Source organism: Pseudoalteromonas sp. NEC-BIFX-2020_002 (assembly GCF_013002825.1).
Taxonomy (GTDB): Bacteria; Pseudomonadota; Gammaproteobacteria; order Enterobacterales; family Alteromonadaceae; genus Pseudoalteromonas; species Pseudoalteromonas neustonica.
Map to the genome: position 1 here is coordinate 1 of NZ_JABEPJ010000025.1, position 56,019 is coordinate 56,019.

Sequence of the window (56,019 nt, forward strand, 5' to 3'; positions counted from 1 at the left end):
CTCCTACGTGTGGTGTGTAGGTGGCTTGTTTTGTAGGAACAGGCTTTAGCCGTGATTGGTTTCATTGAATCACAACAAGGCTCGGGTTATGTACAAAAACCATTCGGCGCTAAAGCGCTTTCCTACGTGTGGGGTATGTGTTTTTGTAGGAATCGGCTTTAGCCGTGATTGGTTTCATTGAATCACAACAAGGCTCGGGTTATGTACAAAACCATTCGGCGCTAAAGCGCTCTCCTACGTGTGGTGCATAGGTAAATTATTTTGTAGGAACAGGCTTTAGCCGTGATTGGTTTCATTGAATCACAACAAGGCTCGGGTTATGTGCAAAAACCATCGGCGCTAAAGCGCACTCCTACGAGGGCTTTAAACACCAAACCATCACGTAGGAACAGGCATCAGCCGTGATGTTTTAAGCTTGGGTTATGTGTAAAAGCCATTCGGCGCTAAAGCGCTCTCCTACGGGTGGGGTATGTGTTTTTTTGTAGGAACAGGCTTTAGCCGTGATGTTTTATGGCTCGGGCAATGTACAACAGCCAATCGATGTTAAACATAAAAATGTTTAGGCAAAGAGATTAAATTGAATCTAAAAGGGTTTTATAAAAAATGAAGGATATACTTTGAAATAAGAAAGGAAAAGATGGGGCGATTGACGGGGCTTGAACCCGCGACAACCGGAATCACAATCCGGGGCTCTACCAACTGAGCTACAACCGCCACAACACACCTTGTTTGGTGTGGCGCGGATAATACATAAAATTATAATAGTTGTGAAGGCCTAGCAGTAAAAAAAATTAAAATAATTACAAAAATCGCTGCATTAGCTTAAAAAACGATCTCAACTGCTGTTTTTATATAGTTAATTCAGATTATATCGCCAAAGAGCTTTAATCATTAAGGCTCTGTTTTATTTATTACGCTATAAATTAATAAAACAATAATGTTAAATAAGATATAATTTATGCAGCATAGTGCTCAACAATGAATATCAGGAGTGAATATGGATACAATAATTAACTGGCTAAACGAAAACTCAGGGCTAATTTTGCATTACGGCATTCAAGCGGTAATAGCATTAGTAATCTTTTTACTGGGTGGTCGTGTAGCTAAATTTTGTTCAAACTTAACAGAAAAAGCATTCGATAAGAAAAAAGTAGATAAAGCGGTTGGTTCGTTTGTATCAAGCATTGTATACGCTATCGTATTCATGGCGACGATCTTAATGGCGCTTTCGCAAATTGGTATCGAAACCACGTCATTTATCGCTATTTTAGGTGCTGCAGGCTTAGCGGTAGGTTTAGCGCTTCAAGGCTCACTGTCTAACTTTGCATCTGGCGTACTAATTATTTTACTTCGCCCATTTAAATCAGGTGATTATGTTGAAGCTGGCGGTAAAGCAGGAACAGTTAAAAAAATTGAAATTTTCTCTACTGAATTTCGCACACCAGACAATAAAGTAATCATCATGCCTAACTCAGCAATCATGTCAGGCCCAATTGTTAACTTCTCTCGTGAGAGCACGCGTCGTATTGATTTAGTGATTGGTGTTGGTTATGACGCCGACTTACGTAAAGCAAAAGAAGTGCTTAAATCAGTGCTAGATAAAGAGCCTCGGTTACTAAAAGATCCAGCGTATACAGTTGCAGTATCTGAGCTTGCCGATTCAAGTGTTAACTTTGTAGTGCGTCCTTGGGTTAACTCTGGTGATTACTGGCCAACGTATTTCGATTTAATGGAAAATATCAAAATCTCATTAGATGAAGCTGATATTACAATACCATTCCCGCAAATGGATGTTCATTTTCACAAGCAAGATTAATCAACCAAACAAGTAGCAAAGGTTATTTTTTAATGAAATTAAAGCTTTTATCAATTTTAGTTGCAGCATCTGCTGCAACTAACGCATTCGCTGAAGAAACTAAAACATGGGATGTTACCAGTGAGTTAGGCGCTATTATTACAAGCGGTAACACTGAAACAACCACTTTAAAAGGTGGGATCAAGGCACTCCATAACCTTGAAAGCTGGAACAACGAATATAGAATTGACGGTCTTTATAAAGAAGATGAAGTTGAGAACAGTGCAGGCGTAAAAGAAACACAGCGCACAAACGAAAAATATTCGTTATCAGCACAAGGTAACTATAAATTAAATGAAGATCACGCTCATCTATTTATTTATGGCTCACATGTGTCAGATTACTTTGGTGCGTTTCGCAACGAATCTGTAATTTCAGCAGGTTATGGCCAACGTTTGTTAGATCGTTCAGACATGTGGTTAAACGCAGAGATAGGTCCTGGTTATAAGTATTTTAAATACCCAGCAACAAGTACCGCCGTTGATAGTGATGGCGTATCACTTGCGGGTGAATACGAAGGTGAAGTAATTGCCCTAGGTAAACTTGATTACACCTGGAAAATATCAGACAACGCAAAGTTCACTCAGCTAGTGGGTATGGAATACGGCGATACAAATACCAAAACGCGCTCAGAAACAGCGCTATTAGCTAAAATCAACGGCTCGTTACAAATGAAGGTTGCGTACAACATTACGCACAACTCAGATGTGGCTAATGATAAAGAAAATACAGATACCGAAACCTCATTAACGCTAGTTTACAGCTTTTAATATTGTTTTAGTTAAAGTGTTTTGTATAAAGGGACTTAGGTCCCTTTATACAAGCGTTAAAAAGAACTTTTGTAATAATTTGTAGATGAATTCTTTTGTAACTAATTAAAAGTTATAAAGTAACTAAAAGCGAATGCTTATATGAAAAGTTTTAATGGGGTTTTATATAGACAGCCCCCCGAATCAACGCGTATAATCCCCGAGCTTAAATAGAAGTTGGCAGTTTTTTAAGTTAGTAAGCTAGTGTTTTAGGGATTGATATGGATAGTTGGTACTTATTATTTTGTAAGCCTCGCCAAGAAGCGCGTGCGCAGGTTAACTTACAAAACCAGGGAATGGAAGCGTTCTTCCCCCTATTAAAAACAGAAAAGCTGGTTAAAGGTCGTCGTACTTTTAAAGAATCAGCATTATTCCCTAATTACCTCTTTGTACGCTTAAACTCACAGCAATGCAATTTTTCTGCGGTAAAAAACACCCGCGGTATCAGTGGCTTTGTATCGTACGGATCGTCATACCAGATAGTCCCCGATTTGCTCATCAGCGAACTACAAAAATTTCAACCTAATATTGATTCTCAAAACCTGCCTAGCTCAGGTGATTTAGTCTATTTAAGTAATGGATCATTTAATGGTGTTCAAGCAATTTACCAAGAACCTGATGGCGATATGCGCAGCATATTACTGGTTAATCTACTCAACCAAAAAATAAAAATGAGCGTAGATAACCGCGATATCAAAAAAGCAGGATAAATTTGCGTAGGCGGAGCTTTACGCCGCGCAAATGTAAGGTTGGATAAATGCTAAACCTGCGCGAGGTGCTGTGGTTAAGTAACTCCGCCTACGGATTAGCATTGGTGTTTAATTTGCGTAGGCGGGGCTTTACGCCGCGCAAATGTAAGGTTGGATAAATGCTAAACCTGCGCGAGGTAAACTCTCGCCTACGGGTTGGTATTGGTGTTTAATTTGCGTAGACGGGGCTTTACGCCACGCAAATGTAAGGTTGGATAAATGCTAAACCTGCGCGAGGTAAACTCCCGCCTACGGATTAGCATTGGTGGTTAATTTGCGTAGGCGGGGCTTTACGCCGCGCAAATGTGAGGTTGGATAAATGCTAAACCTGCGCGAGGTAAACTCCCGCCTACGGGTTGGTATTGGTATTGGTGTTTAATTTACGTAGGCGCCCGCTTTAGCTGCGATTTATTATCTCAGCGCTAAACAATTTAAATGTATTTATCAGTACGTAGGAACTGCAACCTAGGGGCGGAAGCGTGTCCGAAGTACCATTAAGCATTAAAAGTTAGATTAGCCGTACTGTGAGTACCTATTTTAAGTATCGAGTCAGCTTGTTTTCAGGTTTAAGCGTTTATATTAAGTAAGCTATTTAGCGTGATAAAATACCGAATGGGCACTCTTTGTTAATCAAATTACAAAAAAGTTAATTGCACGCGCGATAACTGTACGGCCGACCTTGCGAAGCGGGTAGAGCCATGGTTTAATTAGCCAGCGAAAAATAGCAGCAATTACTTTAAAATACGCTGAAAGTTTTAGAATTTAATAATATTTGGGAATTAATAATGGCGCTAAGCTGTAAAACACTTGTGGCATCGTTCACTTTGCTCACAATGACAGGTTGTACAATCATCCCCGGTAGCCATTTCGAAGGAATCGAATCGGGTGAGAAAACACGAAACCTAGAGCAAGATCTTGAAAAAGTAAATATTCAAATTATTGACTCATCATTAATTTATCAGCAAAAGCAGGCGAGTAAAAAAATCAAGCCACCATCAAATCTCGATGGTATAGATACGCATGATTATGAATATAAACTTGGTGTTGGTGATGTATTAACTATAGGTGTATGGGATCACCCAGAATTAACAATACCAGCAGCGGTACAACGCACAGCAGAATTTGATGGTTTTAGGGTGCAAGCTGATGGCACCATTACCTACGCGTACGCACCAAATATTCCTGCTGCAGGTAAAACAGTTGGCCAAATCCATAAAGAATTAGTAAAACGATTAAGCCGCGTAATAGAAGACCCACAAGTTGATATTAAAGTGGTTGGTTTTAGAAGCCAAAAAACTTACATAACAGGTGAGGTTACTAAACCAGGCGTATACCCAGTAACAGAAATACCACTCACATTAATTGACGCACTTAATCAAGCTGGCGGCTTAACCGAAGCGGCAGACTGGCGCACAGTTACTTTTACCCGTGGCGAAAAAACAGAAGTTATTAAACTTGATGACTTTTATGCGCATGGCGATATTTCACAAAATCGCTTATTACAACATGGCGATATAGTGCATGTTAATCGCAACGATCTACAAAGTGTATTTGTACTTGGTGATGTTAAAAAAGCAGGCTCGGTAGACGTAAACCGTTATGGTTTAAATTTAGCTGAGGCTCTCAGTGAGTCTGGTGGCTTAAACGAAAACACAGCAAACGCAAACGGTGTTTTTGTATTACGTAAACGCGATTTAGAAAAAGACGGCATTATTGCTGATGTATACCAATTACACGCCAAAAATGTTGCTGCGCTAGTATTAGCTGAGCAGTTTGAATTGCAACCGCACGATATTGTATATGTAACCTCTGCGCCGTTAGCTCGCTGGAACCGCGTAATTAGCTTATTACTACCATCTATCGCGACAGTTGACTCGATTGATGATTTAGCTACAAGACAATAAAAGGAATACGATGTTTGATTCTATCTTAGTGGTATGTGCAGGAAATATATGCCGCAGCCCAACTGCTGAATACGTATTAAAAAGTAAGCTAGCAGGTAAGAATATACATGTTTCGTCGGCAGGGTTAACAGCCCTTGAAGGTAAACCTGCTGATGCAACAGCAAAGCAAATTGCTGTAAGTCATGGTATTAACATGGATGAACATCAAGGCCGTCAGTTATCATCAAGCTTAGTGGCACAAAATAGTGTGATTTTAGTAATGGAGCCGCGGCATTTAACCGATTTGTGTAATCGCTACCCAGAAGCGCGCGGTAAGGCTTTTTTATTGGGTAAGTGGCTAGGCGATAAAGAAATCCCCGACCCTTACAGGCAAAGTTTAGAAGCGTTTGAACACGTATACGAATTAATCGACAGCGCCTGTAGCGCTTGGCAAAAGTATTTATAAGGATAGGCTAGTACATGAATGCTCAGCCCACTGCATTAGCAGCAAATAAACAAAACACAGCACAACAAGCAAGCCAAGAAATAGACCTAATGGCACTATTAGGTGCATTAATTGATCGTAAATATTTTATAATCGCGCTAACAGCCGCCTTTATGTTTATTGGCGTAGTCTATGCCGTACTTTCGACCCCAGTATACCAAGCAACCGCGATGATCCAAGTTGAAGACGGCAGCGGCTCAGTCCCTGGTTTTGACGATATGGCTGGCATGTTTGAAAGCACATCAGCCGCTGTAACTGAGATTGAGCTATTAAAATCGCGTTCAATTATTGGTGAAGCAGTTGATAGCTTAAAACTCGATATTATAGTTGAGCCAAAACTCTTCCCATTTATTGGCGGCCGTGCATTTCGTAAATTTACACCAATAGCTGAGGGTGACTTAGCTGAGCCTAGCTTTGGCGCAAGCTCGTATGCGTGGGGCGGTGAGAGCGTTGATGTATTTAGGTTTGACGTACCACGTTCCGCTATAGGTGCTGGCTTTACGTTAGTTGCGCAAGCAAATAACAGTGTTGCGTTACTAAATGGTGACGGTGAACAAATTTTAGCGGGTAAAGTAGGGCAGGAGCTTAGCAATGGTCAATTTAATTTAACTATTCGCAGCTTAAATGCCCGCGCAGGTACTGAGTTTAGCATTAAACGTAAAGACCGCCTAAATACCATTTTAGACTTGCAAGCAGCAATAGGTGCAAGCGAAAAAGGCAAAGATTCAGGTATTATTAATTTAAGCTTGCAAAGTACTAAACCAGCTTATGCTGAAAAAGTACTTGATAAGGTAGCGGGTATATATGTTCGCCGCAACGTTGAGCGTAATAGCGCTGAGGCTAAAAAATCGCTTGATTTTTTAGAGGTGCAATTACCAGAAATTAAAAAGCAACTTGAATTTTCTGAGCAACGCTTTAACGATTACCAAATAAAACGCCAGTCAATTAACATTACTTTAGAAACCCAAGGCGTATTAGAGCAAGTCGTAAAGCTTGAAACTAAATTACAAGAGCTAGAGCTTAAACGCTTAGAAATGAGCCGCAAGTTTAAAAAGGACCACCCAACGTACCAAGGTTTACTTGAACAAATTAGCGCGGTTAATGATCAGAAAAAAGAATTGGTTGGTGAGGTAGGCAACCTACCAGAAACTCAACAAGAGTTATTACGTTTAAAGCGTGATGTTGAAGTAAGCAACCAAATTTACACCCTACTACTAGGTAAAACACAAGAGCTAGATATTGTACGTGCAGGTACTGTCGGTAACGTACGCATTATTGACTCAGCCGAAGTTAATACATCAAAGCCAGTTAAGCCTAAAAAAGCACTTATTGTAGTTATGGCAACTATGTTAGGCGGTATGCTTGCTGTAGTGATTGTGTTAGTACAAAAAGCCATACATAAAGGGGTTGAAGACGCTAACGAGATTGAGGCAATTGGCTTGCCAGTATACGCTAGCGTACCGTACTCAGATTATCAAGATAAGTTAACCGGTTTTAGTAAGGCACTCAAAAACAAAATGAGTAAGCCAAAATCAATATTAGCGCTTGATAACCCAGCAGATTTATCAATAGAGGCACTGCGTAGTTTACGCACCAGTCTGCACTTTGCGATGATGGAAGCTAAAAACAACATTATTGCAATATCAGGCCCAAGCCCAGGTGTAGGTAAATCATTTATATCAGTAAATTTAGCGGCAGTGCTTGCACAAAGCGGTAAAAAAGTACTGATTATAGATGCAGATATGCGTAAAGGCTATTTGCAAACTCAGTTTGGATTAAAGTGGAATGATGGATTAAGCGATTACCTATCAGGTCGCTTAAACTTGAGCCAAGTAACTAAGCCAACATCAGTTGCAGGGTTGAGTGTGATTACGCGTGGCCAAATACCGCCAAACCCGTCAGAGCTATTAATGCATAGCAACTTTAGCAAATTGGTTGCAGAGGTAAGTGCTGAGTACGATATTGTTATTATAGATACCCCGCCAATTTTAGCGGTAACTGATCCTGCTATTGTAAGTGCGCACACGGGCACAACGTTGTTAGTAACACGCTTTGGTCAAAACCATATTAAAGAAATAGAGCTAACCCGTAATCGTTTTGAGCAAAACGGCATAGATGTAAAAGGCGTAGTATTTAACGGCGTAGTTAAAAAAGCCAGCAATGCATACGGCTACTACGGTTACTACAACTACGAATATAAATCGGATAAGTAAGAGAAAGGCACTAGGTGTTAGGGGAAAGGTTAAAAAAACTAGGTTCTAGGATAGTGACTAGGACCTAGGGACTAAAATGTAGAACATTTGGTTTCAAATGTAGGTGGGGCTTTATGCCGCGTATTTGTAATAAAAGCAAAAGATTAACCACAGAGAGCACTTAGGAGTCGGCTTTAGCCACGATGGTTTTCTCTGTGTAGCGAAGCGCTTCGGTGACCTCGGTGGTAAAAATGTTTTGTAGGCGGGGCTTTACGCCGCGCACTTGTAATAAAAGTAAAAGATTAACCACAGAGAGCACGTAGGAGTTGGCTTTAGCCACGATGTTTTTCTCTGTGTAGCGAAGCGCATCGGTGACCTCAGTGGTAAAAAGTGTTTTGTAGGCGGGGCTTTATGCCACGCACTTGCAATAAAAGTAAAATATTAGCCACAGAGAACATGTAGGAGTCGGCTTTAGCCACGATGGTTTTCTCTGTATAGCGAAGCGCCTTGGTGACCTCTGTGGTAAAAAGTGTTTTTGTAGGAGCTGGCTTTAGCCGCGAAAGGTTTGACCTTTCATCTTTTACTTTAAAGCTGATTAACCTAGAACCTAGAACCTAGAACCTAGAACCTAGAACCTAGAACCTAGAACCTAGAACCTAGAACCTAGAACCTAGAACCTAGAACCTAGAACCTAGAACCTAGAACCTAGAACCTAGAACTAATTTAAATTAATAATCAAGAGAATATTAAAATGCACGACTCATTAACGGACCTAAAGATTGGCATCATAGGTTTAGGTTACGTAGGCCTGCCATTAGCAGTTGAGTTTGGTAAAAAGTTCCCTGTATTGGGGTTCGATATAAACCAAGGCCGAATTGCGCAATTACAATCTGGTCATGACTCTACGCTTGAAGTAAGTGATGAAGAGCTAAAAGAGTCACCACATTTAAATTACTCTTTCACAGTATCAGACCTTGAAAGTTGCAATATATATATAGTTACCGTACCGACACCAATTGATGAACATAAACAACCTGATTTAACGCCCCTTATTAAAGCCAGTGAAATGCTAGGTAAAGTGGTTAAAAAAGGCGATATTATTATATATGAGTCAACCGTATACCCTGGTGCTACTGAAGAAGCTTGTTTACCTGTAGTTGAGCAAGTCTCAGGCCTTAAATTTAACCAAGACTTTTTTGCAGGTTACTCGCCAGAGCGTATTAATCCGGGTGATAAAGAGCATCGTGTAACTAATATTTTAAAAGTTACCTCAGGCTCAAACCCTGAAATTGCTGAAAAAGTTGATCAGCTTTATAAATCTGTTATTACCGCGGGTACACATAAAGCAAGTTCGATTAAAGTAGCTGAGGCTGCAAAAGTAATAGAGAACACACAGCGCGATGTAAATATCGCTTTAATCAATGAGCTTTCAATTATATTCAATAAGCTAGATATTGACACGCTTGAAGTGTTAGAGGCTGCTGGAACTAAATGGAACTTTTTGCCATTTCGCCCAGGTTTAGTTGGCGGGCACTGTATTGGCGTTGATCCATATTACTTAACTCATAAAGCTCAAAGTGTTGGTTATCATCCTGAAATGATTTTAGCTGGCCGCCGCTTAAATGATGGCATGGGAAAACATGTGGTTTCTGAGCTGGTTAAAAAGATGCTTAAAAAGCGCATTCAAGTTGATGGGGCTAATGTACTAGTCATGGGCTTAACCTTTAAAGAAAACTGCCCAGATTTACGTAATACCAAAGTGGTTGATATTGTAAGTGAGCTTAAAGAATATAACATTAATGTAGATATTGTTGATCCTTGGTGCTCAAACGAAGAAGCACAGCATGAATATGGTTTAAGTTTAACCACAGAGCACAAACAAAATAATTATGACGCAATAATTTTGGCTGTTGGTCATAACGAGTTTAAAGAAATGGGCGCAGCACAAATACGTGCACTAGGTAAAGCGCAGCACGTTTTGTATGACCTAAAATATGTGCTACCTAAGCAAGACGTAGATATGCGTTTATAGTCATTGTAGGCGTGGGTTTACCCCGCGCTTTTTAGGACATAGGTACTTTACTCTTTAAATGCCTGCAAAGCCCTCTACTGTAAAATATTTTAAAGGAAAATCATGACTCGTTACGAACAAATTAAAGCAGAACTATTAGCTTCCCCAAAAACTTGGCTAATCACAGGTGTGGCAGGATTTATAGGTTCAAACCTTTTAGAGCATTTACTAAAATTAAACCAAAAGGTAGTTGGGCTCGATAATTTTGCAACGGGGCATCAACATAATCTTGATGAAGTGCAAGGCTTAGTGACCCCAGAGCAGTGGCAAGGTTTTAATTTTATTGAAGGTGATATTCGTCATTATGAAGATTGCGAAAAAGTATTAGCTAATAACATTGACTATGTATTACACCAAGCCGCTCTAGGTTCTGTTCCTCGCTCTATTGCTGACCCAGTTACAACAAATGCGGCTAATATTACTGGTTTTGTAAATTTGCTACAGGCTGCTAAAGAGGCAAACGTTAAAAGCTTTACTTATGCTGCAAGTAGCTCGACATATGGCGATCACCCTGCATTACCAAAAGTTGAAGAAAATATTGGTAACCCTCTATCACCTTACGCAGTAACTAAATATGTAAATGAGCTATACGCTGGTGTTTATGCGCGTACTTATGGCTTTAAAACAATTGGTTTACGTTACTTTAATGTATTCGGTCAACGCCAAGATCCAAATGGGGCATATGCAGCTGTTATCCCTAAATGGACTGCTGCTATGATTCAAGGTGAAGATGTATTTATTAATGGTGATGGTGAAACTAGTCGCGATTTTTGTTTTATTGAAAATACAGTGCAGATGAATATTCTAGCAGCTACAGCTTCAGATGCAGCTAAAGACGAAGTATATAACGTAGCAGTGGGTGATCGTACAACACTTAATGATTTGTATAAAAGTATTCAATCCGCACTTAAAGAGTGCAATATAGTTGCAGAAGAGCAACCAGTTTATCGTGATTTTAGAGCTGGTGATGTGCGACATTCTCAAGCCGATGTTAGCAAAGCTGAAACTAACTTAGGCTATGCACCAGAATATAAAATATTACAAGGTATTAGCAAAGCAATGCCATGGTATAAAGAATTTTTAGGTAACAATTAATATGAAAATCTTAGTTACTGGAGGAGCTGGTTTTATTGGCTCGGCTGTTATACGCCATATAATTAAAAATACGACTGATTCAGTTATTAATCTTGATAAATTAACTTATGCGGGCAATCTACAATCATTAGCATCTATTGAGAGTAGTGAGCGCTATATGTTTGAGCAAATTGATATCTGCAACCGAGCTGAGCTTGATCGTGTGCTTTCAACTCATCAACCTGATGCCGTAATGCACTTAGCCGCAGAAAGCCATGTAGACCGTTCAATTACTGGACCTGCAGAGTTTATTCAAACTAATATTGTAGGTACATACACTCTATTAGAAGCTGCTCGCGAGTATTGGAATTCACTTGAGGATCGCGCAAAACTCGCTTTCAGATTTCATCATATCTCTACAGATGAAGTTTATGGTGATTTACCTCACCCAGATGACCAAAAGGGGGATGCGTTAGGTAAACAGCTACCTTTATTTACTGAACAAAACGCTTACGCCCCGAGCAGTCCGTATTCGGCAAGTAAAGCATCAAGTGATCATCTTGTTAGAGCTTGGCTAAGAACTTATGGTTTCCCAACAATTATAACTAATTGTTCAAATAACTATGGGCCTTATCATTTCCCTGAAAAGTTAATACCTTTAGTTATTTTAAATGCACTTGAAGGTAAAAATTTACCTATTTATGGTAAAGGTGATCAAATTCGCGATTGGCTCTATGTAGAAGATCATGCACGTGCCTTATACAAAGTTGCTACTGAAGGACAAGTGGGTGAGACATATAATATAGGTGGCCATAATGAAAAAAAGAATATAGAAGTTGTACAAACAATTTGCAGTATTTTAGATGAATTAGTGCCTAAAGAATCAAATTATGCAGAGCAAATTACATTTGTAAGCGATCGACCAGGGCATGACAGACGCTATGCAATAGACTCTTCAAAAATGGGTAAAGAGCTTAATTGGACTCCAATTGAGACTTTTGAAACTGGGTTGCGTAAAACCGTGCAATGGTATTTAAGTAATCAAAATTGGTGTCAAAATGTGCAAGACGGTTCATATCAACGTGAACGTCTCGGCGAAATAAACAGTGCAACGCAAGGAAAGTAATATGAAAGGAATTATCCTCGCGGGTGGCTCAGGCACTCGCCTTTACCCAATAACAATGGGTGTTTCTAAGCAGTTATTACCAATTTACGATAAACCGATGGTTTACTATCCACTTTCAGTATTAATGCTAGCTGGTATCCGCGAGGTATTAATTATTACCACGCCAGAAGATAGTGACTCATTTAAGCGTCTACTAGGAGATGGTTCACAATTTGGGATTGAACTGAGCTATACATCACAACCCAGTCCTGATGGCCTAGCTCAAGCATTTATTTTGGGTGAAGAATTCATTGGTAATGATGATGTGTGTTTAGTCCTAGGCGATAACATATTTTATGGCCAAGGTTTTACCCCAAAATTAAAGCATGCTCTTGAAAATGCAAAAAATGGCCAAGGTGCAACTGTTTTTGGTTATCAAGTTAAAGACCCTGAACGTTTTGGTGTTGTCGAGTTTGATGAAAATAACAAAGCTATTTCAATTGAAGAAAAGCCTACCAAACCTAAATCGAATTTAGCCGTTACTGGTTTATATTTTTATGATAACTCCGTAGTTGAATTAGCTAAACAAGTAGAGCCTTCTCATCGAGGTGAATTAGAAATTACCTGTTTGAATGAGCTGTACTTAAAGAAAAATCAGCTTAACGTAGAGATTTTAGGTCGAGGTTTCGCTTGGTTAGACACAGGTACACATGAAAGTTTGCTTGAAGCATCACAGTTTGTTGAAACCATTGAAAAACGCCAAGGTTATAAAATCGCTTGTTTAGAAGAGATTGGTTTTAACAATGGTTGGTTAACCAAAGATCAGATTAAAGAATTAGCGCAGCTGTTTTCAAAAAATAGTTATGGCCAGTATTTGTTTTCAATAATCAATGAAGATTTTAAGTAATGAGCTTCTTTGAAACGATTACGCTTCCTACTCGTGGTGATCATCGAGGTGAACTAACAATTGTAGAAGCTTTAAAAAATATTCCATTTGAGATAAAAAGAATTTATTACCTTAAAGATCTCGATTGTGATACCCCTAGAGGGTTTCATGCTCATTATAAGTTAAAGCAGATGGCTATTTGTTTATCTGGCACATGCGAAATGCTCTTTGATGATGGGAATGTGAAAGAAACACTTATTATGAATTCATCTTCTGAAGGTATACTGATCCCACCTATGGTTTGGCATGAGATGCATAACTTTAGTAAAGATTGTATCTTTTTAGTGCTTGCATCTGATATTTATGATGAATCTGATTATATTCGAAGTTATTTAGACTTTATTAAGGTAGTGTCAAATGATACATAAATTAAGTGATGTTCAATCAATTACTATTGGTGATAATACAAATATTTGGCAGTTTTGTGTTGTACTTTCGCAAGCTAGAATTGGTCGTGATTGTAATATTTGCTCTCATTGTTTAATTGAAAATGATGTCATTATTGGTGATAGAGTGACGATTAAAAGTGGAGTGCAAATCTGGGATGGAATCACAATAGAAGATGATGTATTTATTGGTCCTAATGTTACATTTACTAATGATCTCACACCTCGTTCTAAACAGTACCCAACTGAGTTTTTTAAAACACGAATTTGTAAAGGTGCATCTATAGGTGCTAATTCAACCATTTTACCCGGAATTACAATTGGTGCTGGCGCAATGATTGGAGCCGGTTCCGTAGTTACAAAAAGTGTTGCTGAACATGTGACCGTTGTTGGCAACCCAGCAAAAGAGATTGAAAAATGATCCCGTTTTTAGATTTAAAAGAAATTAATGCGCAATATCAACAGCAATTAAAAGAAGCCTGTTCACGAGTAATTGATTCTGGTTGGTATATTATGGGTAACGAATTAGAGGCTTTTGAAACTGAGTTTGCTGCTTATTGTGGAACAAGATTTGCTGTAGGTGTTGCCAATGGCCTTGATGCTCTAACACTTACGTTGAGAGCTTGGAAAGAGCTTGGTAAGCTCCAAGCAGGCGATGAAGTTATCGTACCTGCGAACACATACATAGCAAGTATTTTAGCTATTACAGAAAATAGCCTAACTCCAGTATTGGTTGAACCTGATGAAGATACTTATAATTTATGTCCTTTTAAAACTAAAGCTGCGATAACATCTAAAACTAAAGCTATTTTACCAGTGCATTTGTATGGGTTAATCTCACCTATGCCGGAGCTAATGGATATTGCTGCAAAGCATGATTTACTTGTGTTAGAGGATTGTGCTCAGTCACACGGTGCGCAAATTAATGATAAAAAATGCGGTAATTGGGGCCACGCTGCTGGGTTTAGTTTTTATCCAGGTAAAAACTTAGGTGCTCTTGGTGATGCTGGTGCAGTTACAACAAACGATCCAGAGCTTGCTTCAATATTAAAAGCTTTACGTAATTATGGTTCACATAAGAAATATGAAAATTCATATCAAGGGGTGAATAGCCGATTAGATGAGATCCAAGCAGCTATGTTAAGTATAAAGCTAAAGTATTTAGATGCAGAAACCGAGCAACGAAGAAAAGTTGCACAAGCTTACCTAACTAAAATCATAAACCCACTAATAAAGCTGCCGAGGGTAGAAAAACAAGGGGCACACGTGTGGCATTTATTCACCATAGAAGTAGATAATAGAGACAATCTTGTGTCATTTTTGAATGAACAAGGAATTCAGACTTTGGTGCACTATCCAATTCCTCCCCATACACAAAAAGCATATGAAGGTTTTTTTGAAGGGGAGTATCCGATTACTGAAAAAATACATAAAAATATTTTGTCGTTACCATTAAGCCCTATTATGGGTAGCAAAGAGGTAGATGCAGTTGTAATTGCTTTGAATTGCTACAAATGAGCCAGAGTTTTATTTTCTTAGCCCTGCAGGTATTAAACATAGTAGTTGGGCTATTTTCTACAGTGTATATTGCGGCCAATATAGAGCCGCATTTTTACTCTTTGGTAATTATTTATCAGATCATCATTGCATTTTATGGCTGTTTTACATCTATTGGTTATGAAACTGTTTTAATAAGAAATGCATTAAAGTGGCAAAATGGGTTTGAACATAGATTGAAGTACTTTATTTCAATATCCTTAGTGATTCGTTTTGTTTTATTCTTTGTACTTATGGTGCCAGTTTTTGCTTATAGCTACTATATAGCTAAGAGTAATTACCAAGGGGATTATTTAGGTGCCATTATGTTATTCAGTTTGTCAGGGCTGTTTTTTTCCTTTAACAACTGGTTGTCTCTTATTCTGAAGTCTTTTAACAATTATATTGCAGCATTTACTATTCTTACTCTAGGTAGTTTAGTAACAAAAATTACTGGCGTATGGTTGTTCATAACGTTTGGATTTGAGTACTTTATATTAGTGTTAACCATTATGCCTGCATTGATATTTTTTAGTGGTGTTTGCTTTGTTTGGAAGTACCTTAAGCCAGTTAACATTACAGTACGCCGTTTAATGTTTGCGAAACGCTTTTTGGGCTTTGGTGCAATTGGATATGTAAAATATGCTTTAGCACAAAGTGACAGGTTGTTAGTTTCGATTCTTCTATCTCCAGAAATGCAAGGGGCTTACGGGCTTGCCAAGCAATTTCAAGAGATAGGAAAGTCTTTCATTGAGGGCTTTTTTGATCCGTTAATTCAAAGAGTCATCCAATATAGAAACGATATAAAAAAATGTGAAGTACACATCCGGTTTGTAGCTAAAGTGAATGCATTGATTGCGGTAGTAGGTGGCTTTGTGATGGTCGCATTGATAGTATACATTGATTTATTGGTTGAGTTACTTGGCTTCAATAAGTATGAATATATTGAGACTTATCTTGTTTTTGTACTGCTATCTTCTTTTACATATTTATTGTACAAAATACCTGGAAACTTAATAAGTTTATTTGCAAAGCCGAAATTATTAATTTTTATTGATGCTATAGGGTGGTTGTTGGGCGTAACTTCAATTGCTGTGGTTGCGAATTGTCTATCACTTGAGTATTTACACCTGAATAGATTGTTAACTGAACTATTTATGCTAGTTACATTTACATACCTTTGGATTAAAGGTAAAAATAGATATTTAAACATGAGAACAATATGAAATTTGCAATAAGAGATGATGATGTGAATTATCATTTTTCGGAACAACTTTTGTCCGATTGCTTAGATGGGGTCAGTGATATCTGTCCAGTAACTTTATCTGTGGTGCCATGGTACAAAGGCGATTGGAAGAAGAATCTTGAATTGCTCGAGTCTGTGGGTAGTGCAGGAATTACTGATGAAGTGATTAAGCAAATCAAGCTCGATAAGGATATCTATCATATTGATAGAAACCATGGGTTAATGGAATATTTAACCCATGAGATTAAAGTTGGGCGTATTGCAATTGCTCAACATGGAATATATCACCAGAATGATGATCTTGTAATTCCCCGATTTTCTAAAAACTTTGGTGTAGGGGCCGAATTTTATACGGATAGGGATCTATCTAAAGAGTTAGCAACATCAAATCAATATCTAAATGACTTGTTTGCTGGCCGAGTTTGTTTTTTTACTCCGCCACAAAATCTTTTATCAGAGCAAGGTCTTGATGCGCTCTACGTCAATGGTCTAAATGTGTGTGGTTATTTACCATCGGCAAAAAATTATGGCTTATTCAGTAAGTATTTCTCGACTGTAAGTTTTTTGAAAGTATTTAAGCATCAGCTTTTTAACCGCAAAACAAAGCGACCATATCCTTATGCGATAAAGTTTGGGAAAGGGCATTTTATTGAGCATGTTAGTCTGCAGCCAAGTTCTTCTCTAAACGAAATTAAAGATGCTATAGATTTTGTTTTCAAAAAACGTGGTGATTTCGTATTGTCTACACATACTTATGCGTTTGGTCAAAAAATGACCGGTAGCAATGAGACAATGAAAGATACTGTAATTAACATACTTAACTATGTGCGAGATAGGTACGAGGTTAATTTTGTCACGATGAATGAGATTTTAAGGTAAATAAAAGATGGATAATATTCTACATTTGATAGGAAGAGAAGATAGCCTTTTCGATAATGATATTGCTAGTTATGATAAAAAATTAAGAGAGCTAGTTAGTTTAAGCTCTTTTTTAGTGATCGGGGGAGCTGGCTCTATTGGTCAAGCGGTAACTAAAGAAATATTTAAACGAAACCCGAAGAAGCTACATGTCGTAGATATTAGTGAAAACAATATGGTTGAGCTTGTTCGTGATATTCGTAGTTTATTCGGCTATATCTCTGGAGATTTTCAAACATTTGCTCTTGATATTGGCTCAATTGAGTATGATGCATTTATCAAAAGTGATGGTAAATATGACTATGTTTTAAACTTATCAGCTTTAAAACATGTGAGAAGTGAAAAAGACCCATTTACTTTAATGCGTATGATAGACGTAAATATCTTTAATACGGATAAGACAATTGAACAATCTATTAGGTCGGGTGTAAAAAAATATTTCTGTGTGTCAACAGATAAAGCTGCGAATCCAGTTAATATGATGGGTGCGTCAAAACGTATTATGGAAATGTTTTTAATGAAGCACAGTCAAGATATCAATATTTCTACTGCTCGCTTCGCAAACGTTGCTTTTTCAGATGGATCCCTTTTACATGGATTCAATCAACGTATCCAAAAAAGACAACCTATTGTCGCTCCAAATGACATCAAACGATATTTTGTTACGCCTCAAGAATCAGGAGAGTTATGCTTAATGAGTTGTATTTTCGGTGAAAATAGAGATATTTTCTTTCCAAAGCTCAGTGAGTCGTTACATTTAATCTCTTTTGCTGATATTGCTGTTAAGTATTTAGCTGAATTAGGCTATGAGCCAGTGTTATGTGAGTCAGAAGAACAAGCGAGGGAGTTAGCATTATCGTTACCAGAGGAAGGCAAGTGGCCGTGCCTATTCTCACGAAGTGATACAACTGGTGAAAAAGATTTTGAAGAGTTTTTTACTGACAAAGAAGTTCTTGATATGACTCGCTTTGAGAATCTAGGCGTAATTAAGAATGAGCTTAATTTTGATGCTCATTTGGTAGAGCGTTTTTCAGACAGAATTGATGAGTTAAAGCGTGATATTTGGTTTAAAGAACAAATCGTTGAGCTGTTTTTCGAAGTTATACCCGATTTTGGTCATAAAGAGACGGGTAAATATTTAGACAGTAAGATGTAATTGAAAATAATGCAGGAAAAATAATGAACTATAAAATTCCACTTTTTAAATTAAATTTTGATGAAGCTGAGACGCATTCTGTTGTTAAGACTTTAGAAAACCAGTGGCTTTCAATGGGGCCACAGTGTGTTGAGTTTGAAGATACGTTTGCGCAAATGAGCGGAGCAAAACGCGGTGTTTCAATCGCTAATTGTACTGCTGCATTGCACCTAGCTCTAATGGCGTTAGATGTAAAAGAAGGGGACGAGGTGATAGTGCCTTCCCTTACTTTTGTTGCTACTGCTAACTGCGTACGCTATGTTGGTGCAACCCCTGTTTTTGCAGATATTACTAGCCTTGAAGATTTGACGATAAGTGTCGCAGATATCAAACGCAAGATAACGCCCAAAACTAAAGCGGTTATTCCAATGCATTTTGCGGGTTATGGGGCAAATATGGAAGCAATTATGTCTATAGCCAAAGAGCATGATTTGAAAGTAATAGAAGATGCTTGTCATGGACCGCTTTCAGAATACCATGGTAAGAAATTAGGCAGTATTGGGGATGTTGGTTGTTTTAGTTTCTTCTCAAATAAAAATATCAGTACAGGTGAGGGCGGAATGCTTATTACTAATAGCGATGAAATAGCTGATAAAATAAAATTACTGCGCTCTCATGGAATGACAACAATGTCTTACCAGAGGGCAACCGGTCACGCAACCACATATGATGTTGTAAGCAACGGTTTTAATTACAGAATGGATGACTTGAGAGCCGGCATTGGTCTAGCACAATTAAAGAAGTTACCTGCGGATTTAGAAAAGCGTAGCCAAGTTCGTAAGTGGTATCTAGAAGCACTCGAAGGCATTGAAGGTATCACTATTCCTTTTGAAGACAGACATGAGTTTTCTTCAAACTATGTTATGCCCATTGTTCTGGATAATGCAGATGATACACGTAGAGATTCCATTCGTGAACGTCTTCATAGTTGTGGTATTCAAACGAGTGTTCATTATCCAGCTGCACATCGTTTTTCTGTATTTCAAGAGTATGTTGCTGGTGAATTACCACTTACAGAATATGTAACAGACGCAGAGTTAACTTTACCTATGTATGCGGCTTTATCGAAAGAAGAAGTGAGCTACATTGCAGAATCTTTGAAAAAGGCTGTTTCAGAGTGAAAATCACGATATTAACTGATCAACATGATAGCTGGTTCGTGCCTTATGGTAACAAGCTTTTAGGAGCACTGAATACCTTAGGTGGGCTAGAAGTTGCTTATATACACGACCAAAGTGAAGTGCCAGAGAATAACGATATTTTATTCTTGCTAAGCTGCGTAAAAATTGTAAAGAAAAGCACCTTGGATAAGAGTAAAAGTAATATTGTTGTTCATGCAAGCGACTTACCTGCAGGCAAGGGCTTTTCTCCATTGCAGTGGCAAATTCGAGAAGGAAAAAGCGCCGTTACACTTACTTTATTTGAAGCGAATGAAGCGGTTGATGATGGACCTTATTATTTTAAACATTCTTTGGATTTGATTGACACTGAGTTACTACCTGAATCACGTAATCGTATGGCTGAAGAAATTGTGCAGATGTGCATTAAGTATGTAGCTCAATTCCCAGATTGGGAGCCTCATCAGCAGCAAGGAGCGGAAAGCTTTTACGGTCAGTTGACTGACAAAGATGACGAGCTTGATATCAATAAACCGTTGTCAGAGCAGATGGATCTAATCAGAGGTGCTGATTTTGATAAATTCCCTTTGCACTTTAGTTGTAAAGGTAAAAAGTTTATTGTTAAGGTGAGCCATGATGGAAAATCGTAAAGAGTATTTGCAGGTCTGTATTTCTTCTAATATTTCAGTGCTTGATGCAATGAAAAAAATGGATGAAGTTAGAAAAAAATTACTGATTACTATCGATGAAAGCGGCAAGTATGTCACATTGATCAGTATTGGTGATGTTCAAAGGGCTATCCTTCAGGGAGTTAACCTATCCTTATCTGTCAGTGAGCTAAAACTGGATCGTAAGATTGTTGCAAGTACGTCTGACTCAATGCAAGACATCTCTGATTTGATGAAGAAAATCAGGGCTGAGTTTATGCCGGTTTTAGATGGTGAAGGCAATATCATTAAAGTGGTGTTTTGGGAAGAACTTATCAATCAAGATGAGATAAAGCCATCTAATCAATACGATGTACCAGTTGTTATTATGGCTGGTGGTAAAGGTACTCGCCTCAAGCCATTATCAAATGTTTTACCTAAACCATTAACACCTATAGGTGAAAAAACGATCTTGGAAGAGATCATGTCCCGCTTTGAAAATGCGGGTTCAAATGATTTTTATATGTCTGTTAATTATAAAAAAGAAATGATTGAATACTACCTTAATAGTGTAAATCAGGCTGACAAAGTATCGTTTTTTGAAGAAGATAAACCATTAGGTACAGCTGGCTCGTTAAGTTTATTAAAAGGTAAAATTGACAAAACATTTTATGTTACTAATTGTGACATCTTAATTGAGCAAGATCTTGGCGAACTTTATGAATATCACCAGAGGAATCAAAATGAGATCACTTTAGTTTCAGCACTCAAAACGCTATCTATTCCATATGGAACTATACAATCAGGAAAAGACGGTATATTAGAGTCAATGGAGGAAAAGCCTCAGTTGACGTTTAAAATAAATGCTGGCGTTTACATTTTAGAACCTCATTTGCTGAACGAAATACCAGAAAATGAGTTTTATCACATAACAGATCTTATCGCTTCGGTAAATGACCGAGGGGGCCGAGTTGGTGTATTTCCAATCAGTGAGAAGTCATGGTTAGATATTGGGGAGTGGCCTGAATACATTAAGACGGTCAGAATGTTATCAGGCGAGGAGCAATTTCGTGGTCTCTGATGTGAGAGAAAAGAGAAGTAAGGTCACATTTATCTCGTTTCAAACCCTAAGGAATGATATCGCGACAGGTATGGTTAAGTTTTTATTGCCTCTGTATGCCGAGCTATCTAAAAGCAAGGCCGTCGATTACTATATTGGCGATGCAAGAAGTAATAGTGAGAAATACAAAGATATAAAGACGGTTTCATCATGCTATTTTTATATTTCTAAAATAGTAGATATTTTGGCGAGTAAACCTTTCTTCAAAAGGACTTTAGCTAAAAAACGCTACTATATGGAAGTTTTATTTGATTATATTTGCGCAAAAAAGCTGACTGATAAAACGTACCTAGTTGCAAGTTGCTACTTACCAAAAACGTTTGCCAAAAATCGTCAATTAGGTGGGAAAAATATTTTTATTGCAGGTAACCCCTGTGAGTTTGCTATTAGAGCAGAACTAAATAACTTAGAGACTAAGTTTGGTATAAATATTTCAGATGTATACACTGACTGTACGCGACTTGCCTTTATCCGTAAAAGCTACGCACAAGTTGATGAGCTGATGCTTTTCACGGAATCTCAGAGAAGAACATACACATCTTCATACAGAGATAAAGAAATTTTCTATCGAGAAACCTTTATAAAGCCTAATGCGAAGCTTTTTCCTGAAACGATTGTTACCAAGAGAAAACAATTTACATTTTGCTATATAGCACACTCAGTTTGGTTGAAAGGCCTTACAGTCTTGCTGGATGCATGGAAAGAAAGTCGACCTGCGGGGGCTAAATTATTAATTGGCGGAAATATTGAGTCTGGGCTGAAAAAGTCAATCGAAGAAAAGTATCGTGATATAGAAGGCGTTGAGTTTTTAGGTCGTGTGGAGGATTTAAACCTTTTCTTTCGCGAGTCACATGTGTGTGTCGTACCAAGTTTACTCGACGCCGGTCCTGCAACGGTCGCGGAGTCTCTCAGTTGTGGGACGCCTGTAATATGCTCAGATGGTTGTGGGTCTAGTACGTTGGTGACAGGTCCGTTTGGACAAGTTTTTAAATCGGGTAGTGATAAAGCGCTAGCGAAAGCATTAAATGAGCTCTCTAGTAACTATGGGAATTATAGTTTTACATCGCAAGACTTTGCAGCTGTAAGTGCTCGAATAGATGAATCTGAATTCCATACTGCTGCAGCGACACATATTTTAGAGGGGGTGAAGTAATGAAAATCCTTTTGATTGGCGAATTTAGCGCGGTCCATAAAAACCTTAAAGATGGGTTAGTTGCTCTGGGTCATGATGTCACTATCGCAGCTAATGGTAACGGGTGGAAAAGTATTCCTTGCGATATTGATATTTCTATAGAAAGCCAGTCTCTATTAGGCCGTTTGCAATATCGTAAGATGTTGATGGATTTCATTTCTTCTATCAAGGGCTACGATGTTGTTCAATTTGTTAATCCTTTCGTCTTCCCTGGTAATTTATTTCCGTTTAAATCTAGTCTCAAAAAAATAAAGAAGAACAATGGTGCGGTTTTTTTACTTGCTGCAGGCAGTGATGCGTACTTTTGGAAATATGGTCGTGAGAAGTTAAGTTATGGGCCTTTTAATGACTATTTAAAATATGATTTAAAGGCTTCTACACATCACTATGAAAGCAAAAAGTTCCTTCAATTAAATGATTTTTTTGCAAAAAATGTTGATGGGATAATTCCTGTTATGCATGAATATCGGGTAAGTTATGAGCACTGTGATAATATGACGCCAGTTGTACCATTGCCTGTGAATGTTGATGATATTCAATATTCAGAAAATAATTGTGTTGGAAAACTTGTCGTATTCCATGGTTTAAACCGTCCAGGCTTCAAAGGGACTCATTATGTTAGAGAAGCATTTGAAATCTTACGCTCCAAATATCCTGATGAACTTGATTTAGTGATTGATGGTAAAATGCCTTTGGATAAGTATTTAAAATTGATGAGCCAAACAAATATTATTATCGATCAAACAAATTCATATTCTCTCGGGTTAAATGGTATTTTTGCTTTGGCAATGGGGAAAGTTGTATTAGGTGGAGCTGAGCCTGAGTCTTTTGCTGATTTTAATATAAAGTCAGCACCTTATTTCAATATTCAACCTAACAAAGATAGCATAGTTGAGAAAGTAGAATACCTTCTACATAACAAGCACTTAATTCCTGATATTGGAATGAAATCAAGAGCGTTTGCTGAGCAAGTTCACGGTCATCTACATGTCGCAGAGAAATTCTTACAAATTTGGCAGCAACGGGACGGAAAGCATGCAAAATAAATCAGTAACATTTTTGATAAGTTCCTTAGGTGGTGGTGGTGCTGAGCGAGTATGTGCAATTATTGCCAGTGCATTAGCCCAACGAGGATGGAGAGTAACAGTACTTACCCTCAATGATAAAAATATGACTTTAGCTGGAGATCTGGATGAGCAGGTAAAGCTTGAAAATCTCGGAGTTAAAAAAGCTAGGAGTGCAACACTGCCCTTAGTAGGTTATTTAAAGCAAAATACTGTTGAGAGGCTAGTCGTTTTTAGCTACGAATTAACTCCGATAGCTGCGGTTTCTCGGTTTTTTATTAAGAATCCACCAGTGTTAATAGCACGTAATATTAACTCAATCACTCAAAAAATAAAAACAGAGAAAAGCTTTTGGTTAAGATCTGTAGTATTGCCAGTTGTTTGTTTTTTTTATTCACGTGTCGATCTTATTATTAATCAATGTGAAGCTATGCAGTTAGATCTATTGCGGTATAAGCCTAGTCTTGAAAAGCACTGTACTTATATATACAACCCAGTTAATGAGAAGTTTAGGCAACAAGGAGAGTTTCTTTTGTCTAAGCCATTGAAAAAGGAGTGTTTTATACTCTGTGTGGGTCGGTTGGTAGAGCAGAAGTCTTTTCATCATGCAATAATCGCATTCTCGAAAGTAGTACAATCAAATCCTGATTTAAGGCTAAAGATAATAGGTACAGGGCGTTTGGAGAAAGAATTAAAGAGTTTAACCGAGCAATTAAGTGTTCAGTCTAATGTTGATTTTGAGGGATTTAAATCAAATGTGGCAGATTATTACTCGAAAGCTAAGCTAACCTTATTAAGTTCTGCCTATGAAGGTTTCCCAAACGTCTTACTTGAATCATTGTCGTTAGGGACACCTGTTGTTTCTTTTGACTGCCCTAGTGGGCCGAAAGAAATTATTACTTCAGATATTGCTGGTGAACTGGTTGCGCAGAATGACACTGCTAAACTCGCAGAAGCAATAATTAAGCAGTTAAATAAGTCAGTACAGAGAAAGCAAGTTTTAAAATCAATAGCTCCATTTACAGTGAATAGCGTGATTCAAAGATGGGAAAATGTGTTAAACATTAATTAATGAGTTTGTTGTATGTTATTAAATATCAATATTTTTAACTTGTGTGCTCTTGACGTGTATAAAAATACGTCAAATCGCCAAGCTTATTACATTTATTTATGTGTGTTTTTTGCATCAATATATGCATTAATGTTATCGAGTTTACCTGTAAATGAAACGATTGTAGATAGAATTAACTATATATACTATGCTGAAAAATCACATGTTATTTTTGCTCGTTATCAAAGTAAGGGGCTATTTAGTGTCCTATTCAATGAACCGCTATGGCTTATTGTTAATATAGTATTAAGCTCAATTGGTGACCCCACTTTCATTATAAAAGTCATAGTGTTTTCATCATCTTTTACCGTAGCTTATTTTGTTTTGACAACTAACCCCAAGGGGTTTTTATTTTTATTACTATTGCTGCTATTTCCACAAGTAATTGGTAAATTTATAGTTCATATTAGGCAAGGTTTTGCAATATCAATATTCATCCTTGGGATTATGAGCGGAAATGAAAGGGTTCGGTTTTTCCTTATTATCTGCACTCCATTTATCCATTCCTCTTTTTTCTTCATAGTTTTTTTTGCCGCACTCTGTTCACAATTACAAACTTCTAAACTTGGGGAAGATGTTAGCAGTGTTGTCGCTGTTTTCATTAGCTTGTTATTAGGCAGCTCTATTTTGGTTGTTGGTACTTTCTTGGGTGCTAGACAAGTATCAGAAGATTCAGTAACTACATCAGCATCAGGATTTGGTTTTGTTTTTTGGTCGGCAATACTTGTTCTATATTATCTTGCAGGAAAAGATTTTATTCGAAGATATATATTTTCAATTTCATGTATAGTCCTTTATTTAGCAACTTATTTCTTTACAGTTTACACAGCGAGAATTTTTGAAAGTGGGCTAATCTTTGCTGTTTTGGCTGCGTTGAATTTGAGCCCGATGCGCAGATTAATGGCTTATAGCTTGTTTGTCTTTTTATTTTTGATAAGCATATTTGGTCGCCTTGGTAGACCGTTATTAGGTTTTGGGCTGTAGTTATGAGGAAACCATGTTAGTTTCTCCTTAGGTTTACATTGTTATCCCGCTTAATAAATTTAAAAAAGCGTAACTGTGCATGCTAATAGAGACAGCTTATCAGTTAAGTAAAAAATTTCTAGTGCGATATCCAACAACAAATTATTATATAAGATAAAAATGAAAATTCTACACATTATTACAGGATTAGGAGATGGTGGGGCTGAGGGTGTTTTAACTCGTCTATGCACTAACAGTGAGTACGTAGATCATGTAGTTATTTCACTTACGGATGAGGGGAAATATGGTGCTCAGTTAAGAAAAGCAGGCATTGATGTTCATTGTTTAAACATTTCTAAAAATTTTAATTCTATTCTTTCGTTTTGGCAACTTTATAAGTTGATTAAGTTGATTAAGCCTCAAGTCATTCAGACTTGGATGTATCATGCTGATCTATTAGGTGGAGTAGCTGCAAAGTTTGCAGGTGTGGAAGATGTTTTTTGGGGGGTTAGGCATAGTAATTTAACCCCTGGAACAGTAAAAAAATCAACAATATTGATAGCAAAGACATGTGCTTTACTTTCTAAATATATCCCAAAAAAAATAATTTGTTGTTCAGTTGATGCAGTAAAAACTCATATTGATATTGGTTATGAGTCAGATAAATTTATCACCATTCCTAATGGTTACTGTTTAGATAGATTTAAACCTTGCTTGGATACTTCTTATTTAGATGTGGAGTTTGAACTTCAAGGTTCTTTACTGGTTGGTATGGTCGGTAGGTTTGATATTCAAAAAGATCACATGAATCTATTTTCTGCGATAAGTAAAATAAAACATGAATATCCAACTATCAAGTGTTTACTAGTTGGTAATGAAATGACTTCTACAAATCAGGAGTTAATGACTCTGATTGAAAGATCAGGGTGCTCTGAACAATTAATTCTTTTAGGAAAAAGAACTGACGTTCCTTTCATAATGAATAAAATTGACATCCATATATTGTCAAGCCTAGGAGAGGCATTTCCAAATGTTATAGCAGAAGCTATGGCCTGTGGCACGCCTTGTGTATCTACAGATGTAGGAGATGCATCTCTGATCGTTGGTGATACCGGCTGGATAGTACCAGCTCAAGATAGTAATGCACTTGCTAGTGCATTAAGAAATGCATTTTATGAACTTTTATCTGACAGTATGCTCTGGAATGAACGGCAGATACTTGCAAGAAAGCAAATTGTTAATAAATTCGAGTTGGGTTCAATGGTTGATTTTTATATTCAAGTGTGGAGGGGAGGAAAGTAGATATAACTTGTTTCTAAAGAGGTATATTTTAACGAAGTAGATTAAATGGTCTTATCGATAGTTTAGGGAATAAACTCATTCTATTAATTGTTGTTCAGGGATATTGTTACTCATGAAAATATTGCAAGTAATTACACGTGTAGATACTGTAGGTGGTGCTCAGAGGCATGTTTTCGATATATCGAAAGCATTGATTAATGATGGCTATGAAGTCAATGTATTGTCATCGGGTAATGGTAGCTTTAGAGATTTACTTAATGAAAACGGTATAGCGTTTGTTGATGTAAAAAATATACAGAGAGAGCTTTCTCTAATAAAAGACTTGAAAGCTATTTTAAGCATTCGTAAATACGTTAAATATTTTAAGCCTGATGTTGTCGCTATTCATTCTGTAAAGGCTGGTTTATTGGCTAGAATTGCTTGTTTCGGAATAGATACTAAAGTCATTTTCACTGCTCACGGATGGTCTCATATTAGAGCTAGTAGTGGTTTAAATAATAAAATTTATAAGTATTTGGAGCGCTTTCTCTCGTGTATTTCCACAAAAATAATTTGCGTTTCTAGTACGGATACGGATTTTGCTGAAAATGTAATAGGGATACCTTCAAATAAGCTGTGCACAATCCATAATGGGGCTTTAGATAATAATCATACGGTTTTTTTTAATGAGCACAGAACATTACAAATACTCTCAGTTGTTAGGTTTCAAGAACCTAAAGATTTTAATACGTTAATAGAAGGTCTTTGCTTAATTACAGAATATGATTGGGTTTTAAGAATTGTAGGAGATGGACCTGACGCTCACAAAGTTCATTCTTTAATCAAAGAGTCAAATTTATCTGATAAGGTTTTACTTGAGGGATTTAAGGAAGATCTTTCACATTATTACTCTAGTTCAGACCTAGTGTTATTGATATCAAAGTCTGAAGGCCTACCAATGTCATTAATTGAAGCTATGTCTTATTCAAAGCCATTAGTAGCGAGTAATGTGGGCGGCATTCCAGAGTTAATTAGCAGTAATAATGGCATACTTGTACCTGATAGGGGTGCAGTTGAATTGTCAGATGCTATAAAGCAGTTCATTAATGATAAAAATAAAGGTGATTTTAGTATGGGTTTGAATTCTTATGAGTTGTTTCTAAAAAAATTTGAGTTCTCAGTAATGTACAATAAACTATTAACTATTTATAAGGGAAATAAGTGATTTTTGTTACAGGAGGAAGCGGGTTCGTAGGTGGGTATTTAATTAGAACAATCTATAAAAATTATAATGTCAGTGGTGCTTTTAGAACTTCCAATGTTCTTTCTAAATTTATTAAACCACATATTATCCCCAAAATTAATATTGATACTGAGTGGGGAGGGGTATTAACTGGTGCTGAATGTGTAATACATTTAGCTGGTTTAGCACATGGAAAAAACGATGATTTAGATGAATTTATAAATGTAAACACAGCTGGTAGTTTGAAATTAGCTAAGGATGCTTCAGTTGCCGGTGTGAGGAGGTTTATATTCATAAGCTCTATAGGTGTAAATGGAACCTCAAATAATCACCCTTTTAAGGTTGAAGATAATCCAAGCCCTAAAGAGAATTATGCAATTTCAAAATATGAAGCTGAGATTGGCTTAAAGAAAATAGCTGAAGATACTGGAATGGAGGTTGTTATAATTCGGCCACCTTTAATTTATGGTAAAGGCGCACCAGGTAACTTTGCTAGCCTTTTAAAAGTAGCTGAAAAAAATTTACTGTTACCCCTAGGTGCTATAAAAAATCAGCGTAGTTTTGTTGCGATAGATAATTTAATTGATCTCATAGTTACTTGTATTGACCATCCTGATGCTGCCAATCAAACTTTTTTAGTGAGCGATGATGAGAATGTCTCGACATCGGATTTTTTGAAAAAGCTCATCTCGGCAACAGGTAAAAAACCTCGTCTATTGGCTGTTCCTGTTTTTGTTTTAAAGTTTTTAGCGTCTATAGTTGGTAAAAAATCGACCGTAGAGAGATTCTCAGACTCATTAACAGTTGATATTGAACATACTAAAAAAACGTTGAACTGGATACCACCAGTTAGACTGGACGAAGGTATTCGCCGCTGTTTTAAATGATTTTCTTTAATACTTGCATTCAAGGGTTTATAAATGATACGTCTACTAGATTTTTTATTTTCACTTTTTGGTTTGTTATTCGCATTACCATTTTTAGTAATTTTATACCTAATTGGTTTGTTTGATACAGGCTCACCTATATTTACACAAGAACGTGTTGGCCGTAATAAAAAGCCATTCACACTTGTTAAGTTTAGAACCATGACTGTTGATACTGCATCGGTTGCTAGTCATTTAGCAAGCACAGCATCGATTACACCTTTTGGTGGCTTTTTGCGTAAAACAAAGCTAGATGAACTTCCACAGCTTTGGAATGTGTTAAAAGGTGAAATGAGCTTGGTAGGCCCACGTCCTGGTTTATTTAATCAAGAAGAATTAACCCAAGCACGTGATGCTAAAAATGTATTTGACGTACGCCCTGGTATAACAGGCCTTGCTCAAGTTAACGAAATTGACATGTCGACTCCAGAGTTACTAGCTAAAACAGATCGCGAGATGATTGATACATTAACCATCGGTAACTACTTTAAATATATTCTTATGACTGTTACTGGTAGTGGTAGTGGGGATCGGGTTAAGTGATAGGTGGCTAGGTACTAGGGAAGAGCTAAGTTTCGAGCCGTCAGCCGTCAGCCGTCAGCCGTCAGCCGTCAGCCGTCAGCCGTCAGATCACAGAGGTTATTTGCTTTTTAAATGTTTTGTACCTATAAGTTTTTAAAACACTTTAAAAGAGTAACTGAATGAATTTCGAAAAGTTAGAAGTATGGAAACGTGCCGCACGATTGAGTGCTGATGTATATAAAAAGACAGCATACCTTAAAGATTTTGGTTTTAGGGATCAATTAACACGCTCCAGCCTATCAGTGCCTAGGGCGTGTTGACCTTTCGTGATTGATTTTGCAGCAGTATGTTTGGTATTTAGGCAAGGCAGAGCTTATGTCGTGTGGTTGTTCCCCATAAATAGGCGATAACGCAGTATAAATGCCAAACAGGCGCTGCCCAAAGGGTTCTTCCTAGGGACGATTGACTCTTTGTTGCTCGGTTTTTACTTAGCCCGCTAGGTTACAAACCTCGCGCCGCGATTAAATCGCCCCTAGATTGAACAAATTTCAATCCACAAAGGTCAACACGCCCTAGTAATATAGCTGAGGGGGTGACTCGTGAAAGCAATAAAGAGCGGCTTAGATTTTTAGACATATCTAGATCTTCTTTAGCGGAAGCTAGAACACAGATTTATATAGACATTAGTTATATAGATAAAAATATAGGCGCCCAGTGGATAAATGAAACCATTGAGTTATCAAAAATGTTGACAGCCCTAAAGTCAAAAATAAAATTTGATAGCTGATAGCTGATAGCTGATAGCTGATAGCTGATAGCTGATAGCTGATAGCTGATAGCTGATAGCTGATAGCTCCTAAGATCTAGCTAATTTAGGCCATCTACTCTATAATTCATAAAATTTTAACAAGTAAATATGCCGTTTTTAGCTTGTTTATATTGTAAATCAACCAAATACAAGAAAAAGGGAACTTGTTGTGGATAGTTTCATACGTTCTATTTTAAATGCATCGCGTGGTACAAAGCGTGGCATTACGTTATTTATAGACTCATTGTTCATTGCCGCTGCATTTTGGTTGGCTTTAATTGTACGCTTGGATAGCCTTGCCCCTTTTAGCGATCTTGATAATTGGCTGCTTTTAGTATTATTAATCCCCACTGCACTATTCGCATTTATTAACCTAGGCTTATATCGAGCTGTACTTAGATACATGAATGCACAAGCATTATGGGCAATTGTTCTAGGCACCGTTATAACCACCGTTAGCTTGGTGTTATTGTCGTTTTTTGTTGGTATTATTATCCCGCGCACTATGCCATTTATTTTTGCTTGGTTATGTTTATTAACAGTTGGTGGTTCGCGTGTTTTGGTGCGAGCCATGATTGGTAAAATGGCAACGGCAAATAAAGAGTCTGTTATTATTTATGGGGCTGGATCTGCAGGTCGACAATTAGCCACTGCGTTAGGTGCTGGGCCTGAATATTATGTACGCGCATTTATTGATGATGATGAGACAAAGCAAGGTTCAATCATTCAAGGTATACCGGTAATTAACTTTAAAGGTATTTACGAGCTAATTAATAAAGGTAAAGCGACTAAAGTTTTATTGGCTTTACCAAGTGCGACTCGAGCACGGCGTAAAGAAGTGTTAGCGCAATTAGAGCCGTTAACTATTAAAGTGCTATCAATTCCAGGTATGGCCGATGTAGTTGAAGGTAAAGCTAAGCTGTCAGAGTTTCGCGATGTTGAAATTGAAGATTTATTGGGCCGAGACCCAGTAACACCTAAACCTGAATTAATGGCTGCTAATATTACCGGTAAAGTGGTAATGGTGACAGGAGCAGGCGGCTCTATTGGGTCTGAGCTTTGTAGGCAAATAGTTAGGCAGCAACCTAAAAAATTAGTGTTATTTGAAATATCAGAATTTGGCTTATATTCAATAGAAAAAGAGCTAAATGAGTACATTATTAATAACAGTATTGATTTAGAGCTAATACCAATAATGGGCTCTGTGCAGCGTATTAATCGTATTGAAACAGTAATGATAGCGTTTGGTGTACAAACGGTTTATCACGCTGCGGCTTACAAGCATGTTCCATTGGTTGAGCACAATGTAGTTGAAGGTGTGCGTAATAATGTATTTGGTACATTTTATGCGGCGAAAGCGGCTGCAAATGCGGGTGTTGAAACCTTTGTATTAATTTCGACGGATAAAGCAGTTCGTCCAACAAATGTAATGGGTGCGACTAAGCGCATGGCTGAGCTAGTGCTACAAGGTTTAGCGCAAACTAAAGGTAAAGGTCATCGTACACGTTTTTGCATGGTGCGTTTTGGTAATGTGCTTGGCTCGTCTGGTTCGGTTGTGCCGCTATTTCGTAGGCAAATAAAAGAAGGCGGTCCTATTACGCTTACTCATCAAGATATAACCCGCTTTTTTATGACAATACCAGAAGCAGCGCAGCTTGTAATACAAGCGGGCTCTATGGGTAAAGGTGGTGATGTATTTGTACTTGATATGGGTGAGCCAGTTAAAATTAAAGATTTAGCAAGTAAGATGATCCGTTTATCTGGCTTTGAAGTAAAAGACAAAACCAATCCACATGGTGATATTGAAATTCAATGCACAGGCCTTCGCCCTGGTGAAAAGCTATATGAAGAGCTATTGATTGGTGACAATGTTGGCCAAACTACTCACGAGCGTATAATGACAGCTAGTGAAGTAATGCTGCCATTACCTGAGTTAAATGTATTTTTAGAGGCACTAGATATAGCTTGCCATAACTTTGATCACCAAGTGATTCGCCAGTTATTATTAGATGCACCAACAGGGTTTAATCCAACAGACGGTATTTGTGATTTAGTGTGGAATGCTAAGCATGAGTTATCAGCGACTAATGAACTTGCAAAGGTAGTGAATTTAAATAATTAATGATCTTTGTAGTTAATGCGTCAGATTTAAAATGTTAGAATTAAGGTTTAAGGATATTTAAATGAAAATCGCAGTTGTAGGTACGGGCTATGTTGGCCTGTCAAACGCTATACTACTTGCACAAAATAACAAGGTTGTTGCTCTAGATATTGATGAAAATAAAATTGCGCTTTTAAAAAATAAACAGTCGCCGATCGTCGATGTTGAAATTAGCGATTTTTTTAAAAATAAGCTATTAAATTTCACAGCAACAACAAATAAAGAGTCTGCTTTAGTTGATGCCAAGTTTGTGATTATTGCGACGCCAACTGATTACGACCCCGAGACTAACTATTTTAATACAAATACTGTGGAATCGGTTATCCAAGATGTTCTGAAAATCAATCCAACTGCTACTATGGTAATTAAATCAACAGTCCCCGTTGGTTATACTCAATCGGTGAAGGACAAATTTGAAACCGATAACATTATGTTCTCACCAGAATTTTTACGTGAAGGCAAAGCGCTGCACGATAACTTATATCCATCACGCATTATTGTGGGCGAACAAAGTGAGAGAGCGCAAATTTTTGCTAACTTATTAGCACAGGGTGCGCAAAAGCAAGATATTGATATTTTATTTACCGATTCAACTGAAGCTGAGGCTATTAAGCTTTTTTCTAACACTTATTTGGCTATGAGAGTTGCTTACTTTAACGAACTTGATAGTTATGCTGAAAGCCATGGTTTAAATGCAAAGCAAATAATTCAAGGTGTGAGTTTAGATCCGCGAATCGGTAGTCATTATAATAACCCATCGTTTGGCTATGGTGGTTACTGTTTACCTAAAGATACAAAGCAATTACTCGCGAATTATAAAGATGTACCAAATAATATGATAGGTGCAATAGTTGACGCTAACACTACTCGTAAAGACTTTATTGCTGATTCAATTATTAGGCGTAACCCTAAAGTTGTTGGTGTATACAGGTTGGTAATGAAAACGGGGTCTGATAACTTTAGAGCGTCTGCAATTCAAGGGATAATGAAGCGCATAAAAGCTAAGGGAATTGAGGTTGTTATTTTTGAACCAGCTTTAGCCGATAACGCTTTTTTTAACTCCCGAGTGATTAAAGATCTAAACGAATTTAAAGAACTTGCTGATGTTATTGTATCTAACCGTATGGCTGATGACCTATTAGATGTTGCTGATAAGGTTTATACTCGTGATTTATTTGGCAGCGATTAATTTAAAGGAATATAAATGAAATATTTAGTAACTGGTGCTGCCGGTTTTATTGGTGCAGCGACTTGTCAAAAGTTGTTAGCCGCGAATCATACAGTAGTTGGTATTGATAACCTGAACGACTACTATGATGTCAATTTGAAGCTAGCACGTTTAGCGCAATTTGAAAACGACTTTGAATTTACATTTGTTAAAATGGATATTGCTGATCGTACCTCAATGACAGAGTTGTTCAAACATGAAAAATTTGATCGAGTTATTCATTTAGCCGCACAAGCAGGAGTTCGTTACTCTATTGAAAACCCTGATGCTTACGCAGACTCAAATTTAGTTGGACATTTAAACGTATTAGAAGGGTGTCGGCATAATAAAGTACAACACTTGGTTTATGCTTCTTCTAGTTCAGTATATGGGTTGAATGAAAAAACACCATTTGAAACTACAGATAGTGTTGATCATCCGGTATCGTTTTATGCTGCAACAAAGAAAGCTAACGAGCTGATGGCACATAGTTATTCACACTTATATAACTTACCAACTACAGGGCTACGCTTTTTCACCGTTTATGGGCCTTGGGGTCGTCCTGATATGGCGCCATATATTTTTACTAAAAAAATTCTTAATGGCGATACAATTGATATAAATAATAATGGCGATATGTGGCGCGACTTTACTTATATTGACGATATTGTTGAAGGTGTTATTAGAGCTTCCGATGTTGTTCCTAAAGCTGATGTAAATTGGAAAGTCGAGTCAGGTTCGCCGTCATCTAGCTCAGCACCGTATAAAGTATATAATATAGGCCATGGTAGCCCTATAAACTTGATGGACTTTATTACCTCAATTGAATCTGAGTTGGGTATTGAAGCAAAAAAGAATTTTCGCGAAATGCAAGCTGGCGATGTTTATAAAACATTTGCTGATACCCAAGATTTATATAGTGCAACAGGCTATAAACCTTGTGTAGGTGTAGAGCTAGGCGTTAAAAACTTGATTGATTGGTATAAAGATTTTTATAAGAAATAATAAAGGACTAACTATGAAAGCTGTTATACCAGTTGCAGGACTAGGTACGCGTATGTTACCTATGACTAAAGCAATTCCTAAAGAAATGCTACCAGTGGTTGATAAGCCACTTATTCAATATATTGTTAATGAATGTGTTGCTGCAGGAATAAAAGAAATTGTGCTAGTAACTCATAGTTCAAAAAATGCGATCGAAAACCATTTTGATACAAGTTTTGAGCTTGAAGCCACGTTAGAAAAGCGTGTTAAGCGTAAGTTATTAGATGAAGTGCGATCAATTTGCCCGTCGGATGTTACCATTTTACATGTACGCCAAGGTGAAGCAAAAGGTTTAGGTCATGCTGTATTGTGCGCCAAACCAATTATTGGTGAAGATGATTTTGTTGTGGTATTACCCGATGTAATTCTTGATGCCTATACAGCAGATCAAAAAACTCAGAACTTAGCTGCAATGATAGCTCGCTTTAATAAGACGGCAGCTAGCCAAATCATGCTTGAGCCAGTACCACAACAAGACGTAAGTAAATATGGCATTGCAGACATTGATGGTGTAGCTATTAGTGCAGGTGAAAGCGCAAAAATTAAAACGATGGTTGAAAAGCCGAGTATTGAAGATGCACCATCAAACTTAGCTGTTGTGGGTCGTTATGTTTTATCAAAAACAATTTGGTCGCTACTGGCTAAAACACCTATTGGCGCTGGCGGTGAAGTGCAGTTAACCGATGCAATCGATATGCTTATGGAAAAAGAAGTCGTAGAGGCATTTCATATGAGTGGTCGTGCTCACGATTGTGGTGACAAACTTGGTTATTTGAAAGCGATTGTAGAATACGGTATGCGCGATGAAAACTTAGGTGAAGAGTTTTCAAGCTTTATTGCAGGTTTAGTGCAATCAGATAATAAACACTTAAAGGCTATTTAAAATAGTTATTTTATAAAGCGGTGGCATATATCACCGTTTTTTGTAAATTATAAAGCAATCACGGCTAAAGCCGGTTCCTACGGGTTACTTACACGTAAGAGAGCGCTTTAGCGCCGATGGTTTTACGCTGTATTCAAACGAATTATTATAGCCACAAGTAAAATTCTCACGGCTAAAGCCTGTTCCTACGGGTTACTTACACGTAGGAGAGTGCTTTAGCGCCGATGGTTTTACGCTGTATTCAAACGAATTATTATAGCCACAAGTAAGAATTCTCACGGCTGAAGCCTGTTCCTACGGTATTACTTACACGTAGGAGAGTGCTTTAGCGCCGATGGTTTTACGCTGTATTCAGGCGAATTATCATAGCCACAAATATGAATTTTCACGGCTAAAGCCTGTTCCTACGGTATTACTTACACGTAGGAGAGCGCTTTAGCGCCGATGGTTTACGCTGTATTCAAACGAATTATCATAGCCAAAAATAAGCATTTTCACGGCTAAAGCCTGTTCCTACGAGTTACTTACACGTAGGAGCGCGCTTTAGCGCCGATGGTTTTACGCTGTATTCAAACGAATTATCATAGCCAAAAATAAGCATTTTCACGGCTAAAGCCTGTTCCTACGGTATTACTTACACGTAGGAGGGTGCTTTAGCGCCGATGGTTTTACGCTGTATTCAAACGAATTATTATAGCCACAAGTAAGAGTTCTTATGGCTGAAGCCTGTTCCTACAGTATTATTTACACGTAGGAGAGCGCTTTAGCGCCGATGGTTTACGCTGTATTCAAACGAATTATCATAGCCACAAGTAACCATTTTCACGGCTAAAGCCTGTTCCTACAACTACTTTTGTTTGGGCAATAAAAAGCCACCTATTTTAAGGTGGCTTTTTTGATCGTAAGAATGGTGATGTTAATTTTATTAAATGCATGGCTATTCTAACGAGCTAAATAACTTACAGTGTAATCGGTATTACCAGATCTTTACGCGATCTTCTGGTTTGATATACATTTTATCGCCTTCTTTTACGTCGTATGCTTTATAAAATTCAGGCATGTTCGATAAAATACCAATTACACGGTAATGGCTTGGCGAATGCGAATCTGTCATTAGGCGATTACGTAACTCTTCGTCACGATATTTACGACGCCAAATTTGTGACCAACCCATAAAGAAGCGCTGGTCGCCAGTGTAGCCATCAATAATCGGTGCTTTATCATTTCCTAAAGATAGCTGGTACGCAGTGTGGGCAACGGTTAGGCCGCCTAAATCACCGATGTTTTCGCCTAATGTAAGCTCACCATTAACGTTCGCATCTTCAAATGGTTTATATTCGTTATATTGTGCGACTAACTGACCTGTACGCTCACCAAATTGCTTAAGGTCAGACTCACTCCACCAGTTACGTAAATTGCCGTCACCATCGTATTTAGCGCCTTGATCATCAAAGCCATGACCAAGTTCGTGGCCAATTACAGCGCCAATTGCGCCATAATTTACTGCATCATCAGCGTCTAAGTTAAAAAATGGTGGTTGTAAAATCGCGGCTGGAAATACAATTTCATTATTAACCGGGTTGTAATAGGCATTAACGGTTTGTGGTGTCATGTGCCATTCAGAACGATCTACTGGTTTACCTAACTTTGCAATCATATCTGCGTATGACCATTCGCTATGGCGAATATAGTTACCTACGAGCTCATCAGCATTAATGCTTAGCGCTGAGTAGTCTTTCCAGTTGTCAGGGTAGCCAATTTTTGGTGTGAATTTATCGAGTTTTTCTTTTGCAGCAAGTTTAGTTTCTGGGCTCATCCATTCAAGGTTTTCAATTGCTACGCCATAGCCTTTGATCACGTTATCAACGAGTTCTTCCATACGCGCTTTTGCTTCAGGCGGGAAGTTTTCTTTAACGTAGACTTTGCCTAAAATTTCACCTAGCACACCATTTGACGCATCAACAGCTTGCTTCCAAAGTGGCGCTTGTTCTTCTACGCCGCGTAATGTTGTGCTGTAAAAGTTAAAGTTTAAGTCAACAAGGTCTTTATTTAGTAGGCCTGCATAGTTGCTTACAAAGTGAAACTTAAGGTAATTTTGCCATGTTGTTACATCGGTTTTTGCGTAAATATCGGCAAATTTTTCAAAGTAACTTGGTTGACCCACTATGATATCAGTAGTATTCACGCCAGATGCTTTAAAATATTCAACAAGGTCAAAGCTTCCTGTTAATTTACTGGCATCAGCTACACTCATTTTATTGTATGTTTTAGTTGCATCGCGCTGCTCTACACGACTCCACTGCGCTTGTGCAATATTGGTTTCAAGTGCAACAATAGCTTTTGCTTGTTGCTCTGGTTTTTGTACACCAGCACGCTTTAATACTTCAGTTACGTAGGTATTATAAGCCGCGCGGATTTTAGTGAATTTTTCATCGTCTTTTAAGTAATAATCACGATCAGGCAAGCCTAAACCTGATTGGTAAGCATACAGGGCATATTCGCTTGAATTTTTTGCGTCATTATTTACATACCAACCAAATGGGGCGCTGCCGCCTTGCATGCGAAGTTGCGCCATTAATGTAACGAGGTCAGACTTGTTTTTTACTGCGTCAATCGTATTTAGCTGTGTCATTAGCGGTGAAATGTTAAGTTCTTCACGCGCATTTTCGTCCATGTAGCTTTTAAAGAAAGCGCCAAGTTTGTACTCATCACTTCCTGGTTTTGCTGTTGTACTTGCTGCTGCTTTTTCAAGTACTGTTTTCATGGCTTTTTGTGATTCGTCATATAGCTGTGAAAATGAGCCGTAGTTAGATTTATCCCCCGGGATTTCTGTCGTTGCTAGCCATTGGCCGTTTACGTGGTAGTAAAAATCATCCTGAGCACGGACTGATTTATCCATGTTCGCTAATTCAATGCCTGAATTTAATTGTTCAACTGGTGCGCTAACCGCCGCTGTTTCTGGGGCTTTTGTTTGTTCTTGTTTATCGCCACAGCCGACTAGTCCCAAAGCAAGTGCAATACTTGCTGCAGTAAGAGTTACTTTTTTCATGAGAGTCTCGTTTGTTAGTTGTTGTATGAATAATCAGTTAACCGAATAAATAAAGTATTTCGATAGAATATTCTCTGACCCCATCTTAAACCTGTTCGTAACAACAATAAACCAGTTACACGCAACGATAGTAGCTAATATGTAACAAAGTTTATCGAAGAGCAGAATCAAAGTTGTTCAAGCCGATGTAGGCGGGAGTTTACCTCGCGCGGTTTGGTGTTTTTGTTAATTTACGCGGCGTAAAGCCCAGTCTACGGCAAATTTAAGCAATGTGTGTTTATTTGTAGGTGGGGGGTTACCTCGCGCAGTTGGTGTTTTTGTTAATTTGTGCAGCGTAAAGCCCCGCCTACGGCAAATTTAAGAATGGGTGTTTGGTTTATTTGTAGGCGGGAGTTTACCTCGCGCGGTTTGGTATTTTTGTTAATTTGCGCGGCGTAAAGCCCCGCCTACGGCAAATTTAAGCACTGGTATTTTGTGTATTTGTAGGCGGGAGTTTACCTCGCGCAGTTTGGTGTTTTTGTTAATTTGCGCGGCGTAAAGCCCCGCCTACGGCAAATGTTGCCACTGGTATTTTGTGTATTTGTAGGTGGGGGGTTACCTCGCGCGGTTTGGTGTTTTTGTTAATTGCGCGGCGTAAAGCCCCGCCTACGGCAAATTTAAGCACTGGTATTTTGTGTATTTGTAGGCGGGGGGTTACCTCGCGCAGTTTGGTGTTTTTGTTAATTTGCGCGGCGTAAAGCCCCGCCTACGGCAAATTTAAGCACTGGTATTTTGTGTATTTGTAGGCGAGAGTTTACCTCGCGCGGTTTGGTGTTTTTGTTAATTACGCGGCGTAAAGCCCCGCCTACGGCAAATTTAAGCACTGGTATTTTGTGTATTTGTAGGCGGGAGTTTACCTCGCGCGGTTTGGTGTTAATGCGCGAGGTGGAGTTTAAAATTGTGTTTTTATTTTTTCGATGATTTCTACATTGGCGGCGGGGAAGTTGTATTCGCTTAGCTTATCAATTGCTACCCATGCGCTTAATTGGCCTTCGGCGCCATGTGCATCGCCGCTGAAGTCGGTGACAACATGCACGTCTAGTTTTACACATTTATCGCCATAATCATGTTCTATGACCATTAGCTGACTTGAGCTGTGAATCGTTAATGCTACTTCTTCAATAAGTTCGCGTTTTAGTGCCTCAAATACGGTTTCGCCGCTTTCTACTTTCCCACCCGGAAACTCCCATAAACCGCCTTGGTGTTTATCGTCCGGGCGTTTGCAAATAAATAATGTGTTGCCAGCTTTGATAACGCCAACGGCTACGTGGATTATTTTTTTTGTCATATTTTAATCTCTATTTTTAATTAATCTGCGCGGCGTAAAGCCCCGCCTACGGTAAATATAAACGCCAAAGCCAGCTTATATCGGTTATTGTCACCTAATTATTTTCATAAAAAAAGCGACGCAGGCGTCGCTTTTTAATTATTACTTAACAATATATGGTTATTTTAATTTACCGCAACACTGTTTAAATTTTTGACCTGATTTACAAGGGCATGGTTCGTTACGGCCAACTTTTGGCTCCGCACGAGCTGCGACTACGGCACCTTGTGGTGTTTCGCCGCCAACGTGCTCAACTTCTTCGTGTTGATATTCGCGAGGTGCGCTTTCGCTTTTGCGATGTTGCTCTTCGATTTTTTCAACGTCTTCTTCAGCGCGCACTTGTACTTTACTTAAAATACTTACTACGTCGATTTTAAGGTTTTCAAGCATCTCTGAGAACAATTCAAACGATTCACGCTTGTATTCTTGCTTAGGGTTCTTTTGTGCATAACCGCGTAAGTGAATACCTTGGCGTAAATGGTCCATTGCAGCAAGGTGATCTTTCCAATGTTGATCAAGGCTTTGCAGCATAATTGCTTTTTCAAACTGGCGAAGTACTGGTTCGCCAACTTGCTCTTCTTTTTGCTTGTATGCGGTATTGATCTCTTCTTCGATTCGTTCACGCAGCTTTTCTTCGTAAAGCTTGTTGTCGTCTGCTAGCCATTGTGTGATTGGTAGCTCGATCAAGAAATCTTGTTTTAAGCGTTCTTCTAGGCCTGGGATATCCCACATTTCAGCAAGGCTTTGCGGTGCAATATATTGGTCAATTGTGTTACCAAGTACATCGCCACGAATAACCGTGATGGTTTCTGAAATATCGCCTTCAACAAGTAACTCATTACGTTGTGCGTATACAACACGACGTTGGTCGTTTGCTACGTCATCGTATTCTAGTAATTGTTTACGAACGTCAAAGTTACGTGCTTCTACTTTGCGTTGTGCGTTTTCAATTGCGCGGTTAACCCATGGGTGCTCGATGGCTTCGCCGCGTTGCATGCCGAGTTTACGCATCATGTTAGTCATGCGTTCACCAGCAAATATACGCATTAATGCGTCATCCATTGATAAGTAAAAACGGCTTGACCCAGCATCACCCTGACGACCAGAACGACCACGAAGCTGATTATCAATACGGCGAGATTCATGGCGCTCGGTCCCAATAATATGTAAACCGCCAGCTGTAATTACTGCATCGTGACGTATTTGCCATGCAGCTTTGATTTCAGCTATTTTTTCATCACTTGGGTTATCAAGTTTTTCAAGTTCGCTATTCCAGTTACCACCTAACACAATATCAGTACCACGACCGGCCATGTTAGTTGCAATGGTTACTGTGCCAGGTAAACCTGCATCAGCAACGATGTCGGCTTCTTGGGCATGGAACTTAGCATTAAGTACGTTGTGCTTAATTTTTTCTTTACGTAAAAATTGCGATAAGTACTCTGAGCTTTCAATCGAAATTGTACCTACTAATACTGGCTGGCCGCGCTCTTGGCAATCTTTAATATCGACTAAAATTGCTTCGTATTTTTCTTCTTGCGTTAAGTAAACTAGGTCAGCACGGTCATCGCGGATCATTGGCTTATTAGTTGGCATAACAACAGTATCAAGGCCGTAGATTGACTGAAACTCAAATGCTTCAGTGTCGGCAGTCCCTGTCATACCTGCAAGGGTTTCGTAAATACGAAAGTAGTTTTGGAATGTGATTGATGCCAACGTTTGGTTTTCGTTTTGAATTTTTACACCTTCTTTAGCTTCAACAGCTTGGTGTAAACCTTCAGACCAACGACGCCCTTCCATTGAACGGCCTGTATGCTCATCGATAATGATTACTTCGTTTTCTTTTACAACGTAATCAACATCTTTTTGATAGAGCTTGTGAGCGCGTAATGCAGCATAAACATGGCTTAGTAAAGTGATACTACCTGCAGAGTAAAGCGAATCGCCTTCTGCTATTAAACCGCGCTCGGTTAGTAATTCTTCAACTTTAATTTGGCCGCGTTCAGTTAAATGAACTTGCTTAGATTTTTCATCGATTGTGAAATCGCCATCGCCTTCAATACCTTCTTCGTCTTCTTTTTCTTGTAGTTCAAGAGTAGGAACGATGGTATTGATTTCAGTGTAAAGCTCAGAGCTATCTTCAGCTGGGCCTGAAATGATAAGCGGAGTACGCGCTTCATCAATTAAAATTGAGTCAACTTCATCCACTACTGCGTAGTAAAGTGGACGTTGTACGCGTTCGTTAATGCTAAACGCCATGTTGTCACGCAGGTAATCAAAACCAAACTCGTTATTTGTACCGTAAGTAATATCGGCAGCGTAGGCTTCTTTTTTCTGCTGCGGCATCATACCTGGTACGTTGCAGCCAACTGTTAAGCCTAAAAATTCAAATAGTGGACGGTTTGTTTCAGCATCACGTTTTGCTAAGTAGTCGTTCACGGTAATAACGTGGACGCCTTTACCCGTTAAGCCACGTAAGTAAGCCGGTAAACTTGCAGTAAGTGTTTTACCTTCACCGGTGCGCATTTCTGCAATACGCCCTTGGTTTAGTACCATACCGCCAAGAAGCTGTACGTCAAAGTGACGCATGCTATTAACACGCTTTGATGCTTCACGTACCACAGCAAAGGCCTCTGGCAGAATGTCATCAAGGCTTTGTCCGTTATCGTAACGTTCTCTAAACTCTGCTGTTTTGGCTTTTAAATCTTCGTCTGAAAGCGCTTCTAGTTGCGTTTCAAGTGCGTTGATCAGCGCGACCGTCTTTCTTAAATTTTTAATAGTGCGGTCATTGCGACTACCAAAAATCTTGGTAAATAAATTAGATATCATGATAAAACCGTTACAATATATTCTTTGTTAGCCGATTATCAGCTAACCCATTTTGATATGCCCAAGCGTTTTGGGATCATTACTAATTAATATACTGCTCATAAAAAGAACATATTAATTAGCAATTTTAATAAACGCTGCAAAATGCATCATTTATTACGTGCGTTACTATACCAGACTCTGCGAAACAACGAACCACCTGTTCATCAAGATGCCCATTTTTAACTTAAAAATTTCGTAAATACCGTAAAGATAACTTTAATCTTGCTCATTTATTACATTAACGATGAATATATGGAGGTGGATAAAATAAAATCAAGGGTGAAAACAAAGCAATCGGCTGGCTTATTATCAAAGAAGGCTTACTTTTTCCCGTGCCGTGCGAGTCGCTCTAGCTTTGCTTTAAGCGAAGGAGGGGCGTTTGAGGCAATTGCGGTGAGGTAATCTGCTGTTTGTTCGCTCATGGGGGGTTGTTTAGCTGCGGGTGCGTTGTTATTCATTTTTGTAGTGGTGTTTGGGCTCAAGCGCTGCGTAGTTTGTGGATTTGCAGTAATTTTTATTTGCCCAAGCTCAGCCATGCCAGCAGCTCGAAAATGTGAAAGCATATCCATCTTTAAATAATTTAAACGCAGTGCGATAGGTGCTGATACCGCTTCGATCATAAGTGTGCCATCGCGATAGTTACTTACGCGACATTTACCGCCTAAATTAGCGCCTAAAAAATCACTCAGTAAAGTTTGCTGCTTATCGAGAGCTTGGCTTTTGCCTGCATATGACGCCAATCTGCCGCTGAGGCCCGCCATAATATCGTTTAAAGGCTTTGGTGCGAACCTGTCTTTAGCCATGAAAACACCAGTATTTAGAACGAAGAAATTTATTTTAAATGATTGCAAATACAAAGCAATGATTAATGCTGGCATTTCAAATTAAGTAACCCCATCGGCGCTAAAGCGCTCTCCTACGTGTAGATATATCGTAGGAACAGGCTTTAGCCGTGATAATGGTTATGTTTGGCTGTTATGGATTCGGTTTGAATACCTGTGCGAAATCCATCGGCGCTAAAGCGCTCTCCTACGTGTGGATATTATGTTTATCTCTTTTATTTTGTGCTGATATATTTTAATCTCGCTGTACATTGTTTAAACATATAAGGATATATTATGAATATTACACACCATGGAGCGGTGAATGGGGTGACAGGCTCTTGTCATCAACTCGACTATACAAGTACTGAATCGGTGCTGATTGATTGTGGTATTTTTCAAGGTGAAGACGCGGGGCCAGATTTAGCAATCGATTTTGATATTTCTACCGTTACGGCATTAATCGTGACTCATTGCCATATTGATCATGTTGGCCGTATTCCTTATTTGTTTGCTGCTGGTTTTAGTGGACCCATTTTTACCTCAAAGGCATCAGCAAGCTTGTTGCCCTTGGTGATTGAAGATGCTCTTAAAGTGGGTGTAACACGAGATCAAAAAATCATAGATGCCTGCTTAAGTTTACTTGAAAAACGTATTGTCGCTGTTGAATTTAATCAGTGGTTTGAGTTACCTGGCAGTAATGAGTTACCCCTTACAAAGGCTCGGTTTCAGCGTGCTGGGCATATTCTTGGTTCAGCTTATGTTGAAGTCGATGTAGGGGTAAAACCTAACCTTCAGCGTGTGGTGTTTTCTGGTGATTTAGGCGCGCCTTATACGCCGCTGTTACCAAGCCCCAAAGCGCCTTATAAGGCTGATGTGCTCGTGATTGAATCAACCTACGGCGATAAAAACCATCAAGGGCGAAAAGAGCGAACATCAACGCTTAAAAAAGTGATTGAAAAAGCGGTTGCAGACAACGGCGTTGTATTAGTGCCTGCTTTTAGCATTGGGCGTACGCAGGAGTTACTCTACGAGTTAGAGCAAATTATTCACAGCGCCCGTAAAAACCCATCTTGGCAAAGTATTAATGTAATTGTTGATTCGCCTATGGCGGCTAATTTTACGAGTAAATATCGAGAGTTTAAAAGTCTATGGGATGATGAAGCTAAAAAGCGTTTAGCGAACGGCCGTCACCCGTTAGATTTTCAACAATTACATACTGTTGATAGCCATAAAGAGCATCTTGCAGTGATTGAGTATTTAAGTAAGCGAGACGAAGCTGCAATTGTTATTGCCGCGAGTGGCATGTGCACAGGTGGCCGAATTGTGAATTACCTGAGCCGATTTTTGTCAGATAAAACAACGGATATAATTTTTGTTGGTTACCAAGGCCGTGGAACACTTGGTCGAGACATTCAAACATATGGCCCACGTGGGGGTTATGTGCATATTAACGACAGTAAAGTGACTATACGCGCTAAAATTCACACAATTAGTGGTTACAGCGCTCACGCAGATCAAAAAGGCTTAGTTAAGTTTGTAACAGGAATGCGCAAAAAGCCTGCTTTGATTAAAATTGTGCACGGCGATGAACAAGCAAAGCAAGCATTAGCGCAAAAGTACAAGGCTATTTTAGGGCAGGCAACCGCAGTCGAAATTGCAAAATAGTTGTTATTTAGATAACTATATTTGGGTATAGAGACAAGTGCTAAAACTGATACACTTAGGTCGTTAAGAATCGAGAATAATAAAAATGGTTGAAAATGAATATTAAAAAACATGATTTGAGTTTAGTTATATTGGCGGGCGGCTTAGGCAGTCGCTTTGGTGGCAACAAGCAAATTGCTGAAATATCAGGATTAGGCTGTACCATCATGGAGTTAAGTATTGCAGATGCATATGCTGCAGGTGTGACTCAAGTGGTTATTATAATCAACCAGGCTGTTCGCAGTGAAATAGAGCAGGTTATTTTACCGCGTCTGCCTTTAGATCTTGATGTGGTGTTGGTTGAGCAGCGAATTGATTTAGTGCCAGTGCAATTTAAATCACTGGTTGATGAACGTGTAAAGCCTTGGGGCACGGGTCATGCGTTATTGTGCGCAAAACAGCATATACATAATCCTTTTATTGTGATTACCGCTGATGATTATTATGGAACTTCGTCATTTAATTTATTGGCTGAACATTTTAAATTACACTCAGATTGGGCGATGGTTGGTTACCCAATTATCAATACTTTATCTAATCAAGGAGGCGTTAATCGAGGTGTTTGCAAGATCCAAAATAACCAGCTTATAAATGTTATTGAGTTTTTAAACATAAGCATAGAAAACAACTCACTTATGGGTGAAAACCCACAGCAACAGCGGGTTCACATTGCTGATGACGCGCTAGGTTCAATGAGTTTTTGGGGGTTAACGCCTTCATTTTTCAATAGATTAGAAACCGGTTTTGATAACTTCCTGCAAAAATATGACAACGGTGTCAAAATGGAGTATTATTTGCCTGATCAAATTCAACAAACGATCACAAATAATCAACAAAGTGTCACCGTTTATACTGCGCAAGAGTCCTGGTATGGAGTGACCTATAAATCTGAATTACAGGATGTTGCGGGTAAATTATATGAATTACGTCACGGATGAAATAGCACCGATCTTGCCTTTTTCTGGGCACAAAAATAGCGAAGTAAGTATGAAGTCAAATCCCACTGCGGTTTACTTGTCTGAGAATTTTGGTCTAGGCAATGAACGTGTCAGCATGAAGCCGATTGGAAGTGGCCATATTAACAGCACTATGCTGTTAAGCGTGCCTAGCAAGTCGTTAGTAGTCCAAAAACTCAACACCGACGTTTTTCCTGAACCAGATATGCTGGTTAAAAACGCACGTTTAATTGAATCCCATTTAACGCAAAAGCATCAAGTAGGCGAATATAATTTAGATATTATTCGTCATGTTGCGACGGTTGGCGATGATTATTTAGTTGAATGTGAACAAGGTTTGTGGCGTGCGCTCGAATTTATTGGCGGCAGTTATAGTGAAGATGTAGTGGCAAATACTTCACAAGCAGAAACTGCGGCCAATGCATTTGGCCAGTTTGCTGTTGCGTTAGAAGATTTTGATGCGAAGCAGTTACACCATGTTATTCCTGATTTTCATAATTTAGCAATGCGCGCTGAAAAATTAACAGACGTTATCAAAGCCGATCCTGAAAACCGTTTAGCAAGTTGCCAAGCAGAGGTTGATTTTTGCTTATCTCAATTTGGTTTAATTGATGAATTAAATGCATTGAAAGGGGTTGTACCAATTCGCCCTTGTCATAACGATACTAAAATTAACAACATGTTGTTTTGTAATAAATCACATGGTGCAAAAGCCGTTATTGATTTAGACACCTGCATGCCAGGTTATTGGCTTTATGATTTTGGTGATATGGTGCGAACTTTTTGTTCTCCAGAACAAGAAGATTCAACAAACTTAGCAAACGTGCGTGTGCGTGAAGACATTTTTGAAGCGGTTGTTAAGGGATATGTGGAACCTTTAAAAGACCTAATCACTGAACAAGAAAAGCAAAGTTTTTGGTTAGGCACAAAGGTAATGACGTTTATGATTGGTTTACGTTTTTTAACTGATTACATTGATGGTGATCATTATTTCTCGATCAAGCATGCGAATCATAACCTTGAACGTGCGCAAAATCAGTTTGCGTTATATCGTGATATTCTAGCTAAAAAAAGCACGCTTAAAGCTATATTAAGTGATGTTTAACTAGATTTCATTGAATCACAACAGATAACCCTTAAGAGCCGCATTTGCTCTTAAGGGGTTGTACTTTGATAAACCCTATCGGCGCTAAAGCGCTCTCCTACGTGTAGATATATCGTAGGAACAGGCTTTAGCCGTGATTGCACTCTCTATTTTGATTTAATCTTATATTGTGTGATTTCCCCCATCGGCGCTAAAGCGCTCTCCTACGTGCGGGTATATTGTTGAAACAGGCTTTAGCCGTGATGATGGTTATGTTTGGCTGTTAATATTCTGTTTGAACACCGTGCAAAACCCATCGGCGCTAAAGCGCTCTCCTACGTGTAGATATATCGTAGGAACAGGCTTTAGCCGTGATAATGGTTATGTTTGGCTGTGATGGTTTTGTTTGACCGTTAATATTCTGCTTGAACATCGCACGAAACCCTATCGGCGCTAAAGCGCTCTCCTACGTGTAGGTATATCGTAGGAACAGGCTTCAGCCGTGATGATGGTTATTTTTGGCTGTTAAGGTCCTGTTTGAATACCTGTGCGAAATCCATCGGCGCTAAAGCGCTCTCCTACGTATAGGTATATCGTAGGAACAGGCTTCAGCCGTGATGATGGTTATGTTTGGCTGTTATGGATTCGGTTTGAATACCTGTGCGAAATCTATCGGCGCTAAAGCGCTCTCCTACATTAATCTCCTTTTTCTGCTATCTATCCCTATCAGCTTTACCTCTTAACCTGTTTTAGGTAAGTTAAAAACAGGTTAATTCAAGGATAATAATAATGAAGCAGTTTAATCGTCGAGACTTTTTAAAAGCGGCCAGTGCAGCGGCTGCAGCAAGTGTTGTGGCAGGGTGTGCAAGTGGCGTTAATGGCGGAGCAGTTACGCCAGCACAACAAGGGCGTTCAGTTATTGGTTTAATTGCACCAAAAATGGATGTTGTACGAGTGGGCTTTATAGGTGTAGGCCAGCGTGGTTATGGTCATGTAAAACGCATGAGTCATATTGCGGGTACTAAGATAACAGCCATTTGCGATACGCATACAGAAGTACTCGAACGTTCAGCAAAATTCTTAACAGATAAAGGCCTTCCAAAGCCTGCGCTATATTCAGGAGCTGATAACGCCTATCAAGAAATGCTTAATCGCGATGATATTGATATTGTTATTATTTCAACCCCCTGGGCATGGCATGCTCCGATGGCGATTGATACTATGAATAGCGGTAAGCACGCATTTGTTGAAGTACCACTGGCATTAACAGTTGAAGAAATGTGGCAAATTGTCGATACCGCAGAGCGCACCCAAAAGAACTGTATGATGATGGAAAACGTCAACTACGGCCGCGATGAGTTAATGGTATTGAATATGGTTCGCCAAGGTGTATTTGGCGAGTTATTGCATGGTGAAGCGGCGTATATTCATGAGCTACGTTGGCAGATGAAAGAGCTTGAGCATAAAACGGGCTCCTGGCGTACTGCGTGGCATGCTCAGCGTGATGGTAACTTATACCCAACACATGGCTTAGGGCCGGTATCACAGTATATGAATATTAACCGTGGCGATCGTTTTGATTTTTTAACGTCGATGAGTTCACCCGCTTTAGGCCGCAGTGCTTACGCTAAAAAAGAGTTTCCTGCAGATCATCAACGCAATCAACTTAACTACATCGCTGGTGACATGAACACCACGCTTATCAAAACAATCAAAGGGCGCAGTATTATGGTCCAGCACGATACGACTACACCAAGGCCTTATTCTCGTCATAATTTAATTCAAGGCACTAATGGTGTATTTGCTGGTTTTCCAAATCGTATCGCGCTTGAAGAAGGCGGCTCTAAGAGTTTTCATGAGTGGGATTATGAAATGGAAGATTGGTATAAAAAATATGATCATCCGTTATGGACTAAAATGGGTGAAGAAGCGCAGCGTAATGGCGGGCATGGCGGCATGGACTTTTTAATGTTTTGGCGCATGATTTATTGTTTACGCAATGGCGAAGCTTTAGATCAAGATGTATACGATGGCGCAGCATGGTCGGTCATATCGCCGTTATCGGCGCAGTCAGTCAGCAACCGCAGTGCATCAATTGATATCCCTGATTTCACTCGGGGTGCTTGGAAAAATGCCCAACCATTAGGTATTGTTAGCTAGGCTAGGGCGTCAGCGCTTTAGTGTACAAATAAAAAAGCCCATTAATACGTTGTATTAATGGGCTTTTTTAATATCAATAATATTTAATATTATGACATTATTGTTTCTTTTAAATACTGAAAAAGCTCTTTATAGCCTCGTGCTGGCTTTTCTGCTTTAGCTTCTTTGGCAGCATTACGCACTAATTGACGCATTTTTTGACGCTCTAGTGCAGGGTAATCTTCAATTGTTTGATTAATTAAATCATCACCTTGTGCTATTAAGTCACTACGTAATTGCTCAATTTTTTTAATCATAACTTCAGCCTGATTATTTTTATTAAGCATGATGTCGATAATCGCTTTTATGTCTTCGATGTTTTCAACAGTACGTAATGTTTTTGCTATGTAGTTTAGGTGGCGACGGTATGCATCGCTCTTGTTGCTGATTTTATCAGCAACAACCATTGCAGCTTTTAAATCGTCATTTAAGGGTAAGCGTTCGCGCTGCTTTTTCCCCATTTTGGCAATTTCGGAACCTAACTGATGAAACTCTTGCGCTTCGCGTTTGAGTTCACTTTTTGATACATAGATAATTTCTTCTTCAATTTCAGCAGGCTTGCCTTTTTTCTTCGCCATGGGGTGCTCATATAATAACGTTAACTGTCGGCATTATACGCGATTCTTTTAATGATTAATATTAGCTGATGCAATGCGATGAGTGTGTTAGCATTTAAGTATATTGTAAGCGTTACAAGCTCAGGACCTAAAATATGAAAAGCCAACAGCAAGATCCTATTTACACTCAAATTTCTCAAGTCAAAGATGCCGTGGCAGAAGTGCTAGAGCATGCAAAAAAACTTGGTGCAACTGGAGCCGAAGCGGCGATGTCGAGCACATCAGGTTTATCGGTAAGCACACGTATGGGTGAGGTCGAAACGATTGAGTTTAACCAAGACGGTGGATTAGGGATCAGCGTTTATGTTGGTAATCATAAAGGGTCTGCATCAACGGCTGATTTAAATCCTAAAACGTTACGTACCGTCGTCGAAAAAGCAATTGATATTGCAAAGTTCACATCTGATGACCCGCATAATGGTGTTGCCGATAAGGAATTACTTGAATTTGCTCCACTTGATTTAGATTTATACCACCCATGGGATGTGAGCCCTGAAGAGGGCATCGAGTTATGTCATGCGGCAGAACAAGCTGCACTCAATGCTGATGAGCGCATTGTGAATTCTGACGGCGCTAGTTTTTCATCACATCAAGGCTTACGAGTATATGGTAATAGCCATGGCTTAATCACTGGTTACCCGCGCACACGTCATAGCATTAGCACTATGGTGATAGGTAAAGATGGCGAACAAATGCAGCGTGATTCTGCGTACACTGTAGCACGTGACCAAGCAGGGTTAAATGATGCGGCTTCAGTTGGTCTGGAAGCTGCCACTGAAACGTTAGCAAAACTTAATAGCCAAAAGTTAGGCACCATGAAAGTCCCGGTTGTTTTTAGAGCTGATATTGCCAACTCATTGTTTGGGCATTTAGTGTCGGCTATTGGCGGTGGTGCACTATATCGTAAATCGAGTTTTTTATTAGACAGCTTAGGTAAACAAGTATTTAGCAATTGCGTTAATATTTCAGAACGTCCGCATATTTTAAAAGGCTTAGCGTCATCTCCTTTTGATAGTGAGGGTGTAAAAACAATTGATCGTGAGATCATTCAAGGTGGTCAGTTACAAACTTATTTATTAGCGAGCTACGCTGCACGTAAGATGAATATGACACCAACAGGCCATGCTGGTGGCATTCATAATTGGTTGGTTGAGCAAACTCATGCTGATTTAGCTGCATTATTAAAAACAATGGGCACAGGCTTATTGGTTACAGAGCTAATGGGCCAAGGTGTTAACACAGTAACGGGTGATTACTCTCGTGGCGCAGCGGGTTTCTGGGTTGAAAATGGTGAAATTCAATATCCAGTGAGTGAAATTACCATTGCCGGTAAGTTACAAGATATGTTTAAGGCAATTAGTGGAATTGGTGGCGATATAGAGCGTCGTGGTGGTATTCAAACAGGCTCGGTATTGATTGAACAAATGCAGGTTGCGGGAAGTTAGGTTAAAGCTTGAAGTTGTAAGCCGTCAGCCGTCAGCCGTCAGCCATCAGCCATAAGCATAACATTGCGCGAGGTAAACTCCCGCCTACAGGTATGATTAACTCAGATGTTTGGGTTTGTTGTAGGCGGGGCTTTACGCCGCGCAAATTCAGTTATTATAACCCCTCATAAATTATCAAGCCTGCGTGAGGGGAACTCCCGCCTACAGGTATGATTAACTCAGATATTTAAATTTGCGTAGGCGCGGCTTTATGCCGCGCAAATCGGTTATCTTTTTATTATCCAATTTTAAATAAAAACACTTTACCTCAACTATTGTTGAGGTTTTATTGTGACTTAAATTATTTTAAATAAAGGGTATTTATTATGTATTTAGAGCACGTAAATTTGGTCGTGAGTAATGTTGATGAGATGCTACATTTCTATAAGGCCGCTTTTCCACATTGGTCTATCAGAAGCGAAGGGCGAGGTGATTGGCATGGAAAACCACGTAAATGGTTGCACTTTGGAGATGATCGCCAGTATCTAGCACTTAGCGATAATGGTGAGCAACCTAATCGTAATCTAACAGGACACCAAGTTGGCCTTGCGCATTTTGCTTATGTGACTAGTAATATAGCTGCGGTTATTTCGCGTTTAGAAAATGCGGGTTATAGCATTGCTAAACCAGGTGCAGATAATCCATTCAGGAAAAATGTGTACTTTATTGATCCTGCTGGTTTTGAAGTAGAGTTTGTTGAGTATTTAAGTGATATTCCCAGTGAGCGAAATAACGATTTATGATTTGGAACAAAATTCAAACCGAATCATCACAGCCAAACACGACTATTATCACGGCTAAAGCCTGTTCCTACGATATACCTGCACGTAGGAGCGCGCTTTAGCGCCGATGGGTTCCACGCTATTCAAATAAAATATTAACAGCCAAACCGAATCATCACAGCCAAACACAACTATTATCACGGCTGAAGCCTGTTCCTACGATATACCTGCACGTAGGAGCGCGCTTTAGCGCCGATGGGTTTCACGCTATTCAAACAAAATATTAACAGCCAAACCGAGTCATCACAGCCAAACACAACTATTATCAAGGCTGAAGCCTGTTCCTACGATATACCCGCACGTAGGAGAGCGCTTTAGCGCCGATGGGTTTCGCATGCTATTCAAACAAAATATTAACAGCCAAACCGAATCATCACAGCCAAACACAGCTATTATCACGGCTAAAGCCTATTCCTACGATATACCTGCACGTAGGAGCGCGCTTTAGCGCCGATGGGTTTCACGCTATTCAAATAAAATATTAACAGCCAAACCGAATCATCACAGCCAAACACAACTATCATCACGGCTGAAGCCTGTTCCTACGATATAGCTACACGTAGGAGAGCGCTTTAGCGCCGATGGGTTTCACGCTATTCAAACAAAATATTAACAGCCAAACGAATCATCACAGCCAAACACAACTATTATCACGGCTAAAGCCTGTTCCTACGATATACCTGCACGTAGGAGGGCGCTTTAATACTTATCTTTTCCTTGCCAGCTTGTTTTTAGGCTGTTGGCAAAGCTGACAAACTTTTCTTTTATTGTGCGTTTAATTTTTATTTCAACTGAGCCAAGCACCACTTTGCCTTCAATGGTAATTGTTGGCCCTTGATGTTTATTGAGCGACACCGATTTATTTTCGACACTACCAACAACACTGAATATTTTAGAAACCACGTTAACGTGCTCAGGTACATAAATTTCGTCACTGCCTAATAAGCAATTTACATGGATAGTAATGTGTTGGTGCTGAAAAATAGCATCTGTAAAATCTAATTCTATTGAACCAAGTAGGTTAGTAAGATGGATCACCTTTGGCACAACCCACTGGCCACTGCGTTCGTTTGACCCAAGAATACTACGTAGGTGCAGTCCTTCATCACTAGTGTTGTTACTGTAGTTAGGAGAAAATTGGGCACGTTTTTCAGATTGATAGCTACTGTCGGCTTTTAATTCTAAGTCACTCACCAGATCGATTAGAGTTTGGTTGTTTGTGGCTTCCATTGCTTGGTCCAATCGACGCTCAAAGGCTTCTGCAGAAATAACCGCGTGGCTGTAGTTATAGATTAATTGATCAATAACTTGTTCACGCACTTGTTCAATTGGGCGATCTTCTAATTTTACAGTCATGAGTTTTCCTTTGAGTGACTTTGTTGTTTTGTAATGGCTCTTTTGTAAAGCAAAGCTTAGGCCATTTTTTTAGTTGTTAAAAATCAGCTGTTTATTTATTTAAAAGATACTTTACCTTTTTAAATTAATGAAATATTAACGAACAACACTATTAATTGGTTTATTTAACAACCATGAGAACAAATTACTTAATAGCCTGTAAATTATTACCACATGTTGAAAGAGATATAAACCAGGCCCCGCTTAAGTTGTTGATATTAATGATTTAAAAAGTTGGCCTGATGTTCGCATTACTCTAATTGTCTTAAATCAAAAGGAAAAAGATTATGAAAACATTTAACAAATCTATTATTGCCGCTTTAGTTCTTGGTACAACTGCTATGAGTGCTCAAGCAAGTAGCTGGGAAAATGAAAGTAAAGATGCTTGGATTGATGGAAAGGCGGAAACAGTTCTTTTAATGAACACTAACCTAAACAATTTTGACATTAACACAGATGTAAAAAATGGCAAGGTTGTACTGACAGGTAAAGTTGAAAGCGAGCTTGATAAAGAGTTAGCTGAAGAACTAGTACTAAGTCTTGATGGTGTATTGGGCGTAAATAATGAGCTTACCGTTGTAAAAAATGCTGAAATCAAGCACAACGATAACGATAACGATAGCGTTGAAAGTGACTTAACTGACGCAAAAATTAGTACTGTTATTACTACACGTTATTTATTCAACTCAGAAGTTGGCGGTACAGATATTGATGTAGATACTGACAAAGGTGTTGTGACACTCAATGGTACAGTAGACTCTGATGCTGAAAAGCAACTAGCGGTTAAAATTGCTAAAAATGCTGAAGATGTACGTGATGTAGTTGATAATTTAACTATTATCGCAGAGTAATTTTAGTTAGAAACGCCCAGCTAGGCTGGGCTTTCTACTCTTATAACAAGGAGTGTAAACAATGGATTTAATACGTATTTTATTATCGGTTTTAATTCCGCCTTTAGGTGTGTTTTTACAAGTTGGTCTAGGTGCACAATTTTGGATTAATATTTTATTAACGCTATTAGGTTATTTTCCAGGCCTAATACATGCAATATACATTATTGCGAAACGTTAAATTTATTAGTTAGCGACAAGGAATGAACAGCAAGGACGGTAGCATATTCAAGCCATTTCAAAATATGAATTTCTGTATCTTGAGGTTGTTTGGGTAAATAAAGCGTAGCAGGAGATCTTTATGGAAAAGGTAGCGCAACACAATCAGGAAGAAAAAACACGTCTCCCAAAAGCGTTATGGACAGCGCAACAGTGGAAGCGAGTTATTGATATGACCCAAGGAATGAACAAATAATCAAGTTGATTAGTTAAGGATAATAAAAACTACAAGGATTGACTCAGGAGTTAAAAGGAGATTTATATTTATACGGACATTTTTTGGAACTGCCTATTTAAGGTATGTGTTTGCACAAGGATCAAAAAGGATTTTAGCTAGGATGGTTACATTCAAATTATAAGTGCATGCTATTTATTAATAGAGAGCATGCACTTATGACCCACCAGAATTCTTCAGTATTAACTTACGTCCCAAATTTTAAGAAAATCCGCGCAAGGTAAATCCTGCCTGAGGCCGTGGTTAAATCATAGCAGTTTAAATTTGTGTAGGCGGGGCTTTATGCCGCGCGAATTTTTGGAAAAGATATTCGGTTCTAGGAAAGTAATAGATTCTAAGTAAGTAATAAACTAGGCGGGATATATGCTTTTTCTGTGTTGTTTCAGGCAGTGCGCGAGGTAAACTCCCGCCTACGGCCGTGGTTAAATCATAGCAGTTTAAATTTGCGTAGGCGGGTCTTTATGCCGCGCGAATTTTTGGAAAAGATATTCGGTTCTAGGAAAGTAATAGATTCTAAGTAAGTAATAAACTAGGCGGGATATATGCTTTTTCTGTGTTGTTTCAGGCAGTGCGCGAGGTAAACT

47 protein-coding genes and 1 tRNA gene are annotated in these 56,019 nt (G+C 38.8%); 41 read left to right on the forward strand and 7 right to left on the reverse strand.

The features are described 5' to 3' along the window. Positions 1 to 638: 638 nt before the first annotated feature. A tRNA-His gene (locus HJP15_RS19780) sits at positions 639 to 714 on the reverse strand. Positions 715 to 997: 283 nt separating this feature from the next. Here HJP15_RS19780 and HJP15_RS19785 point away from each other — a divergent pair. The 33 genes from HJP15_RS19785 to galU all read left to right on the forward strand — a co-directional run bounded on the left by HJP15_RS19785 (position 998) and on the right by galU (position 35,760). After that, the gene (locus tag HJP15_RS19785) at positions 998 to 1,816 is read left to right on the forward strand and encodes a mechanosensitive ion channel family protein (protein WP_054452804.1); all 819 of its coding nucleotides are present in this window, start codon (positions 998 to 1,000) and stop codon (positions 1,814 to 1,816) included. Positions 1,817 to 1,848: 32 nt separating this feature from the next. After that, on the forward strand, positions 1,849 to 2,625 hold the full coding sequence (locus HJP15_RS19790; protein WP_054204449.1) for a DUF481 domain-containing protein: 777 nt from the start codon (positions 1,849 to 1,851) through the stop codon (positions 2,623 to 2,625). A gap of 260 nt (positions 2,626 to 2,885) precedes the next feature. Further along, positions 2,886 to 3,374 (forward strand): transcription/translation regulatory transformer protein RfaH, encoded by a 489-nt coding sequence (gene rfaH / locus HJP15_RS19795; RefSeq protein WP_054452800.1) that lies wholly within the window; start codon positions 2,886 to 2,888, stop codon positions 3,372 to 3,374. 824 nt (positions 3,375 to 4,198) lie between these two features. Continuing rightward, entirely contained in the window at positions 4,199 to 5,317 is a 1,119-nt protein-coding gene (locus HJP15_RS19800) for a polysaccharide export protein (RefSeq protein ID WP_054204447.1), read from the forward strand. Between the two features lie 10 nt (positions 5,318 to 5,327). Further along, positions 5,328 to 5,762 carry a low molecular weight protein-tyrosine-phosphatase gene (locus HJP15_RS19805; RefSeq protein WP_170174431.1) on the forward strand — a complete coding sequence of 145 codons (435 nt, stop codon included), beginning with the start codon at positions 5,328 to 5,330 and terminating at the stop codon, positions 5,760 to 5,762. Between the two features lie 14 nt (positions 5,763 to 5,776). Beyond that, positions 5,777 to 8,014 (forward strand): polysaccharide biosynthesis tyrosine autokinase, encoded by a 2,238-nt coding sequence (locus tag HJP15_RS19810; protein ID WP_170174432.1) that lies wholly within the window; start codon positions 5,777 to 5,779, stop codon positions 8,012 to 8,014. 730 nt (positions 8,015 to 8,744) lie between these two features. Then, positions 8,745 to 10,025 carry a Vi polysaccharide biosynthesis UDP-N-acetylglucosamine C-6 dehydrogenase TviB gene (gene tviB / locus HJP15_RS19815; protein ID WP_170174433.1) on the forward strand — a complete coding sequence of 427 codons (1,281 nt, stop codon included), beginning with the start codon at positions 8,745 to 8,747 and terminating at the stop codon, positions 10,023 to 10,025. A 102-nt stretch (positions 10,026 to 10,127) separates the two neighbouring features. Further along, positions 10,128 to 11,159, forward strand: a complete 1,032-nt coding sequence (locus tag HJP15_RS19820) for an NAD-dependent epimerase/dehydratase family protein (RefSeq protein ID WP_170174434.1) — start codon at positions 10,128 to 10,130, stop codon at positions 11,157 to 11,159. A 1-nt stretch (position 11,160) separates the two neighbouring features. Then, the gene (gene rfbB / locus HJP15_RS19825; RefSeq protein ID WP_170174435.1) at positions 11,161 to 12,264 is read left to right on the forward strand and encodes a dTDP-glucose 4,6-dehydratase; all 1,104 of its coding nucleotides are present in this window, start codon (positions 11,161 to 11,163) and stop codon (positions 12,262 to 12,264) included. 1 nt (position 12,265) lies between these two features. After that, on the forward strand, positions 12,266 to 13,150 hold the full coding sequence (rfbA, locus tag HJP15_RS19830; protein ID WP_170174436.1) for a glucose-1-phosphate thymidylyltransferase RfbA: 885 nt from the start codon (positions 12,266 to 12,268) through the stop codon (positions 13,148 to 13,150). Then, positions 13,150 to 13,557, forward strand: coding sequence for a sugar 3,4-ketoisomerase (locus tag HJP15_RS19835; RefSeq protein ID WP_170174437.1), 408 nt, complete (start codon positions 13,150 to 13,152; stop codon positions 13,555 to 13,557). The genes rfbA and HJP15_RS19835 overlap by 1 nt, the downstream gene beginning before the upstream one ends. Beyond that, positions 13,547 to 13,996, forward strand: a complete 450-nt coding sequence (locus tag HJP15_RS22230; RefSeq protein WP_170174438.1) for an acyltransferase — start codon at positions 13,547 to 13,549, stop codon at positions 13,994 to 13,996. The genes HJP15_RS19835 and HJP15_RS22230 overlap by 11 nt, the downstream gene beginning before the upstream one ends. Further along, positions 13,993 to 15,093, forward strand: coding sequence for a DegT/DnrJ/EryC1/StrS family aminotransferase (locus tag HJP15_RS19845; protein ID WP_170174439.1), 1,101 nt, complete (start codon positions 13,993 to 13,995; stop codon positions 15,091 to 15,093). The genes HJP15_RS22230 and HJP15_RS19845 overlap by 4 nt, the downstream gene beginning before the upstream one ends. Further along, positions 15,090 to 16,337 carry a lipopolysaccharide biosynthesis protein gene (locus HJP15_RS19850; protein ID WP_170174440.1) on the forward strand — a complete coding sequence of 416 codons (1,248 nt, stop codon included), beginning with the start codon at positions 15,090 to 15,092 and terminating at the stop codon, positions 16,335 to 16,337. The genes HJP15_RS19845 and HJP15_RS19850 overlap by 4 nt, the downstream gene beginning before the upstream one ends. Beyond that, positions 16,334 to 17,236, forward strand: coding sequence for a DUF2334 domain-containing protein (locus HJP15_RS19855; protein ID WP_170174441.1), 903 nt, complete (start codon positions 16,334 to 16,336; stop codon positions 17,234 to 17,236). The genes HJP15_RS19850 and HJP15_RS19855 overlap by 4 nt, the downstream gene beginning before the upstream one ends. A 7-nt stretch (positions 17,237 to 17,243) precedes the next feature. Next, positions 17,244 to 18,431, forward strand: a complete 1,188-nt coding sequence (locus tag HJP15_RS19860; protein ID WP_170174442.1) for a UDP-N-acetylglucosamine 4,6-dehydratase — start codon at positions 17,244 to 17,246, stop codon at positions 18,429 to 18,431. A 23-nt stretch (positions 18,432 to 18,454) separates the two neighbouring features. Further along, positions 18,455 to 19,591: a DegT/DnrJ/EryC1/StrS family aminotransferase gene (locus HJP15_RS19865; protein WP_170174443.1), complete on the forward strand. Its 1,137-nt coding sequence runs from the start codon at positions 18,455 to 18,457 to the stop codon at positions 19,589 to 19,591. Further along, the gene (locus tag HJP15_RS19870) at positions 19,588 to 20,238 is read left to right on the forward strand and encodes a formyltransferase family protein (protein WP_170174444.1); all 651 of its coding nucleotides are present in this window, start codon (positions 19,588 to 19,590) and stop codon (positions 20,236 to 20,238) included. The genes HJP15_RS19865 and HJP15_RS19870 overlap by 4 nt, the downstream gene beginning before the upstream one ends. After that, positions 20,222 to 21,316, forward strand: coding sequence for a nucleotidyltransferase family protein (locus HJP15_RS19875; protein ID WP_212760714.1), 1,095 nt, complete (start codon positions 20,222 to 20,224; stop codon positions 21,314 to 21,316). Before HJP15_RS19870 ends, HJP15_RS19875 begins: the two co-directional genes overlap by 17 nt. Continuing rightward, positions 21,306 to 22,508, forward strand: coding sequence for a glycosyltransferase (locus HJP15_RS22340; RefSeq protein WP_170174445.1), 1,203 nt, complete (start codon positions 21,306 to 21,308; stop codon positions 22,506 to 22,508). The genes HJP15_RS19875 and HJP15_RS22340 overlap by 11 nt, the downstream gene beginning before the upstream one ends. Continuing rightward, positions 22,508 to 23,593 carry a glycosyltransferase family protein gene (locus tag HJP15_RS19885; RefSeq protein ID WP_170174446.1) on the forward strand — a complete coding sequence of 362 codons (1,086 nt, stop codon included), beginning with the start codon at positions 22,508 to 22,510 and terminating at the stop codon, positions 23,591 to 23,593. Before HJP15_RS22340 ends, HJP15_RS19885 begins: the two co-directional genes overlap by 1 nt. After that, positions 23,583 to 24,683, forward strand: coding sequence for a glycosyltransferase (locus tag HJP15_RS19890; RefSeq protein ID WP_170174447.1), 1,101 nt, complete (start codon positions 23,583 to 23,585; stop codon positions 24,681 to 24,683). The genes HJP15_RS19885 and HJP15_RS19890 overlap by 11 nt, the downstream gene beginning before the upstream one ends. Before the next feature lie 12 nt (positions 24,684 to 24,695). After that, on the forward strand, positions 24,696 to 25,706 hold the full coding sequence (locus tag HJP15_RS19895; RefSeq protein ID WP_170174448.1) for an EpsG family protein: 1,011 nt from the start codon (positions 24,696 to 24,698) through the stop codon (positions 25,704 to 25,706). A 159-nt stretch (positions 25,707 to 25,865) separates the two neighbouring features. Beyond that, positions 25,866 to 26,987 (forward strand): glycosyltransferase family 4 protein, encoded by a 1,122-nt coding sequence (locus tag HJP15_RS19900; RefSeq protein ID WP_170174449.1) that lies wholly within the window; start codon positions 25,866 to 25,868, stop codon positions 26,985 to 26,987. Positions 26,988 to 27,099: 112 nt separating this feature from the next. Beyond that, on the forward strand, positions 27,100 to 28,191 hold the full coding sequence (locus HJP15_RS19905; protein ID WP_170174450.1) for a glycosyltransferase family 4 protein: 1,092 nt from the start codon (positions 27,100 to 27,102) through the stop codon (positions 28,189 to 28,191). Next, positions 28,188 to 29,096 (forward strand): NAD-dependent epimerase/dehydratase family protein, encoded by a 909-nt coding sequence (locus HJP15_RS19910; RefSeq protein ID WP_170174451.1) that lies wholly within the window; start codon positions 28,188 to 28,190, stop codon positions 29,094 to 29,096. Before HJP15_RS19905 ends, HJP15_RS19910 begins: the two co-directional genes overlap by 4 nt. Before the next feature lie 33 nt (positions 29,097 to 29,129). After that, on the forward strand, positions 29,130 to 29,678 hold the full coding sequence (locus HJP15_RS19915) for a sugar transferase (protein WP_170174452.1): 549 nt from the start codon (positions 29,130 to 29,132) through the stop codon (positions 29,676 to 29,678). Positions 29,679 to 29,836: 158 nt separating this feature from the next. After that, complete coding sequence (locus tag HJP15_RS19920) at positions 29,837 to 29,977, forward strand: four helix bundle protein (protein ID WP_502706999.1); 141 nt, start codon at positions 29,837 to 29,839, stop codon at positions 29,975 to 29,977. Positions 29,978 to 30,237: 260 nt separating this feature from the next. After that, a complete protein-coding gene (locus HJP15_RS19925; protein ID WP_502707000.1) occupies positions 30,238 to 30,444 on the forward strand; it encodes a four helix bundle protein in 207 nt (68 codons plus the stop codon). 190 nt (positions 30,445 to 30,634) lie between these two features. Continuing rightward, complete coding sequence (locus HJP15_RS19930; protein ID WP_170174453.1) at positions 30,635 to 32,587, forward strand: polysaccharide biosynthesis protein; 1,953 nt, start codon at positions 30,635 to 30,637, stop codon at positions 32,585 to 32,587. Between the two features lie 61 nt (positions 32,588 to 32,648). Next, a complete protein-coding gene (locus tag HJP15_RS19935) occupies positions 32,649 to 33,815 on the forward strand; it encodes a nucleotide sugar dehydrogenase (protein ID WP_170174454.1) in 1,167 nt (388 codons plus the stop codon). A 15-nt stretch (positions 33,816 to 33,830) separates the two neighbouring features. Continuing rightward, complete coding sequence (locus HJP15_RS19940) at positions 33,831 to 34,838, forward strand: NAD-dependent epimerase (RefSeq protein WP_170174455.1); 1,008 nt, start codon at positions 33,831 to 33,833, stop codon at positions 34,836 to 34,838. 13 nt (positions 34,839 to 34,851) lie between these two features. Beyond that, positions 34,852 to 35,760, forward strand: coding sequence for a UTP--glucose-1-phosphate uridylyltransferase GalU (gene galU, locus HJP15_RS19945; RefSeq protein ID WP_170174456.1), 909 nt, complete (start codon positions 34,852 to 34,854; stop codon positions 35,758 to 35,760). A 976-nt stretch (positions 35,761 to 36,736) separates the two neighbouring features. Here the strand turns inward: galU and HJP15_RS19950 are convergent. The 4 genes from HJP15_RS19950 to HJP15_RS19965 form a co-directional block, all read right to left on the reverse strand. Then, the gene (locus HJP15_RS19950) at positions 36,737 to 38,809 is read right to left on the reverse strand and encodes a M13 family metallopeptidase (RefSeq protein ID WP_054452750.1); all 2,073 of its coding nucleotides are present in this window, start codon (positions 38,807 to 38,809) and stop codon (positions 36,737 to 36,739) included. Between the two features lie 931 nt (positions 38,810 to 39,740). Beyond that, a complete protein-coding gene (mutT, locus tag HJP15_RS19955; protein WP_054452747.1) occupies positions 39,741 to 40,136 on the reverse strand; it encodes an 8-oxo-dGTP diphosphatase MutT in 396 nt (131 codons plus the stop codon). A gap of 159 nt (positions 40,137 to 40,295) precedes the next feature. After that, positions 40,296 to 43,004 (reverse strand): preprotein translocase subunit SecA, encoded by a 2,709-nt coding sequence (gene secA / locus HJP15_RS19960; RefSeq protein ID WP_054204426.1) that lies wholly within the window; start codon positions 43,002 to 43,004, stop codon positions 40,296 to 40,298. A gap of 362 nt (positions 43,005 to 43,366) precedes the next feature. Further along, a complete protein-coding gene (locus tag HJP15_RS19965; protein WP_170174457.1) occupies positions 43,367 to 43,849 on the reverse strand; it encodes a DUF721 domain-containing protein in 483 nt (160 codons plus the stop codon). A 315-nt stretch (positions 43,850 to 44,164) separates the two neighbouring features. Here HJP15_RS19965 and HJP15_RS19970 point away from each other — a divergent pair, with 315 nt between their 5' ends. From HJP15_RS19970 to HJP15_RS19985, 4 genes are all read left to right on the forward strand, one after another. Then, the gene (locus HJP15_RS19970) at positions 44,165 to 45,535 is read left to right on the forward strand and encodes an MBL fold metallo-hydrolase RNA specificity domain-containing protein (RefSeq protein WP_170174458.1); all 1,371 of its coding nucleotides are present in this window, start codon (positions 44,165 to 44,167) and stop codon (positions 45,533 to 45,535) included. A gap of 95 nt (positions 45,536 to 45,630) precedes the next feature. Then, positions 45,631 to 46,512: a nucleotidyltransferase family protein gene (locus HJP15_RS19975; RefSeq protein ID WP_170174459.1), complete on the forward strand. Its 882-nt coding sequence runs from the start codon at positions 45,631 to 45,633 to the stop codon at positions 46,510 to 46,512. A 49-nt stretch (positions 46,513 to 46,561) separates the two neighbouring features. Then, entirely contained in the window at positions 46,562 to 47,635 is a 1,074-nt protein-coding gene (locus HJP15_RS19980) for a phosphotransferase enzyme family protein (RefSeq protein WP_249365899.1), read from the forward strand. Positions 47,636 to 48,403: 768 nt separating this feature from the next. Beyond that, on the forward strand, positions 48,404 to 49,774 hold the full coding sequence (locus tag HJP15_RS19985) for a Gfo/Idh/MocA family protein (RefSeq protein ID WP_170174461.1): 1,371 nt from the start codon (positions 48,404 to 48,406) through the stop codon (positions 49,772 to 49,774). 89 nt (positions 49,775 to 49,863) lie between these two features. Here the strand turns inward: HJP15_RS19985 and yjgA are convergent, their stop codons facing one another. Then, the gene (gene yjgA, locus HJP15_RS19990) at positions 49,864 to 50,391 is read right to left on the reverse strand and encodes a ribosome biogenesis factor YjgA (RefSeq protein ID WP_054204422.1); all 528 of its coding nucleotides are present in this window, start codon (positions 50,389 to 50,391) and stop codon (positions 49,864 to 49,866) included. A gap of 134 nt (positions 50,392 to 50,525) precedes the next feature. On the opposite strand from yjgA, the gene pmbA reads away from it, so the two are divergent. Both pmbA and HJP15_RS20000 read left to right on the forward strand, forming a co-directional pair. Beyond that, complete coding sequence (pmbA, locus tag HJP15_RS19995; RefSeq protein WP_054204421.1) at positions 50,526 to 51,875, forward strand: metalloprotease PmbA; 1,350 nt, start codon at positions 50,526 to 50,528, stop codon at positions 51,873 to 51,875. 365 nt (positions 51,876 to 52,240) lie between these two features. Further along, positions 52,241 to 52,657 (forward strand): VOC family protein, encoded by a 417-nt coding sequence (locus tag HJP15_RS20000; protein ID WP_054204420.1) that lies wholly within the window; start codon positions 52,241 to 52,243, stop codon positions 52,655 to 52,657. 738 nt (positions 52,658 to 53,395) lie between these two features. On the opposite strand, the gene HJP15_RS20005 is transcribed toward HJP15_RS20000, so the two are convergent. Further along, positions 53,396 to 54,052 (reverse strand): LiaF domain-containing protein, encoded by a 657-nt coding sequence (locus tag HJP15_RS20005; RefSeq protein WP_054204419.1) that lies wholly within the window; start codon positions 54,050 to 54,052, stop codon positions 53,396 to 53,398. Between the two features lie 326 nt (positions 54,053 to 54,378). Between HJP15_RS20005 and HJP15_RS20010 the strand changes: the two genes are divergently transcribed. Next, entirely contained in the window at positions 54,379 to 54,942 is a 564-nt protein-coding gene (locus HJP15_RS20010) for a BON domain-containing protein (protein ID WP_170174462.1), read from the forward strand. Positions 54,943 to 55,003: 61 nt separating this feature from the next. Beyond that, entirely contained in the window at positions 55,004 to 55,162 is a 159-nt protein-coding gene (locus tag HJP15_RS20015) for a YqaE/Pmp3 family membrane protein (protein WP_064485887.1), read from the forward strand. Positions 55,163 to 56,019: the final 857 nt, after the last annotated feature.

Bases quoted from the DNA above. Each gene is read 5' to 3' on its own strand.
- HJP15_RS19785 (WP_054452804.1), top strand. From the start codon at position 998: ATGGATACAATAATTAACTGGCTAAACGAAAACTCAGGGCTAATTTTG.
- HJP15_RS19790 (WP_054204449.1), top strand. From the start codon at position 1,849: ATGAAATTAAAGCTTTTATCAATTTTAGTTGCAGCATCTGCTGCAACT.
- rfaH (WP_054452800.1), top strand. From the start codon at position 2,886: ATGGATAGTTGGTACTTATTATTTTGTAAGCCTCGCCAAGAAGCGCGT.
- HJP15_RS19800 (WP_054204447.1), top strand. From the start codon at position 4,199: ATGGCGCTAAGCTGTAAAACACTTGTGGCATCGTTCACTTTGCTCACA.
- HJP15_RS19805 (WP_170174431.1), top strand. From the start codon at position 5,328: ATGTTTGATTCTATCTTAGTGGTATGTGCAGGAAATATATGCCGCAGC.
- HJP15_RS19810 (WP_170174432.1), top strand. From the start codon at position 5,777: ATGAATGCTCAGCCCACTGCATTAGCAGCAAATAAACAAAACACAGCA.
- tviB (WP_170174433.1), top strand. From the start codon at position 8,745: ATGCACGACTCATTAACGGACCTAAAGATTGGCATCATAGGTTTAGGT.
- HJP15_RS19820 (WP_170174434.1), top strand. From the start codon at position 10,128: ATGACTCGTTACGAACAAATTAAAGCAGAACTATTAGCTTCCCCAAAA.
- rfbB (WP_170174435.1), top strand. From the start codon at position 11,161: ATGAAAATCTTAGTTACTGGAGGAGCTGGTTTTATTGGCTCGGCTGTT.
- rfbA (WP_170174436.1), top strand. From the start codon at position 12,266: ATGAAAGGAATTATCCTCGCGGGTGGCTCAGGCACTCGCCTTTACCCA.
- HJP15_RS19835 (WP_170174437.1), top strand. From the start codon at position 13,150: ATGAGCTTCTTTGAAACGATTACGCTTCCTACTCGTGGTGATCATCGA.
- HJP15_RS22230 (WP_170174438.1), top strand. From the start codon at position 13,547: ATGATACATAAATTAAGTGATGTTCAATCAATTACTATTGGTGATAAT.
- HJP15_RS19845 (WP_170174439.1), top strand. From the start codon at position 13,993: ATGATCCCGTTTTTAGATTTAAAAGAAATTAATGCGCAATATCAACAG.
- HJP15_RS19850 (WP_170174440.1), top strand. From the start codon at position 15,090: ATGAGCCAGAGTTTTATTTTCTTAGCCCTGCAGGTATTAAACATAGTA.
- HJP15_RS19855 (WP_170174441.1), top strand. From the start codon at position 16,334: ATGAAATTTGCAATAAGAGATGATGATGTGAATTATCATTTTTCGGAA.
- HJP15_RS19860 (WP_170174442.1), top strand. From the start codon at position 17,244: ATGGATAATATTCTACATTTGATAGGAAGAGAAGATAGCCTTTTCGAT.
- HJP15_RS19865 (WP_170174443.1), top strand. From the start codon at position 18,455: ATGAACTATAAAATTCCACTTTTTAAATTAAATTTTGATGAAGCTGAG.
- HJP15_RS19875 (WP_212760714.1), top strand. From the start codon at position 20,222: ATGATGGAAAATCGTAAAGAGTATTTGCAGGTCTGTATTTCTTCTAAT.
- HJP15_RS19885 (WP_170174446.1), top strand. From the start codon at position 22,508: ATGAAAATCCTTTTGATTGGCGAATTTAGCGCGGTCCATAAAAACCTT.
- HJP15_RS19890 (WP_170174447.1), top strand. From the start codon at position 23,583: ATGCAAAATAAATCAGTAACATTTTTGATAAGTTCCTTAGGTGGTGGT.
- HJP15_RS19895 (WP_170174448.1), top strand. From the start codon at position 24,696: ATGTTATTAAATATCAATATTTTTAACTTGTGTGCTCTTGACGTGTAT.
- HJP15_RS19900 (WP_170174449.1), top strand. From the start codon at position 25,866: ATGAAAATTCTACACATTATTACAGGATTAGGAGATGGTGGGGCTGAG.
- HJP15_RS19905 (WP_170174450.1), top strand. From the start codon at position 27,100: ATGAAAATATTGCAAGTAATTACACGTGTAGATACTGTAGGTGGTGCT.
- HJP15_RS19915 (WP_170174452.1), top strand. From the start codon at position 29,130: ATGATACGTCTACTAGATTTTTTATTTTCACTTTTTGGTTTGTTATTC.
- HJP15_RS19920 (WP_502706999.1), top strand. From the start codon at position 29,837: ATGAATTTCGAAAAGTTAGAAGTATGGAAACGTGCCGCACGATTGAGT.
- HJP15_RS19935 (WP_170174454.1), top strand. From the start codon at position 32,649: ATGAAAATCGCAGTTGTAGGTACGGGCTATGTTGGCCTGTCAAACGCT.
- HJP15_RS19940 (WP_170174455.1), top strand. From the start codon at position 33,831: ATGAAATATTTAGTAACTGGTGCTGCCGGTTTTATTGGTGCAGCGACT.
- galU (WP_170174456.1), top strand. From the start codon at position 34,852: ATGAAAGCTGTTATACCAGTTGCAGGACTAGGTACGCGTATGTTACCT.
- HJP15_RS19950 (WP_054452750.1), bottom strand. From the start codon at position 38,809: ATGAAAAAAGTAACTCTTACTGCAGCAAGTATTGCACTTGCTTTGGGA.
- mutT (WP_054452747.1), bottom strand. From the start codon at position 40,136: ATGACAAAAAAAATAATCCACGTAGCCGTTGGCGTTATCAAAGCTGGC.
- secA (WP_054204426.1), bottom strand. From the start codon at position 43,004: ATGATATCTAATTTATTTACCAAGATTTTTGGTAGTCGCAATGACCGC.
- HJP15_RS19965 (WP_170174457.1), bottom strand. From the start codon at position 43,849: ATGGCTAAAGACAGGTTCGCACCAAAGCCTTTAAACGATATTATGGCG.
- HJP15_RS19970 (WP_170174458.1), top strand. From the start codon at position 44,165: ATGAATATTACACACCATGGAGCGGTGAATGGGGTGACAGGCTCTTGT.
- HJP15_RS19975 (WP_170174459.1), top strand. From the start codon at position 45,631: ATGAATATTAAAAAACATGATTTGAGTTTAGTTATATTGGCGGGCGGC.
- HJP15_RS19980 (WP_249365899.1), top strand. From the start codon at position 46,562: ATGAAGTCAAATCCCACTGCGGTTTACTTGTCTGAGAATTTTGGTCTA.
- HJP15_RS19985 (WP_170174461.1), top strand. From the start codon at position 48,404: ATGAAGCAGTTTAATCGTCGAGACTTTTTAAAAGCGGCCAGTGCAGCG.
- yjgA (WP_054204422.1), bottom strand. From the start codon at position 50,391: ATGGCGAAGAAAAAAGGCAAGCCTGCTGAAATTGAAGAAGAAATTATC.
- pmbA (WP_054204421.1), top strand. From the start codon at position 50,526: ATGAAAAGCCAACAGCAAGATCCTATTTACACTCAAATTTCTCAAGTC.
- HJP15_RS20000 (WP_054204420.1), top strand. From the start codon at position 52,241: ATGTATTTAGAGCACGTAAATTTGGTCGTGAGTAATGTTGATGAGATG.
- HJP15_RS20005 (WP_054204419.1), bottom strand. From the start codon at position 54,052: ATGACTGTAAAATTAGAAGATCGCCCAATTGAACAAGTGCGTGAACAA.
- HJP15_RS20010 (WP_170174462.1), top strand. From the start codon at position 54,379: ATGAAAACATTTAACAAATCTATTATTGCCGCTTTAGTTCTTGGTACA.
- HJP15_RS20015 (WP_064485887.1), top strand. From the start codon at position 55,004: ATGGATTTAATACGTATTTTATTATCGGTTTTAATTCCGCCTTTAGGT.